The organism is Streptomyces sp. NPDC048197, from assembly GCF_043202395.1.
GTDB classification, from domain to species: Bacteria; Actinomycetota; Actinomycetes; order Streptomycetales; family Streptomycetaceae; genus Streptomyces; species Streptomyces siderophoricus.
Map to the genome: position 1 here is coordinate 171,688 of NZ_JBIDAJ010000012.1, position 42,632 is coordinate 214,319.

The 42,632-nt window shown below is 73.0% G+C and carries 33 protein-coding genes and 1 pseudogene (1 of these 34 running past the window's edge); 16 read left to right on the plus strand and 18 right to left on the minus strand.

Annotated elements, in window-relative coordinates; all coding sequences use genetic code 11:
• A protein-coding gene (locus tag ACGF4C_RS18540) for a cytochrome P450 (protein WP_393567467.1) crosses the window boundary here: on the minus strand, nt 1-874 show its 5' portion. The gene continues 2,315 nt to the left of window position 1, outside the view; only the first 874 of its 3,189 coding nucleotides appear in the window; its start codon is at nt 872-874; its stop codon lies off the left edge, out of view.
• A gap of 105 nt (nt 875-979) precedes the next feature.
• Here ACGF4C_RS18540 and ACGF4C_RS18545 point away from each other — a divergent pair, with 105 nt between their 5' ends.
• The 4 genes from ACGF4C_RS18545 (at nt 980) to ACGF4C_RS18560 (ending at nt 4,072) form a co-directional block, all read left to right on the plus strand.
• Nucleotides 980-1,687 (plus strand): PAS domain-containing protein, encoded by a 708-nt coding sequence (locus ACGF4C_RS18545; RefSeq protein WP_393567469.1) that lies wholly within the window; start codon nt 980-982, stop codon nt 1,685-1,687.
• A gap of 34 nt (nt 1,688-1,721) precedes the next feature.
• Nucleotides 1,722-2,183 carry a universal stress protein gene (locus ACGF4C_RS18550; RefSeq protein ID WP_393567471.1) on the plus strand — a complete coding sequence of 154 codons (462 nt, stop codon included), beginning with the start codon at nt 1,722-1,724 and terminating at the stop codon, nt 2,181-2,183.
• 93 nt (nt 2,184-2,276) lie between these two features.
• Complete coding sequence (locus tag ACGF4C_RS18555) at nt 2,277-2,492, plus strand: dodecin (RefSeq protein WP_030808935.1); 216 nt, start codon at nt 2,277-2,279, stop codon at nt 2,490-2,492.
• A 140-nt stretch (nt 2,493-2,632) separates the two neighbouring features.
• Entirely contained in the window at nt 2,633-4,072 is a 1,440-nt protein-coding gene (locus ACGF4C_RS18560) for an amino acid permease (protein ID WP_393567473.1), read from the plus strand.
• An 86-nt stretch (nt 4,073-4,158) separates the two neighbouring features.
• Here ACGF4C_RS18560 and ACGF4C_RS18565 read toward each other — a convergent pair whose 3' ends face one another.
• Both ACGF4C_RS18565 and ACGF4C_RS18570 read right to left on the minus strand, forming a co-directional pair.
• Nucleotides 4,159-4,557 carry a hypothetical protein gene (locus ACGF4C_RS18565; RefSeq protein WP_393567524.1) on the minus strand — a complete coding sequence of 133 codons (399 nt, stop codon included), beginning with the start codon at nt 4,555-4,557 and terminating at the stop codon, nt 4,159-4,161.
• Between the two features lie 299 nt (nt 4,558-4,856).
• Complete coding sequence (locus tag ACGF4C_RS18570) at nt 4,857-5,633, minus strand: hypothetical protein (RefSeq protein WP_393567474.1); 777 nt, start codon at nt 5,631-5,633, stop codon at nt 4,857-4,859.
• Between the two features lie 256 nt (nt 5,634-5,889).
• Here ACGF4C_RS18570 and ACGF4C_RS18575 point away from each other — a divergent pair, with 256 nt between their 5' ends.
• Entirely contained in the window at nt 5,890-8,277 is a 2,388-nt protein-coding gene (locus ACGF4C_RS18575) for a GH92 family glycosyl hydrolase (RefSeq protein WP_393567476.1), read from the plus strand.
• 94 nt (nt 8,278-8,371) lie between these two features.
• Here the strand turns inward: ACGF4C_RS18575 and ACGF4C_RS18580 are convergent, their stop codons facing one another.
• The 7 genes from ACGF4C_RS18580 to ACGF4C_RS18610 all read right to left on the minus strand — a co-directional run bounded on the left by ACGF4C_RS18580 (nt 8,372) and on the right by ACGF4C_RS18610 (nt 16,159).
• A complete protein-coding gene (locus ACGF4C_RS18580; RefSeq protein WP_030412144.1) occupies nt 8,372-8,584 on the minus strand; it encodes an EF-hand domain-containing protein in 213 nt (70 codons plus the stop codon).
• 82 nt (nt 8,585-8,666) lie between these two features.
• A complete protein-coding gene (uvrA, locus tag ACGF4C_RS18585; protein WP_393567478.1) occupies nt 8,667-11,144 on the minus strand; it encodes an excinuclease ABC subunit UvrA in 2,478 nt (825 codons plus the stop codon).
• A gap of 41 nt (nt 11,145-11,185) precedes the next feature.
• Nucleotides 11,186-12,484, minus strand: a complete 1,299-nt coding sequence (locus ACGF4C_RS18590) for an NAD(P)/FAD-dependent oxidoreductase (RefSeq protein WP_393567480.1) — start codon at nt 12,482-12,484, stop codon at nt 11,186-11,188.
• The gene (locus tag ACGF4C_RS18595) at nt 12,481-12,675 is read right to left on the minus strand and encodes a ferredoxin (protein ID WP_393567482.1); all 195 of its coding nucleotides are present in this window, start codon (nt 12,673-12,675) and stop codon (nt 12,481-12,483) included. The genes ACGF4C_RS18590 and ACGF4C_RS18595 overlap by 4 nt, the downstream gene beginning before the upstream one ends.
• Nucleotides 12,676-12,726: 51 nt before the next feature.
• The gene (locus ACGF4C_RS18600; protein ID WP_393567526.1) at nt 12,727-13,947 is read right to left on the minus strand and encodes a cytochrome P450; all 1,221 of its coding nucleotides are present in this window, start codon (nt 13,945-13,947) and stop codon (nt 12,727-12,729) included.
• Nucleotides 13,948-14,237: 290 nt separating this feature from the next.
• Entirely contained in the window at nt 14,238-14,858 is a 621-nt protein-coding gene (locus ACGF4C_RS18605) for a TetR/AcrR family transcriptional regulator (RefSeq protein ID WP_393567484.1), read from the minus strand.
• Between the two features lie 74 nt (nt 14,859-14,932).
• On the minus strand, nt 14,933-16,159 hold the full coding sequence (locus tag ACGF4C_RS18610; protein WP_393567486.1) for a CapA family protein: 1,227 nt from the start codon (nt 16,157-16,159) through the stop codon (nt 14,933-14,935).
• Nucleotides 16,160-16,965: 806 nt separating this feature from the next.
• Between ACGF4C_RS18610 and ACGF4C_RS18615 the strand changes: the two genes are divergently transcribed.
• Nucleotides 16,966-17,766, plus strand: a complete 801-nt coding sequence (locus ACGF4C_RS18615) for an alpha/beta fold hydrolase (RefSeq protein WP_393567488.1) — start codon at nt 16,966-16,968, stop codon at nt 17,764-17,766.
• Nucleotides 17,767-17,893: 127 nt separating this feature from the next.
• On the opposite strand, the gene ACGF4C_RS18620 is transcribed toward ACGF4C_RS18615, so the two are convergent.
• From ACGF4C_RS18620 to ACGF4C_RS18630, 3 genes are all read right to left on the minus strand, one after another.
• Nucleotides 17,894-19,966, minus strand: coding sequence for a restriction endonuclease (locus ACGF4C_RS18620; protein WP_393567490.1), 2,073 nt, complete (start codon nt 19,964-19,966; stop codon nt 17,894-17,896).
• A gap of 241 nt (nt 19,967-20,207) precedes the next feature.
• Nucleotides 20,208-20,549 (minus strand): DUF1330 domain-containing protein, encoded by a 342-nt coding sequence (locus ACGF4C_RS18625; protein WP_393567492.1) that lies wholly within the window; start codon nt 20,547-20,549, stop codon nt 20,208-20,210.
• 188 nt (nt 20,550-20,737) lie between these two features.
• On the minus strand, nt 20,738-22,300 hold the full coding sequence (locus tag ACGF4C_RS18630; RefSeq protein ID WP_393567494.1) for an AMP-binding protein: 1,563 nt from the start codon (nt 22,298-22,300) through the stop codon (nt 20,738-20,740).
• A gap of 330 nt (nt 22,301-22,630) precedes the next feature.
• Here ACGF4C_RS18630 and ACGF4C_RS18635 point away from each other — a divergent pair, with 330 nt between their 5' ends.
• Nucleotides 22,631-24,460: an alpha-L-fucosidase gene (locus tag ACGF4C_RS18635; protein WP_393567496.1), complete on the plus strand. Its 1,830-nt coding sequence runs from the start codon at nt 22,631-22,633 to the stop codon at nt 24,458-24,460.
• A gap of 68 nt (nt 24,461-24,528) precedes the next feature.
• Here ACGF4C_RS18635 and ACGF4C_RS18640 read toward each other — a convergent pair whose 3' ends face one another.
• Nucleotides 24,529-24,702, minus strand: coding sequence for a hypothetical protein (locus ACGF4C_RS18640; protein ID WP_158744962.1), 174 nt, complete (start codon nt 24,700-24,702; stop codon nt 24,529-24,531).
• Between the two features lie 383 nt (nt 24,703-25,085).
• On the opposite strand from ACGF4C_RS18640, the gene ACGF4C_RS18645 reads away from it, so the two are divergent.
• Nucleotides 25,086-26,510 carry a lipase maturation factor family protein gene (locus ACGF4C_RS18645; protein ID WP_393567499.1) on the plus strand — a complete coding sequence of 475 codons (1,425 nt, stop codon included), beginning with the start codon at nt 25,086-25,088 and terminating at the stop codon, nt 26,508-26,510.
• On the opposite strand, the gene ACGF4C_RS18650 is transcribed toward ACGF4C_RS18645, so the two are convergent.
• Nucleotides 26,404-27,492: a tetratricopeptide repeat protein gene (locus ACGF4C_RS18650; RefSeq protein WP_393567500.1), complete on the minus strand. Its 1,089-nt coding sequence runs from the start codon at nt 27,490-27,492 to the stop codon at nt 26,404-26,406. The genes ACGF4C_RS18645 and ACGF4C_RS18650 overlap by 107 nt on opposite strands.
• A 260-nt stretch (nt 27,493-27,752) precedes the next feature.
• Here ACGF4C_RS18650 and ACGF4C_RS18655 point away from each other — a divergent pair, with 260 nt between their 5' ends.
• Together ACGF4C_RS18655 and ACGF4C_RS18660 are read left to right on the plus strand one after the other, a co-directional pair.
• Nucleotides 27,753-28,979: a lactonase family protein gene (locus ACGF4C_RS18655; protein ID WP_393567501.1), complete on the plus strand. Its 1,227-nt coding sequence runs from the start codon at nt 27,753-27,755 to the stop codon at nt 28,977-28,979.
• Nucleotides 28,980-29,156: 177 nt separating this feature from the next.
• Nucleotides 29,157-30,224, plus strand: coding sequence for a sensor histidine kinase (locus ACGF4C_RS18660; RefSeq protein ID WP_393567502.1), 1,068 nt, complete (start codon nt 29,157-29,159; stop codon nt 30,222-30,224).
• Nucleotides 30,225-30,236: 12 nt separating this feature from the next.
• Here the strand turns inward: ACGF4C_RS18660 and ACGF4C_RS18665 are convergent, their stop codons facing one another.
• Nucleotides 30,237-31,007 (minus strand): PaaX family transcriptional regulator C-terminal domain-containing protein, encoded by a 771-nt coding sequence (locus ACGF4C_RS18665; protein ID WP_393567503.1) that lies wholly within the window; start codon nt 31,005-31,007, stop codon nt 30,237-30,239.
• Nucleotides 31,008-31,117: 110 nt separating this feature from the next.
• On the opposite strand from ACGF4C_RS18665, the gene ACGF4C_RS18670 reads away from it, so the two are divergent.
• The 5 genes from ACGF4C_RS18670 to ACGF4C_RS18690 all read left to right on the plus strand — a co-directional run bounded on the left by ACGF4C_RS18670 (nt 31,118) and on the right by ACGF4C_RS18690 (nt 36,480).
• The gene (locus ACGF4C_RS18670; protein ID WP_393567504.1) at nt 31,118-32,824 is read left to right on the plus strand and encodes an acyl-CoA dehydrogenase family protein; all 1,707 of its coding nucleotides are present in this window, start codon (nt 31,118-31,120) and stop codon (nt 32,822-32,824) included.
• Entirely contained in the window at nt 32,824-33,633 is an 810-nt protein-coding gene (locus ACGF4C_RS18675; RefSeq protein ID WP_393567506.1) for a crotonase/enoyl-CoA hydratase family protein, read from the plus strand. Before ACGF4C_RS18670 ends, ACGF4C_RS18675 begins: the two co-directional genes overlap by 1 nt.
• Before the next feature lie 57 nt (nt 33,634-33,690).
• Complete coding sequence (locus tag ACGF4C_RS18680; protein WP_393567508.1) at nt 33,691-34,572, plus strand: alpha/beta fold hydrolase; 882 nt, start codon at nt 33,691-33,693, stop codon at nt 34,570-34,572.
• A 20-nt stretch (nt 34,573-34,592) separates the two neighbouring features.
• Nucleotides 34,593-35,099, plus strand: a complete 507-nt coding sequence (locus ACGF4C_RS18685) for a DUF1990 family protein (RefSeq protein ID WP_393567528.1) — start codon at nt 34,593-34,595, stop codon at nt 35,097-35,099.
• A 154-nt stretch (nt 35,100-35,253) separates the two neighbouring features.
• Complete coding sequence (locus ACGF4C_RS18690) at nt 35,254-36,480, plus strand: metallophosphoesterase (protein ID WP_393567510.1); 1,227 nt, start codon at nt 35,254-35,256, stop codon at nt 36,478-36,480.
• A 96-nt stretch (nt 36,481-36,576) separates the two neighbouring features.
• On the opposite strand, the pseudogene ACGF4C_RS18695 reads toward ACGF4C_RS18690, so the two are convergent.
• Nucleotides 36,577-38,061 (minus strand): annotated as a pseudogene (locus tag ACGF4C_RS18695) (glycoside hydrolase family 30 beta sandwich domain-containing protein); the annotation flags it as partial.
• Nucleotides 38,062-38,363: 302 nt separating this feature from the next.
• Between ACGF4C_RS18695 and ACGF4C_RS18700 the strand changes: the two are divergent.
• Nucleotides 38,364-40,514: a SpoIIE family protein phosphatase gene (locus ACGF4C_RS18700; RefSeq protein WP_393567512.1), complete on the plus strand. Its 2,151-nt coding sequence runs from the start codon at nt 38,364-38,366 to the stop codon at nt 40,512-40,514.
• Between the two features lie 79 nt (nt 40,515-40,593).
• Here ACGF4C_RS18700 and ACGF4C_RS18705 read toward each other — a convergent pair whose 3' ends face one another.
• Nucleotides 40,594-41,991, minus strand: coding sequence for an NADP-dependent succinic semialdehyde dehydrogenase (locus ACGF4C_RS18705; protein WP_393567513.1), 1,398 nt, complete (start codon nt 41,989-41,991; stop codon nt 40,594-40,596).
• Nucleotides 41,992-42,632: the final 641 nt, after the last annotated feature.

The window sequence follows — 42,632 nt, forward strand, 5'->3', positions numbered from 1 at the left end:
GGTAGAGGGCGAAGGAGAGGGCGCCCGAGGTGGTCTCGTGGCCGGCGATCAGGAAGGTGATGACCTGGTTGCGGATGTTGGCGAGGTCGAGACCGGGCCCGCCGGCCCCGGTGCCGTCCTCCTGCCCGCGGGCGCCGAGCATCAGGCCGAGCAGGTCGTCCTCGCCGGTCTCACCGCTCGCCGTGCGCGCGGCGATGACCTCGTCGACGACGGAGGCGAGGTGGTCCGCGTCGGCGCGGAACGCCGCGTCCTCCGCGGAGTGGTCGGCGTGCGGGTCCCGGGCGAACTTCCGCATGCTCCATTCGAGGCAGCGCACCATCGCCTCGACAAAGGGGTGCTGCGAGTCGCCGCGGGAGAACGACTCGAAGTCGAAACCGAAGCCGGCCAGCCCGATGGTGTCCAGCGTCATCCGGGTCATGTCCTCGGCTATCTGCACCGGCGTGCCGTCGGCCACCCGCCGGTCCCAGCTCGCCATGACCCGGCGGGCGACCTTCAGCATCGCCGGGTGGTACGTCCGCATCGAGCCCAGCGCGAACGCCGGCATCAGGACCTCGTGCGCCTTGGCCCAGTTGGGCTCGTCGTTGTAGGCGGTGAACAGACCGTCCCCGGCGAATTCCCGGACGTTCTCCAGGACGACCGACACCCCCTTGGCGAAGCGGGTCTCGTCGGCGGCCTCGGTGACCAGGTCCAGCGAGGTGAGGAAGAGCGTCTCGCGCTCGCCGAGCCGGCGCTTGAACACCGGCCCGTGGGTGCGGGCGAGGTCCATGGTCTGCTGGATGGGTGTCGAGGTCATCCCGTCGGCCGTGATGTCGACGACCGGGATGCCGTCATCGGCGGCGCGTTCGTCACTGTGGAGCGCGATGGTGTCGGTCATGTCTCCAGCGTGAGGGGGCCGGTGGGCAACCGTGACCCGGGCAACTGCATGATTGTGCAGTGGTTTTTCGCTGCTCGCCCTTGCGCGCGGACCGGAGATGGGGCAATGAACATCGGGCACGCCGACAGTGCGCCGGACGGTGACTCCGCCGGCGCCCACCCGCCGTCCTCCGGGCCCGCCCCGGTCGATCCGGCGGGGCCGTACGCGGACGGTCCCTGGCGCAACTACTTCCTGATCCTGCTGGACCGCATCCCGACGCCGATCGCGGTGTGCCGGGCCGACGGCGAGGTGCTGATCGCCAATCCGGCGATGGCCACGCTGTGGGGAGTGGCACCGGGCCAGTTGCGCGGCCGCAATCTGCTGAGCCTGTTCCGCCCCCGGGCGAAGGAGCAGCTGCGGCGGATCGAGGAGGCGGTGCGGCTGGGGCGCCGGTCGCGCTATCCGGTCGAGGTGCACTGGCGGTCCGCGGCCGACGGCGCGGAGCGCGAGGGGGAACTGACGGTGGACCCGGTCGGCGACGCGTCCGTCCAGCCGCCGGCCCTGCTGGCGCTGCTACGCGTCACGGAGAGCGCTCCCCCGCCGCGCCCGCGGGCCACGGCGAGCCCGGTGGAGACCCGGATCCTGGCGCTGGCCGCCGGCGGCGCGACGACGGCGGCGATCGGCGCATCCCTGGGGCTGACCGTTGACGGGGTGAACTACCACCTGACCCGGCTCTCCCGCCGCTGGCGGGTGCAGGGCCGGACCGCGCTGGTCGCCAAGGCGTACGTGCTGGGCGTGCTGGCGGCGGACAGCTGGCCACCGGCCCCGGCCTGACCATCAGCACGCGTGTGCGGTTAACCTCCGTGGTGTGGAGGAGAACGCAGCCGCGCAGTTCGAGCGCGGAACGGACGGCCCGAAGGTCATCGTCGTCGGCGTGGACGGCTCCGACTCGTCCTGGCGCGCCGCCGCGTACGCGGCCGGCCTCGCCCGGCGCCAGGGCGCGAAGCTCGTCCTGGTCTACGTCCAGCCGGTGCTGCCGGCCGGGGCATCGATGGGCGCGCCGGTCGTGGACGCCACCAACGAGGTGGCCGAGGAGCTGATGGCCGAGATCCGCAAGGCCACCGACCGGCTGCAGGGGATCTACGACGTGCGCTGGGAGTTCCACACGCTGCGTGGCGACCCGTACAACGGCATGGTGCAGATGGCCGACGAGCTCAAGGCGGACGCCGTGGTGGTGGGCGCCTCGGAGTCGGCCGGGCACCGCATCATGGGCTCGGTCGCGGTCCGCCTGGTCAAGGCGGGGCGCTGGCCGGTCACCGTCGTCCCGTAGCGGCCCCGCGGCGCTCCGCTGGTGGGGTCGGCCGCCCTGAGGCACGGTGGGAGATGGACGGGCGGAGCGCCGCCCCGGCCGAGGGAGACCACCGTGACCGACCGCACGTACCGTGTGACCGACATCGTCGGAACGTCCCAGCAGAGCGTGGACGCGGCGATCAAGAACGGCATCAAGCGCGCCTCGCAGACCCTCCGCAATCTCGACTGGTTCGAGATCACCGAGGTGCGCGGACACCTCGTCGACGGCGAAATCGACCACTACCAGGTCGGCATGAAGGTCGGGTTCCGGCTGGAGGACGCCGATTGACACCCCGATGACACCCCTCCCGGGTACGTCTCCCGGCGAGTCGCCGCCGTACTAGGGAGTCGCCTTCCTCCGGGGCCCTTCAGGGTCCATGATGATCCGCCGTCGGACCACGACGGAGCGAGCCTACGGAGGGATCCCAGATGGGCCTGCGCGCGGGACAGGGCGTATTGCGCCGCAAACCGATCGAACACATCGAAGAGGCGGAGGGCCCGGCGAGCCAGCAGCTCACCCGGGTGCTGGGGCTGTGGCAGCTGACCGCCATCGGCGTCGGCGGCATCATCGGCGCCGGCATCTTCACGCTCGCCGGCACCGTCGCGAACGAAAAGGCCGGACCCGCGGTCCTGGTCTCCTTCCTCGTCGCGGGGATCGCGAGCGCCGCGGCCGCCTTCTCGTACGCCGAGTTCGCCGGGCTGATCCCGAAGGCGGGGTCGGCCTACACCTACGGCTATGCGGTGCTCGGTGAGGTGGCCGGCTGGTTCATCGGCTGGGACCTGCTGCTGGAGTACACCGCGATCGTCTCGGTCGTCGCGATCGGCATCTCCGGATATTTCAGCTTTCTCCTCGGTGAGCTGGGGGTCCATCTGCCGGCCTGGATGCTCGGCGCACCGGGGACCGGGCCCGGGCACCGCGTCGACCTCTTCGCGGCGGTGCTCTGCCTCCTGATCGCCTTTCTGCTGACCCTGGGCATCAAGAACGCCGCCCGCTTCGAAACGCTCGTGGTGGGCCTGAAGGTCCTGGTCGTCGTGGTCGTGATCGCGGTCGGCTTCTTCCACATCAACACCGCGAACTACCACCCGTTCTTCCCGTTCGGGGTGAGCGGCGCCTTCACCGGTGCGGCCACCGTCTTCTTCGCGGTCTTCGGCTACGACGCGATGAGCACCGCCGCCGAGGAGTCCACCGACGCCCAGCGCCACATGCCGAAGGCGATCATGTACTCGCTGGCGATCTCGATGGTGCTGTACGTGCTGGCCTGCCTGGTGCTGACGGGCATGCAGAACTACAAGGACATCGACCCGGAGAGCGGCTTCTCGTCGGCGTTCAAGTCGGTGGGCCTGCACGGCCTCGCGGACGTCATCGCGGTCGGCGCGATCATCGGCATCCTGACCGTCATGTTCACCTTCATGCTCGGGGTGACCCGGGTGTGGTTCTCGATGAGCCGGGACGGCCTGCTACCGAAGTGGTTCGCCAAGACCAGCCCCACCCACCACGTGCCGACCCGGGTGACCTGGATCGTCGGGGCGGCCTCCGCGGCCATCGCCGGGTTCCTGCCGATCGGCGAGGCCGCCGAGCTGACGAACATCGGCATCCTGCTGGCGTTCGTGGTGGTCTGCGTGGCGGTCATCGTGCTCCGCTACAAGCGCCCCGAACTGCCGCGCACGTTCCGTACGCCGGGGATGCCGTGGGTGCCGGCGCTCGGGGTGGTGTTCTCCCTCTGGCTGATCACGTTCCTGGCGTGGCAGACCTGGGTGCGGTTCGTGGTCTGGTTCCTCGTCGGCATGGTCATCTACTTCAGCTACTCCCGCCACCACTCGAACCTGGAACGCGCGGAGCAGGAGGGCGCCGGGGGCGAGGTGCGCTGAACTGCCGGGGCCGGTGGCCGCATCGGCCACCGGCCCCGGGCCTGGACGCGACCGGACCAGGTCAGGTCAGGTCAGGTCAGGTCAGGTCAGAAGACGAACGGTCCCGGGGACTGCGGGGACGTGGCCTTGCAGGTGGCCGTGATCCCGAGGACGACGACCTTCAGCGAGGCGGCCTCCAGGCTGTCACCGGGGGCGACGGTGCCCTTGAGGGGGCCGGTGGAGACCGGGCCGCCCGCCGGGATCGCCGGATTGGCGTTGCCGGTGAACTCGGTCGTTCCGGAACCGTTCTTGGTGAGCGTCAGTGTGGACCGCACCGAGTTCGCGCCGATGTTGATGGGCGAGCTGATCGCGGATGTCGACACGCTGATGGTGGCGACGGTGCCGTCCTGGGTGGCGGTGAGCGTGGCCGTACCGGAACCGTACGAGCCGCAGTCGAAGGCGAGGGTGGCAGTGCCGGGGGTCACCGCGGCCGATGCGGGGGCCATCGCGAGGGTGCCGGCGGCGGCGATCGCGAGACCGACGGCGGTACGTATGCCGATGCCTATGCCGTTGCCGTTGCCGTTGCCGTTGCCCAACGTGCCGGATCTGCGCTGCTTCATGGGGGGAAACCGCCTTTGTGAGGGGGGTGACAGGCCGTCCCCGCACGCACCGGCCGGGGAACTGACGGAGGGTCAGCCAATCAGCGACCTGGGAATCGCCGACCATTGAGGCACGCGCCCCCGAAGAGAGCAAGGCACGCACGCCATGATTTTTGACGTGCCCTCAACAAGCGCGCCACTGCCCCTCACCCGCCCGGCAGCAACCTCCGCAGCCCCGCCCCCAGCCGGTGCCGCCACAGCCACCACGGCAGCCGGTGGCGGGGCACGTACGCCCACAGGTCGTCGTCCGCCTCGGAGCCGCGCGGGCAGCGTCGCAGCAGGTCGAGACAGCGGCGGTCGACCGTGCCGTGCAGCCGGGCGGTGTGCGCCAGGGCGACGAGGCCCTGGTGGCGCAGCCTGTGGTCCGACGACTCCAGGGCGCACTCCAGGGCCCGGGCGACCCTGGGCAGGATCGCCGCCGGGTCGGGGTGGGTCAGCGCGAGCCCGATCACCGCCACGCCCAGCAGCTCCTCGCCGCGCTCGAAGGCGGCGTCCACCTCCTCCGGCCGGTCGGTGCCGAGCAGCGCCCCGCTCTCCCGCCAGTTCATGCCCCGGCCCGACGCGGCGCGGGCGAGCAGGAACTCCGCTCGCCCGGCGGCCAGTTGGCGCGCCACCGGTTCCGTACCGCCGGCACCCTCGGACGCATCCCGCCCGACCAGTGCGAGGTAGTCCCAGATCCGCCCGGCGGCGTCCGTCTCCGCGCCCGGTATCTCCCGGCAGAACGCGTCCAGTTGGGGCTCCGACGGGCCCTGGGCATGGATCCGGGCGAACACCTCACCACCGGCCCCCAGGTCGCAGCGGCGGAGGAAGGCGAGCCGGACGGTGTCGGCGGCGGTCAGCCGGCCGTGCAGCCGACCCCAGGCGAGTTCGGACGGCTCGATGGCCGCGGCGTAGCGGACGACGTCGGCGGGGATGAGGGGCACCGGGTGAGCCTAACGAGCGGCGTGCGCCGTGCCGTGGTCGCCCTCGTGGTGCCTGCGCCGCACCGTAGTTGCCCCGTGATACCTGCGCCGCACCGTAGTTTCCCTCCAAATGCCTGCGCCGGAAGAGCAGTTGCCCTTGTGCCGCCTGCACGTCCGCACCGCAGTTGTCTCCATGCCGCCTCTTGACGCGAACCTGACCTGCCCCAAGAATGAGCGCGCCTTGACAACGTTGTCGGCGAACCGGAGGTCCGGATTCATGCCATGGCCCAGTCGCAACCGGCTGCGTACCGCGGGCGCGGTACTGGCGGCCGCGCTGGTCGGAGGCGGGCTCACCGCCCCCGCCGCGCAGGCCGCGCCGCCCGGCGGCACGCTCACCGACCTGGTCAACCCCTTCATCGGCAGCCAGAAGGACGGCAACACCTACCCGGGCGCCGCGGTGCCGTTCGGCATGGTGCAGCTCTCCCCCGACACCGGTCACTACAGCGGCTACAGCTACGACGACGACCACATCCGGGGTTTCAGCTCGGTACACATCTCCGGCGTCGGCTGCGGGCTCGGCGGTGACCTGCCGGTGCTGCCCACCACGGGCGACGTCACCGAGACCGACAACGCCAGGTACGCGGCCGCCTTCCGCCATGACGACGAGTCGGCCCGGCCGGGCTACTACCGGGTCGGCCTGACCTCGTACGGCGGGATCACCGCCGAGCTGACCGCCACCGCCCGCACCGGCCGGCAGCGCTACACCTTCCCGGCCACCGACAAGGCCAATGTGCTGCTCAACGCCGGCCAGTCGCTGCACCGGACGGTCTCCACGAAGGTCGAGGTGCTGGACTCCCGCACCGTCCGCACCGCGATCACCGGCCGCGGCTTCTGCCAGGACACCGAGCCGTACACCGTCTACACCATCACCCGCTTCGACCGGCCGTTCACCTCGTACGGCACCTGGGAGGGCGACACGGTCACGCCCGGGTCGCGCGGGTCCACGGCGGGTGGCCGGCACGGCGCGTACGTCCGCTTCGACACCCGCGAGGACCGTACGGTCGAGGCGACCACGGCCCTCAGCTACGTCGACGCAGCGGGCGCGGCCCGCAATCTGCGCGCGGAGGGCGGGGGTTCGTTCGACCGGGTACGCGCCGCGGCCGATGCCGCGTGGGAGCGGCGGCTGGCCCTGGTGCGGACGCAGGGCGGCAGCCGGACGCTGCGCCGGACGTTCTACTCCTCGCTGTACCGGTCGTTCCTGGCGCCGAACCTCGGCAGCGACGCGGACGGCCGCTACACCGGCTGGGACCGGAAGGTGCACCGGACCGCCGAGTTCGGCGGCTCCGCCTATTACCAGAACTGGTCGCTGTGGGACACCTACCGCACCCAGGCGCAGCTGCTCGCGCTGCTGGCGCCGCGCGAGTCACGCGACATGGCACTGTCGGTGCTGCGGATCGACAAGGAGGGCGGCTGGCTGCCCAAATGGGGCTACGGCCCGGTCGAGACGAACATCATGACCGGCGACCCGGTCACCCCGTTCCTCACCAACGCCTATCAGCAGGGCCTGCTGAAGGGCCATGAGGAGGAGGCGTACGCGGCGCTCGCGAAGAACGCCGACGGGGTGCCGCCGGCCGGGTCGCCGGCCGTCGGGCGGGAGGCGAACGCGGAGTACCTGAGGGACGGTTTCGCGCCGTACGTCAAGGGCCGCCCGCACCGCAAGCCCGGCGACTCGGACTTCGACCACGGCGCCTCGGCGACCCTGGAATACGCCCTGTCGGATGCGATGCTGGCGCAGATGGCACGGGATCTGGGCCACACCGCGGACGCCGACCGCTATGCGGCGCGGGCACAGAACTACCGGAAGATCTTCGACCCGTCGACCGGCTTCTTCCGGGCCCGGGACGAGCACGGCGCGTTCACCGGCCCGGCCGATCCGGCCAAGAGCGAGGGGTTCCACGAGGGCACGTCCTGGCAGTACCAGTGGCTGGTGCCGCAGGACCTGCCCGGGATGCTGCGGCTGATCGGCGGCCGGGCGGCCGCGGACGAGCGGCTCGACGCGTTCTTCGCGTACCGGAAGCTGCTGGCGGACCCGGAGAGGACCGCCCGTGAGGTGTGGGTCAACGGGCCGTACGACTACTACAACGCGGACAGGTACAACCCGCAGAACGAACCGGACCTGATCGCTCCGTACACGTATCTGTCCACCGGCCGGCCGTGGAAGACGACGGACGTGGTGCATGCGGCGCTGACGCTGTTCACCGACACACCCGGCGGGATGACCGGGAACGACGACCTCGGGACGATGTCGGCGTGGATGGTGCTGTCGTCGGTCGGGGTGTTCCCCGTGCAGCCGGGCACCGACACCTGGGGGCTGAGCACGCCGGTCTTCGACCGGGTCGAGCTGACGCTGGACCGGCGCTACTACCCGGCGGGGCACTTCACCATCACCGCGCCCGGTACGTCCGCGGCCAATCGGTATGTCCGGTCGGTGCGTCTGGACGGTGCCGCCCGGGACCGTACCTACCTGACCACCGGTGAGCTGCGGAAGGGCCGGGAACTGGCCTTCACGGTCGGCACGGAGCCGTCCGGCTGGGGCACCGGCGAGCGGGCCGCGCCGCCGCCGGTGGGCACCGCGGCGCCGGGTGGTGCGGCCGGCCGGCGGTGACGGCACTCCGTTCGCCCGCGGCCGGCGGCACGGCGCGCGGTCGCGGGCGAACGGGCGGCGAAGGGGGTGTGCGTGCCGCGGGCGGGTGCGGGCGTCAGCCCTGCAGGGCCTGCCAGAACTCGTCGAAGGACATGGTGCCGTCCTTGTCGGTGTCCTTGGCCTTGATGACGGCCTCGGCGACCGGGCCGGTGACGAACGGGTCGCCCATCTCCGCCATCGCGTGCTTGAACTCGTCCGGCGTGACCTGGCCGTCGCCGTCCGCGTCGTACCGGTCGAACGTCGCCCTGGCCTCGTTGATGTCTGCCATGAGAGGTGCCCCCTTCGTGGTGCTGCGCAGGCTTGCGCGGTGGTGTTGCCTGGTGATCTGACCTGCGTACATTAGCGGACCCTCAGGACGGGCCCGGGTGCCCCCTCCGCCGGGCCAGATAGCGGGCGGTGCGGCTGCCCGGGGCGGCGGCGACCGCGGCCGGGGTGCCCTCGGCGACGATCCGGCCGCCGTCCGCGCCGCCGCCCGGACCGAGGTCGATGACGTGGTCGGCGCCGGCGACCACGCCCATGTCGTGCTCGACGACCACGACCGTGTGGCCGGCGTCGACCAGGCCGTGCAGTTGGCGCAGCAGCACCTCGGTGTCGGCGGGGTGCAGCCCGGTGGTGGGCTCGTCGAGCAGGTAGAGGGTGTGGCCGCGGCGGGTGCGCTGGAGTTCGGTGGCGAGTTTGATGCGCTGGGCCTCGCCGCCGGACAGTTCGGTCGCGGGCTGGCCGAGCCGGAGGTAGCCGAGGCCGACGTCCTTCAGGGTGCGCAGGCTGCGGGCGGCGGCCGGGACGTCGGCGAGGAAGTCCGCCGCGGTGTCCACGGTCATGTCGAGGACGTCCGCGATGGTCCGGTTCCGGTAGGTGATCCGGAGGGTTTCGGGGTGGTAGCGGGCGCCGTGGCAGGCGGTGCACGGCGCGTACGTGCCGGGGAGGAAGAGGAGTTCCACGGCGACGAAGCCCTCGCCCTGGCAGGTCTCGCAGCGGCCGGCGGCGACGTTGAAGGAGAACCGCCCGGCGGTGTAGCCGCGGGCCCGGGCCTCGTCGGTGGCGGCGAAGACCTTCCGCACCGCGTCGAACAGCCCGGTGTAGGTGGCGAGGTTGGAGCGCGGGGTGCGGCCGATCGGCTTCTGGTCGACGCGGACCAGCCGGTCGATCGCCGCGAGGCCGTCGGCGCCGGCGAGCCGGGCGCGGGCCATCGGCCCGGCCTCCGTCCCGGCCCCGGTGCCGTCCTCGGTGCCGTCCTCGGCGGCGTCGGGCCGGCCGGCGCCGAGGTGGTCCCGTACGGTCTCCGCGAGGACCCGGGTGACCAGCGTCGATTTGCCCGATCCTGAGACGCCGGTGACGGCGGTGAAGACGCCGAGCGGGAAGGCCGCGTCCAGTCCGCGCAGATTGTGCAGGGTGACGCCGCGCAGGGTCAGCGTCCCGGAGGGGGTGCGCGGGGTGCGCTGCGGGGGCGGTTCGGTGGCGAAGAGGTAGCGGCGGGTGGCGGAGTCCGCGGCGTCGGCGAGGGCGGCGACCGGGCCGCTGTGCAGGACCTGGCCGCCGTGTTCCCCGGCGCGCGGTCCGATGTCCACGATCCAGTCGGCGTGCCGGACCACGTCCATGTCGTGCTCGACCACGAACAGCGTGTTCCCGGCGTCCTTGAGCCGGCCGAGGACGGTGAGCAGGGCCTCGGTGTCGGCCGGGTGGAGTCCGGCGGACGGCTCGTCGAGGACGTAGACGACACCGAACAGGCCGGAGCGCAGCTGGGTGGCGAGCCGCAGCCGCTGGAGCTCGCCCGCGGACAGGGTGGGTGCGGGCCGGTCCATGCTGAGGTAGCCGAGGCCGAGTTCGGTGAGGACCCCGATGCGGGCCACGAGGTCGCGGGCGAGCGCCGGGGCGACCTCGTCGTCGGTGCGGGCGGCGGTGGGGCGGAGCAGGTCGGCGAGGGCAGCGAGCGGCAGGCCGGCGAGGGTGGCGATGTCCCGGCCCTCGAAGGTGACGGCGAGCGACTCGGGGCGCAGCCGTCGTCCGGCGCACCGCGGGCAGGGCTCGGCGACCATGAAGCCCTGGACGCGCCGCCTGAGCGTCTCGCTCTTGGAGTCGGCGAAGGTGTGCAGGACGTAGCGCCGGGCGCTCATGTACCGGCCTTTGTAGGGGCGCTGGATGCGGCCGGCCTCGCGGACCGGGTGGACGGTGACGACGGGCTCTTCGTCGGTGAACAGGATCCAGTCGCGGTCGGCCGGCGGGAGTTCGCGCCAGGGCCGGTCGATGTCGTGGCCGAGGGCGGCGAGGATGTCGCGGAGGTTCTTGCCCTGCCAGGCGCCGGGCCAGGCGGCGATGGCGCCCTCGCGGACGGACAGTGCGGGGTCGGGCACCAGGGATTGTTCGGTGACCCGGTGGACGGTGCCCAGGCCGTGGCATTCGGGGCAGGCGCCGGCCGCGGTGTTGGGTGAGAAGGCGTCGGAGTCCAGCCGTTCGGTCGTGCCTTCCGGGTAGTCGCCGGCGCGGGAGAAGAGCATCCGCAGGGTGTTGGAGAGGGTGGTGACGGTGCCGACGGAGGAGCGGGAGGTGGGCGCGGAGCGCCGCTGTTCCAGCGCGACGGCCGGCGGCAGGCCGGTGATGTCCTCGACCTTGGGCGCGCCGACCTGGTGGATCAGCCGCCGGGCGTAGGGGGCCACCGACTCGAAGTAGCGGCGCTGGGCCTCGGCGTAGAGGGTGCCGAAGGCGAGCGAGGACTTGCCCGATCCGGACACCCCGGTGAACGCGACCAGCGCGTCCCTCGGGATGTCCACGTCGATGGTGCGGAGGTTGTGCTCACGGGCGCCGCGCACCCGTACGTACGAGTCGGCCATCCGTCCATGATCGGGCACCGGCCGCGGTGCTCGGCGACGCGTCAGCCGGTGGCCGTCGCGGTGTCGATGCGTGTCAGGGCCTCCGCCCAGGGCAGTGGGGTGGTGACGACGGCCCGCAGCGCCCGGATCTGGCGCGGCGGCAGCCCGGCGGCGAGCACGGCGACCGCGCGGCCCTCCCGGCCGTAGAGCGCGAGGACCCGGCGTCCGGCCCGGTCGAGCACCGGCGTTTCGACCCGGTCGGCCCCCGCGGTCGGCCCGTACGCCTGGATCTTGAGGTCGTACTGGTCCGACCAGAAGTACGGGACCGGGGCGAACGGGCGGCGTTCCTGGGCGTCGGCGCCGTCCGCGGCCAGTTCGGCGAGCAGGTTGCGGGCGGCGGCCATGCCCTGTTCGGTGGCGTTCATCCGGTGCTCGATGCGCAGCGGCCGGCCGTGCACCGGGTGCTCCCAGCGGGCCACGTCGCCGGCGGCGTAGATGCCGGGGGCGGCGGCGCAGTACGCGTCGCAGCGCAGCCCGTCGGTGGTGTCCAGGGCCGGGTCGTCGCCCAGCCAGCCGACGGCGGGGGTGGACCCGATGGCGAGCAGCACGGTGTCGGCGGGCAGCCGGGTGCCTTCCTCTTCCCCTCCCCCGGTGGCTACGCCCCCATTGCCGGGGGTAGCCCCACTCGTCAGCCGGACGGCAGTGACCGCGTCCCCGTCGGTGTCGAAACCGTCCACCGTGCCGGTGCGCAGGGTGACGCCGCGGGCCCGGTGTTCCTCGGCGAGCAGTTCCCCGACCGCGGTGCCGACGGCGGCGGCCATGGGGACCGGGTCATGGCCGACGAGGGTCACCTCGTGCCCCAACTCCCGTGCCACCGCGGCAGCTTCGCATCCCAGCACCCCGTTGCCGACGATCACCAGGCGGCGGGCTCCGCCGGCGAGCCGGCCGCGCAGGGCCAGTGCGTCGTCGAGGGTCCGCAGGGTGTGTACGCCGGTGAGCGCGTCGGCGCCGGGCAGCGTTCGGGCCGCGACACCGGTGGCGATGATCACGCCGGCGCAGTCGAGCCGTTCGCCGGTGTCCAGCGTGAGGGTGCGGGCGGCCACGTCGAGGCCGGTGGCCCGGGTGCCGAGCCGCAGGTCGAGGCCGAGCGGGTCGAGCTGTTCCTCGGTGCGCAGCAGCAGCCGCTCCGGCTCCCAGGTGCCGTGCAGCAGCTGTTTGGACAACGGCGGCCGGTCGTACGGGAGATGGGGCTCGTCGCCGATCAGGGTGAGCGGGCCGGTCCAGCCGGAGCGGCGCAGCGCCTCGGCCGCGGCGAGCCCGGCCGCGGAGGCGCCGACGACGGCTATCGGGCGGGTGGTCACGCCTGGACCTCGATGACGGCGGCCGGGCAGATGGCGGCGGCCTCGCGGACCGCGTCGTGCCGGTCGGCCGGCGGTTCGGCGTCGAGCAGCACCACGACGCCGTCCTCGTCACGCTGGTCGAAGACCTCGGGGGCGATCAGTACGCACTGGCCGGCGGCGCAGCACTTGTCGGCGTCGAGGGTGATCTTCATGGTGATTCTCCGTGGGGGTGGGTGAGTTGCGGGGTGGAACGGATCGCCGGTCTACCAGGTGACCGGCAGGGCGTGACAGCCGTAGATCGACATGTCGGTACGGAACGGGATCTCCTCGACCGGTACCGCGGGCCGCATCGCCGGGAAACGGCGCAGCAACGTGCCGAGGACGACCTGGAGTTCGACCCGGGCCAGGGCCTGACCGAGGCACTGGTGGATGCCGTACCCGAAGGCGACGTGGTGCTGGGCGTTGGGACGGGCGACGTCGAGCCGGCCGGGTTCGGGGAAGACGGTCTCGTCGCGGTTGCCGGAGGGGACGGCCACCACGACGCCCTCGCCGGCCCGGATGAGGTGCCCGTCGATCTCGACGTCCTCGGTGGCGACCCGGCGGGGGCCGTTGCGGATGATGCTGTGGAACCGCAGCAGTTCCTCGACGGCACCGCGCATCAGGGTGGGGTCCTGCCGCAGCCGCTCGGCGGTCTCCGGGTCACGCATGAGGGTCAGCGCGCTCAGCGCGATCATGTTGGCGGTGGTCTCGTGCCCGGCGATCAGCAGCAGGGCGGCGAAGGCGGCCACCTCATCGTGGCTGATCTCGCCGGTCCGCTGCTGTTCGACGATCAGCCGGCCCAGGATGTCGTCGCCCGGGTCGGCCTCCTTGGCGGTGACCAACCGGTCGAGGTAGTCGCGCAGTTCGGTCCGGGCGGCCTCGCGTGCGTCGTCGGTGACGGTGCGGGAGAGCAGGGTGCCGGTGAGCCGCTGGAAGATCTCGTGGTCGTCGTAGGGCACGCCCAGCAGCAGGCTGATGACGAGGGACGGGACCGGCAGCGCCAGCGCCTCGACCAGGTCCACGCCGCCCTCCTCGCGCCCCTCGGCGCGCTCCATCGCGTCGCAGAGTTCGTCGGTGAGGCGCTGGATCTCCGGGCGCAGCGTCTCGACCCGCTTGACCATGAACTCGCGGGTCACCATGCGCCGCAGCCGGGTGTGCTCCGGCGGGTCCATGCGGATGAAGCCGCGGTTCTGCGTGCTGCCGCCGCCGGTCATCCCGCTCCGCGGGTAGCCGTGCACGGTGGTGTCGGAGCTGAAGCGGAGGTCACCGAGGACGGCCCGGATGTCGGCGTAACGCGTCACGAGCCAGGCCCAACTGCCGTCCGGAAGGCCGACCTTGGAGATCGGCCGACTGGTACGCAGGGCACCGAACTCGGCCGGCGGATCGAAGGGGCAGCCGCTCGGGGGCTCGACGGGCAGCGGCGCCGGGGCGGTGGACAGGGTCATTGCGCTCATCTCCTTCATCGCGCGGGTGCGCGCAGGCCGGCAGGGGCCGGGCGCCACGATCCGCACGCTCGCCTAACGACTGTAAACTTACATGTGTAATACACAGGTAAACGCGTCGGGGGTGGCGGGAGGGAGGAGGTATGACTACACCTCAGGCGACAGAGAGGCGCAGGGAGAAGCCGGAACAACAGCCGGCACAGCCGGTACGACAGCTACCGCCGGTACGGGCGGTACGAGCAGGACGGGCGGTACGAGCAGGACGGCGGTACAGCCGCTCCGGACATGGGCGCTCAGCGCTCCAGCAACAACTGCAGCATCTCGTCGACGAAACGGTCCAGCCGGCGGGTGTCCTTGCGGCTCGGCATGACCTGCCAGAGCATCACCCGGCCGTGCACCGCCGACCACAGCACGTACGGCGCCTCGGAACGCGCACCCCGCACCCGCCAGCCGGCGTCCTCACAGGCGGTCAGCGCCCGCTGCCAGCTGCGCACCAGCAGCCCGGCGGGGTGGCCGGCCAGCCGCTCGGGGCCGACCGGGGTCTGCCGGGTCTCGTACAGCAGGCGGTAGGTGGCCGGGTGGGCGACGGCGTAACGGCAGTACGCCCGCAGCTGGGCGCGCAGCCGCGCGACCGGGTCGTCCCCGGCGGCCCGTGCGGCGGCCTCGGCCATCGCCGCCGCCAGCCGCTCGTAGCTGACCTCCAGGGTCGCCCAGACCAGCTCTGTCTTGTCGGAGAAGTGCCGGTAGATGCTCGGTGCGGCGACGCCGGCTTCCCGGGCGACCGCCCGCAGTGACAGCGCGTCCTCGCTGCCGACCTCCTCCAGGAGCCGCTCGGTGGCCCGCAGCAGTTCCTCCCGCAGACGCTCGCCCTGCCCGCGGGGGTTACGGGCGCGGACGGCCGCACTCTCGCTCACTGCCCTCCGGTCCCTTCCCTGAGCCTGCCGACGACGGTCAGGGGACCAGGGTTTCACACCGGGGCGGGGCGGCCTCACCGCCCCATCGTCAGCCCGTCCTCCGCGGCGCCCCGGCTCAGCACCGCCGCGCCGATCCGGTCCCGGACGTCGCGGTGCGCACCGGCCCGTGCGAGGTTCCGCACCCGCACCCGGGTGCCCTGCTCGGCGAGCTGGGGGACGTAGGCGGCCTCGGTGACCCGCCAGCGCCCGCCGGGCCGCTCGGGCGGCGCGAAACGGAAGCGGGCAAGGGTGCCCCAGTTGCCGCGCGGCTGCCTCATCGCACCGGAGAGCTGGTCGCCGAGTCCGTAGACGACCCAGGTGCCGTTGACCTTCTCGTACGGCTGCGGGGTGTGTGCGTGGGTGCCGACGATCAGGTCGATGTCGGGCCGGCCGTCGGTCTCGGCGGCGGTGAGCGCCCGGGCCAGGGCGAGCTGCTCCTCGTCCGGGGCGGTCCGGTACTCGGTGCCCCAGGCGGGACTGACCACCACGACGTCCGCACCGGCCCGGCGGGCCGCCCGGGCATCCTCGATGATCTTCTCCTCGTCGAGCAGGTTCACGGCCCAGGGCGCATCGTCCGGCGGGCCGCCGCCCTCGATGCCGTCGGTGTACGACAGATGGGCGACCCGCGCCCCACCGGGGGCCCGTAGCAGCGCCGTCCGGGCGGCCTCTGCGTCATCCCGGGCCGCGCCGGCATGCCGCAGCCCGACCGTGTCCAACGCATCCAGGGTCCGTCGAACCCCTGGAATCCCCTGGTCAAGCATGTGATTCGACGCGGTCCCGCAGGAGTCGTAACCGACCGCCTTGAGCGCGGTGGCGATCTGCGGCGGCGACTGGAGGAGCGGATACCCGCTGAACGGTCCGTCGAGCGGGCCGAGCGGCGCGTCCAGATGACACAGCGCCACATCGGCCCCGGAGACGACGGGGGCCACACCCTTGAGTATCGGCCGGAAGTCATAGCCGTAGCCGTCCAGGGGCGCGTCGTCCTGCGCGGTGTCGAGCACTTCGGGGTGGGTCGGGATCACGTCCCCCGCGGCGACGAGCGTGAACGGCCGCCGGGCCGCGGGCTCGGCAACCGGCGCCCGCCCGTGCGCAGGCGGACGGGCTTCCGTGCCCGTCCGCGACCGAGCGCCCGACGCCTCCCCACCGGGGCTGGGCCTTGCCACCGGGCGCCCACCCCCACACCCTGCGACCACCACAACGGCCAGCACGCCAACCATGCATCGTCGGCCCGCCGCCGCCCAATACCTCCTATATGTGCCCATACCCGACAAATATCACGCGTTCCGCTGCGCTTTGCGGTGCCTCCCACGTACCTGGCTGTCCCGCCGCGGGGCGCTGCGCTTTGCGTCGCCTCCCACCTAGCCGCCTGTCCCGCCGCGGGGCGCTGCGCTTTGCGGTGCCTCCCACGTAGCCGCCTGTCCCGCCGCGGGGCTGGCTCGCCGTGCCCGCTTTGCGGCGCCCCCCACGTAGCTGTCCGTCCCGACGCGGAGCTCGCTCGCCGTTGCGCGCTTTGCGGCGCCGCGTACGTTGCTCACCGTCCCGCCATGGTTGCTTCTCGCCGTTGCGCCTGGCGGCGGGCGTTTGTGTGTCGGGTGCGGTGACAGCCCTACAGACTTCGTCCTCCGGTCTGTCCCCTCCCGTGAGTGGGGGGTGAGAGGCCGGTGGGGGCAGGCGTCGTCGTGCGGCGGTACCTCAGATGGGCGAAGTCGGGAATACCTCCCCCGGCCCGTGAGTTGAGGCCCTGCAAGGGGCACTCGCATCCCCTACGGGATCTGTTCGACCGTCCCCTACGGGTCCCAATGGCCCCTTGTATCCCCAACGCCCGCCCCCACCCACCGCATTCCCATCCCCCAACGGGAGGGGACGGGCCGGAGGGGCCTTCTTCATGGACGTAAAGCGACAGCAGTCCATGAAGAAGGCCCCGGAGGTCCGTCACCGCACCCGACACCCACCCAGCCCGCCGCAGGCGCAACGGCGACCAACACCCGCGGCGCCGCAGACAACTACGTACGCGGCGCCGCAAAGCGCAGCGGAGCCGCGGGACAGACGGATACGTAGGGTCGGGAGTATGAGCACACTTGGGGAGCGGGAACCGGTTCATGTGACGGTATGGGACGAGGCGACGCCCGGGGCGCCGCGGGTGCTGCTGGTGCACGGCACCATGACCTGGGGGACGGAATGTTTCGCCGGGCAGCGGCCGTTGGCCGAGATGTTCCGGCTGGAAGTGGTCGACCGTCGCGGGTTCGGTGACAGCCCGGACATCGCCCGTAGCGACTACGAGACGGACGCCGAGGACATCCTCCAATTCCTCGGGCATGGTGCGCACCTCGTGGGACATTCGTACGGCGCGGCCGCCGTGATGCTGGCCGCGTCGGTGCGCCCGGAGGCGGTGCAGTCACTCACCCTCATCGAGCCGAGCCCGCTTCGGACCGCGGCCGGGCATCCCACCGTGGCGGCCGCGGTCCGGCGGATCCGGGAGGCGTTCGGTGCGTTCGACGCCGCCCGGATGGACCCGGAGGTGTATCTGCGGGCTTCCACCGAGCCGTACGGGCTGCCCGCGCCGGAGCCGACCCCGCGGATGCTGCGTGCGGTGCGGTCGGCGATGCGTGAACGGCCGGTGTGGGACGCGGCGTTGCCGCTCGGACGGTTGGCCGCGGCCGCGCTGCCCAAGGTCGTCATCAATGGCACCTGGGAGACAGCGCATCCGGAATACCGGGAGTTCATCGGCGCGGCGCTGGCGGCCTGCGGGGAGTACCTCGCCGAGGCGATCGGCGCCCGCCACGTCCAGGTGAGCGGCGCCTCGCACGCCCCGCACCAGGAGCGGCCCGATGAGGTAAACGCCGTGCTCACCCGGTTGTGGCAGAGCTAGCTGACTAGTACCCCTGGCCGCCCGACAGTCCGGGTCCGGGGGCCCGGCCGCACGGTCCGGCCGGTTCGGTCGGGGCGGGATCTCTCGTGCGGGAGGGCCGCTTACGAGGGCACCGACACGCCCCCGGTCAGGCGACCTCGATGCCGTACTCCTGTACCAGGGCCGTGAGGCCGCCGGGGTAGCCCTTTCCGCCGATGACGAAGTCCCAGTCGCCGCCGGGGCGTTGGCGGAAGGAGCCGAGGACAAGTGCGGTCTCTCCGGGTCGCCCGTCGGAGACCGTCAGCCGGCCCTGCTCCTCCCCCGCGGCGTCCAGCAGCCGGATCCGGGCGTCGGTGAAGCCGGAGAGGTCGGCGTCCGGGTTGGTCTGGGGGTCGATGGCGGCGACCAGGACCAGCCGGTCGGCGTCCGGTGGGAGTCCCTCGAAGTGCACCTGCACGGCGGCCCGGTCGGGGGCGGTGCCGGGCAGCATCCGTACCGAACCGTCCGGCGTGCGCGGGTTGTTGTAGAAGACGAAGTGGTCGTCGCTGAGCACGGTGGTCCCCTTGCAGACCAGGGCGCAGACGTCGAGGGCCACGTCCCCGGACCAGGTCATGCCGAGGATGTTGTGCTCCGGCGTCCCGGAGGAGGTGTCGGGGGCGGTATCGGGGCCGGGGGCGGGCGTGCCGAGGCGGCCGCTGAGACCGTAGCGGCCGAGCAGGTCGACGAGTTCGGGGCCGGCGATCAGGCTGAGCGGTTTGCCGTTGGCGAAGGTGTGCGCGCCGGGGCCGAAGCGGGAGGTGGTCACCAGCACGCCCTTGTTGGCGCCTTCGGCCTGGACGGTGCCGTACAGGTCGCGGACCGCGGTGGGCGGGACGGTGTTGCGGTAGCGCTTGACCTGCACGACGATCTTGCCGCCGCGGATCGGGTCGGGGTCCAGCGCGTCCACGTCCACCCCGCCGTCGCCGGACCGCTGGGTGGTGACGGCCTGCATGCCCATCGCTCGGAACAGTTCCGCGATCAGGTTCTCGAAGGCGATCGGGTCCATCTCGTAGAGGTCCGGTTCGGTCTCGCCGCCGTGCGAGACGACCGTGCCCGCACCGCCGGCGTCGCCCGGCAGCCGTCCGGGCCGTACCGCCGTGCGCTGGTCCGGTCGGGCGGCGAGCTGTCCGCGCAGGCCGTCGGTCAGGCACTCCACCGCGCTGACCCGGTCGAGATGGAGGGCGTCGAAGGCGCCGCGCGGGGCCATGACAGTGGCGAGGTACACCTGCGCGGGGCGGCCGGTCGCCGGGTCGACGTCGTCCACGAAGCCGTTGAGCGCCACCGAGTCCAGCGCACCGTAGGTGTCGGCGGCGAAGAGGTCCCGCAGGACCAGCAGCATGCTCTGGGCCAGGACGTCGCGGTAGAGCGCCCGGCGCTGGGCGGCCGGCCGGGCGGTCTCCTTCTCCTGGTCGGTGGTGGCCTGGTAGCGGACGGCCTTGGTCTCCGGGACGACGGCGTAGCCGGGCAGTTCCCAGTCCAGGACGAGCTGGCGGGTGGTCGGCTCGTAGGCGGCGGTGACGCGGCGGGGGAACCCCTCCGGCCAGGCGGTGGAGGCGTAGAGCGCGGCGGAGAAGTACTCGACGGCGGCCTCGGCATCGCCGTTGCGCAGCCCGGTCAGCAGCTCCGCTATGCCGGCGTTGTGCTGCCGGATCTCGGCCAGCGCACCGGCGGCCCACTGGTCGTACTGCCGCCGGTAGGCCGCGAGTTGGTTCTGCCGCTGGTGTTCGGCGGCCTGGGCGGCGTACCAGTCCTGTTCGTAGCGGGCGCGGGCCTCCTCCTGGGCGCGGTCGCGGCGGGCCGCGCCCAGGTGCCGACTGCCGGTGGACGCCTGATAGCGGGCCGGATCCGGCATCGGTACGGGGGTGGCGAGGGCGCCCGGTGCGAACTCCTCGATGCGCTCGGGGCGCAGCAGCGCGGCGGCGGTGAAGGCCGGGGCCCGGCAGCCGTCGGCGAGCAGGCCGGTGAGCGCGGCGACCCGCGCGTCCAGTTCCTCGGTCCGGCGGCGGGCGTCCGCCTCGCGTTGCTGCCGGTAGGCGGCCTGGCGTTCCCGGTGCAGCCGCGCCATGGCCCGTTCGGCGTCGCGGGCCTGCCGTTCCTGGTCGCGCTGCGCCTGGGCGTACGCGCGGCGCTGGGCTTCCTCCCGGCGCTGCTGCTGGCGCTGCGCCTCGGCCCAGACGGCCATTAATCCATGGGAACGGCGGCTCATGTCGACTCTTCGTCCTCCCCCCGGGGCGGCGGCCCCCGGAACCCTGTGGAAGCGGTTTCACCAGCGCTGTTGCGGCTGACCGTCGCAGTCGACTCTAGCGGGAGGGCGTGCCGGGACGGTGCGGGACGGGACGTTTCCGACGGACCGTTACGACGCGGGGACGTTGCCGACGTGGAGATCACCGGCGCCGGGACCTTGCCGATGCAGCAAGATCCCGTCAGGCGGCGGCCGCCCTCCTCTCGGCGGCGGTCCCGGAGACGTCGTAGTCGGCGCCGACTCCGGGCACCAGGACGCAGTCGCCCTCGATGTGCCGGGTGCGCAGCGGCAGGATCTCCTGGTACGCGGGAGAGTCGTACCAGGCCCGGGCCTCGTCGATGCCGGGGAATTCGATGACGACGACGAAGCCCGGCCACTCGCCCTCGCGCACCTCGACCTGCGCGTTGTGCACCCGGAACCGTCCGCCGAAGGGGTCCAGGGTCGGCTGGATCCGGTCCAGGTACTCGGCGATCTCCGGGTGCGGGGCGGTGCGGCGGAGGTGGGCGATGGCGAAGGCGCTCATGGGACTGCCTTTCCGGGGGGGCTGCGGTGGGCGACGCCGTCCACGTTTCCAGGCCACCGCCATAGGGTCGATTACCTCTGGGGTCATCTGTGGGACGTCCCCCGGCCCGTCACGTGAGGACGGCGCGAGGACGTCACCATCGCCAACTCCACGGTCCGAGCGACCAGTTGAGAGGTGCCGGTGGTTCCTCAGATCGCTCCCCCGCGCTCCGCCCAGTACGGGTCCCGCAGCCGTCGTTTGAAGAGCTTGCCGGACTCGTCGCGCGGGAGCCGCTGCTCGAAGACGACGGCCCGCGGGACCTTGTAGCCGGCGAGCCGCTCGGCGACGTGGCCGCGTACCTCTTCGGCGGTGAGGCGTACGCCGGGTTCGGTCTCCAGGTGCGCGGCGAGGACCTCGCCGAACTCCTCGTCGGGGATGCCGAACACCGCGGCGTCGCGCACCCCGTCCAGGGCCAGCAGTGCGGCCTCGATCTCCGCGGGGTAGATGTTGACGCCGCCGGAGATGACCATGTCGTTGCGGCGGTCGCTGAGGTAGAGGTAGCCGTCCGCGTCGAGATGGCCGATGTCGCCGATGGTGACGTATCCGGGCAGGCCCGGCGCCTCCATGGCGGCGCGTTTGGCGGGGTCGCCGAGGTAGGTGAACTGCGGCCAGTCCTCGGACGGTTTGAGGTAGACGTCACCGGTGGCGCCGGTCGGCAGCGGCTGCCCGTCAGGGCCGAGGACGGCGACCTCGCCGGTCCCGCTCGCCCGGCCGACGGTGCCGGGGTGGGCCAGCCACTCCGCGCTGTCGCACCACGTCACCGCGCCGGTCTCGCTGCCGCCGTAGTACTCCCGGAGGACCGGCCCCAGCCAGTCGATCATGGCGTGTTTCACATGCGGTGGACAGGGCGCGGCGGCGTGCACCACGGAGGTGAGCGACGACAGGTCGTAGCGCTCGCGGACGTCCTTGGGGAGCCTCAGCAGCCGTACGAACATCGTGGGTACGACCTGGACCTGCTCGATGCGGTGCCGCTCGATGAGGCGCAGGAACTCCTCGGCGTCGAAGCGCGGCATCAGGGTGATGTCGAGGCCGGCGGCGAGCGCGAGGACGGCGTGCTGGCTGGGGGACGCGTGGTAGAGCGGCGCGGGGATCAGCGTACGGCCGCCGGGGGCCACCGCGAAGTACTCCAGGAACCGCTCCACGGCAAGGTCGAGCCGGTCCGGTGCGACGGGGGCGCGCAGAACTCCTTTGGGGCGCCCGGTGGTTCCGGAGCTGTAGATGACGGTGGGCGGGCGTTCCGCGGCGGGCCGGTCGAGCGGCTCGTGGCCGGCCAGCCAGTCGTCGAGCAGCGGGTGCGCGCCGGTGGGCGGGGGTGCGGCGGTGCCGCAGGCGGCCGCCACCCCGGTGGGTACCGCGACCTCGACGAGGCGGGCGCCCGCCGGCAGCACGGCGGCCACCTGGTCCAGCAGGTCGGTGTGGACGAAGACCAGCTTGCTGCCACTGTCGGTGAGGACGTGCCGCAGGTCGTCGTGGCGGAAGTGCCAGTTGACCGGGACCGCACAGGCGCCGAGCAGGGCGGCGCCGGCGGTGATCTCCAGATGTGCGGGCTCGTTGCGGAGGACCACGGCGATCCGGTCGCCCGGGTGGACTCCCGCGGCGCGTAAGCCGCTGGCGATCCGCGCCGCGCGGTCGGTGAACTCGGGGTAGCCGCGCTCCTGCCCGGCGCAGCGGATGGCGGGGGCGCCGGCGGCGTGCGGGGCGACGGCTTCCATGGGACCTCCAGTGGCTGCGGCCGGGCGGCTCATTGAACAGCCAACCGCGCCGGTCCACCAGGTCACGGTGCGTCCGAGCGGTCCGGAGGAAAGCCCGACCGTATGCATCTCGGCCAACCGACGACGGCCACTTTGCTCCGATCAATGTGCCCGCACACCCCGCTCGGCGCCCTCACCATCGCCAACTTCCCCCAGATGCTCCGATGTCTGTCCGATGTTTGTCGTGTCCCGGGGGTTCCGGTCGGGGGGCCGGGCCTGCACCATGCGGGAGGACACGGGAGGCGCGCGCCCGGTTCACCGACGGGACCATCCGACCCGAGGGAGCGAGCGATGCACAGCCGCACGAGACCGTTCCGGGGATGGGGAGTCGTGGTGGCGCTGGCTGCGCTGCTGCTGGCGGCGGGCGGCTCGGGGCCCGCCGCCGCGCGTTCGCCGCGGCCCGCCGAGGGGCCCGGCACCAACCATGCGACCGACGACCCGTTCACCGCGCCGCGCACCGCGTGGTGGCGCACGGACCGCTTCGGGATGTTCATCCACTTCGGCGCGTACTCGAACCTGGAGGGCGAGTACCGGCGGCCGGACGGCACGGTCTGCCGCAACGCGGAGTGGATCGAGCGCGAGTGCGGCATTCCGCGGGCGGAGTACGAGAAGCAGGCCGCCACCTTCGACCCGTCCGGTTTCGACGCCGAGGCGATCGTCCGGGCCGCCAAGGAGGCCGGGCAGCGCTATGTCGTCATCACCGCCAAGCACCATGACGGCTATGCGATGTGGCCGACCCGGCAGAACACCTGGAACCTGCGGGACCACTCCGCGTTCGACCGGCGCCGCGACATCCTCGCCGAGCTGAAGCGGGCCGCCGACGCCGCCGGCCTCAGGCTCGGCTTCTACTATTCGATCTGGGACTGGCACGATCCGGACTTCGCCGGCCCGGCGACCTTCCCGCGGTACAAGGAGCGGATGTACGGCCAGCTCAAGGAGCTGATCGAGAATTACGACCCGGCGCTGCTGTGGTTCGACGGTGAGTGGGACGCGGACCGCCCCACCAACCGGTGGTCCCGCCGGGACGGCGCCGAGCTGCAGGCGTATCTGCACCGTCTGAAGCCGGACCTGATCGTCAACAACCGCGTCGGCAAGCGTGACGTGGTCGACGGGGACTTCGGCACGCCGGAGCAGGAGATCCCCGCCGAGCCGGTGGACGGCCAGCTGTGGGAGAGCTGTATGACGCTCAACGACCATTGGGGGTACGCCCGTTACGACAGCAACTGGAAGTCGCCGGCGACCGTCGTCCGCAATCTGCTGGCCGTGGCGAGCCGGGGCGGCAACTACCTGCTGAACGTGGGGCCCGACCGGCTCGGCCGGATCCCGCAGCCGTCCGTCGACCGGCTGCGGGAGACCGGGCGCCGGCTGGCCGCGCACGGGCAGGGCGCCGCGGTGTACGGCGCCGGGCACACCGGTCTGGTCGCCGCACCGCCGTGGGGCGCGGTCTCGCGGCGCGGCGACGAGCTGTACGCCTCGGTCACGTCGTGGCCCGCGGCCGGTGAGGCGCTCCATCTGACCGCGCGGGCGCCCTTCCGGATCACCGCGGCCCGGGTGCTGGGCAGCGACCGGCGGGTGACGGTGGTCCGGGCCGGCGACGGCTTCGACCTCACGCCGTCGGGCCCGGCCCCCGATCCGCTGGCGAGCGTCCTGCGGCTGACGATCGAGCCGCCGCCCGAGGCGGCCGCCGGCACCGGTACCGGGCTGACCGCGCGGAGCTGGGCGAACGACTCCTTCACCGGCGCACCCGCGGTGACCGGCGTCGATCCGACGGTGAACATGTCGTACCGCTTCGACGGCTCACCGGACCCCGGCATCCCCGCGGATCACTTCAGCACCCGCTGGACCGGCTTTCTCCAGCCGCGCTTCGACGAGACGTACACCCTCACCACCGTCTCGGACGACACCGTGCGGCTGTGGCTCGACGGCAGGCTGCTGATCGACAGCGCGACCCCGCACGGCCCGAAGGTGGACAAGGCCACGGTCACCTTGCGGGCCGGCCACCGGCACCGCATCCGGATCGACCACACGGAGCGGACCGGTGAGGCGCATATGAAGCTGCTGTGGTCGAGCCCGAGCCAGTCCCAGCAGGTCGTGCCGCAGCGCCGGCTCTATCCGGGCTGATCCTGGTCGGGCGTCGGCCCCGACCCTGGAGGGTGCTACCCCAAGGGTCAGGGCCGACGTCCGAGCGGTCAGTCGATGCCGCGGAAGATGTGCGGCTCGCCGGGATCGTCGTCACAGCCGGCCAGCCGCACCGGCCCGCAGCGGTCCCAGACTTCGAGGTTACGGACTTCCTTGATCCGACCTGGTCGCTCGCCCCCCTGCTTCAGCCGGGGTTGCTTGGGTTGAACCTTGTGCACAGCCACCACGCACTCCTTCATCGAGGTATTGGTCCGACGCGGTGGCGCCTTGTTCACAGAGCGGGAAGTCGGCCAAGGTTTGTGGCGTTCCCGCGACGGGCCAATGGTGTTGGCGTCTCCCAGATAGGTCGTCCGTCGACCCTCAGGGTAACTACGGCGCCCGCGCCACGCTCGACGTTTTCCGGCGAGATGGTCATGTCGCCGGAAGGCGGGAATAGCGCCCCCTTGGGAGACCGGGTCGACAACGCCGCAATGTGATGCACATCACACACTCTAACGGCTCACCGGTTGCTGCAATTGCCCCGATCCGTACGCTGGAGGGTGACTGGCGAGTGACCGCGCGGACGGAGTGTTCCCGGGTGCGCGGCGGCAGTGCTACCCATGGGCAGGTGGCATGGTTCTCGGATTCCGGTTACTGGCTCGGCCGGCTGGTTTTCCAGCGGCTGCTGGCCGTCCTCTATCTGCTCGCGTTCCTCGCGGCACTACGGCAGTTCCGGGCGCTCATGGGGGCGCGCGGGATGCTGCCGGTGCCCGAGTTCGTGGCGCGGGTGCCGTTCCGCTTGGCACCGTCGGTGTTCCACTGGCGCTATTCGGACCGCTTCTTCGCGGGCTGGTGCCGGTCCGGAATGGTGCTGTCGGCGGCGGTGGCGGCGGGTGTCGCGGACGCCGTACCGCTCTGGGCGTCGATGGTGCTGTGGGCCGTGCTCTGGGCGCTGTACCTGTCCATCGTGAACGTCGGGCAGACCTGGTACAGCTTCGGCTGGGAATCGCTGCTGCTGGAGTCGGGCTGCCTGGCGGTGTTCCTCGGCAACGCCGGCACCGCGCCGCCGGTGCTGATCATGTGGCTGCTGCGCTGGGTGCTCTTCCGGGTGGAATTCGGTGCCGGCCTGATCAAGATGCGCGGTGATCGCTGCTGGCGGGATCTGACCTGCCTGTACTACCACCACGAGACCCAGCCGATGCCCGGCCCGCTGAGCTGGTTCTTCCACCATCTGCCCAAACCCCTGCACAAGGTCGAGGTGGCCGCCAACCACTTCGCCCAACTCGCCCTGCCCGTCCTGCTGTTCACCCCGCAGCCGATCGCCGGCTGGGCCGCTGCCGCGATGGTGGTCACCCAGCTGTGGCTGGTGCTGTCCGGCAACTTCGCCTGGCTGAACTGGGTGACCATCGCGCTCGCCGCGTCCGTCGCCGCACCCCTGTGGGCGCAGCCCGATACCCCGCTGCCCGCCCCGCCCCTCTGGTTCGAGGTCCTGGTCCTGATCGCCACCGCCGGCGTCGCCTGGCTCAGCTACCGCCCGGCCCGCAACCTGCTCACCCGGCAGCAGATGATGAACACCTCCTACGAGGCACTGCACCTGGTCAACTCCTACGGCGCCTTCGGCAGCATCACCCGGGTGCGCCGGGAGATCGTCATCGAGGGCACGGCGGACGCGGTGACCGGGCCCGGGACGACCTGGCAGGCGTACGAATTCCACGGCAAGCCGGGCGACGTGCGCCGGGTGCCGCGCCAGTTCGCGCCGTATCACCTGCGGCTGGACTGGCTGATGTGGTTCGCCGCGCTGTCCCCGGCCTACGCGCGGTCCTGGTTCGTACCGCTCGTGGCGCGGCTGCTGGAGAACGACCGGGACACCCTGCGGCTGCTGCGCACCAATCCGTTCCCCGACCTGCCGCCGGCCCGGATCCGGGCCCGGGTCTTCCGCTACCGCTTCACGACCTGGCGGGAACTGCGGGAGACCGGAGCGTGGTGGCATCGCACCGAGGAGCGGGAGTTCCTGGCGCCGATCGGGCGGTCAGCTCTGTCCGGAAGGCGCTGACCATGGCGCCCGCATGGCGCAGCCCTATTCGGGCGAACTCCTTTTCCAGCACGGCGAGTTCGGCCAGCGTCTCGTCCAGGTCGTGACCGAGCCGGGCGCGGGACTTGGCCAGCCCCAGCCGGGACAGCGCCTCCCCGCGCGGCTCCTCCATCGCCCGGAACTCCCCCAGCGAGAGGGTGTAGGTGTCCCGGGCCTCGGCGTAACGGCCCGCCCGGTACAGCACATTGCCGCGCATCTTGTGGTTGTAGGCGAGCGCGCTGGCCAAGTCCATCCGGCGGCAGACCGCCTCCGCCTCGGACAGCAGCGCCAGCGCCCGCTCGGTCTCGCCCCGCACGGACAGCACATCGGCGATCCCCCGCAGCGACCAGGCGCGGCCCCGCGCGTCATCGCCCTCCTCGGCTATCCGGGCGGACTCCTCGAACAGCTCCAGGGCCTTGTCGTACTCGCCGGTGTTGCGGTGCATCTGGGCGATGCCGGACATCGCCCAGACCGTGTGCCGGGCCTCGCCGTGCTCCCGCGCCTGGGCGAGCAACTGCTCGTGGAGCTCGGCGACCGCGGCGTAATCGCCCTGTATGCGGCCGGTCTCGGCGAGCCCGGCGAGCGCGTAGCCGTGCGCGAGGCGGTCACCGCCCTGGTCGGCCAGCGCGACGGCGTGCGTGAGCAGCCGGCGGGCCAGCGGCAGCGTGCCGCACTGGCGGGCCAGGGTGCCGCCGCTCCACAGCGCCCAGGCCATGGCGCCGGCGTCACCCGCGCTCCGGCCGCTGCGGTAGCTCTCCCGCCAGGCGTCGCCGGCCGCCGCGACCCGGCCGAGCCGCCGGTTGGCCTCGGCGACCGCGAGCCCGGCCCGGGCCCGCTCCAGCGCCGTGCCCGCCTCGGCGCGCGCCCGGCTCGCCGTGGCCAGCACCTCCTCGTAGGACGAGTTCACGCCCAGTGCCGCGCCCAGCTCGCCCTGATATTCCGGTGCGAACGCCTTGCCGTACATCAATCCCGGACCTCTCGATCATTTCCGTGCTTGATCACGAAAGTACGAGCGATCGGGGGTCCGGCGAATCAACCCACGTATGGGTCCTTCCGTACAACTGGAGTGCTACGCCGGGGGTGCCTGATCATCTTCGGGATGTACGGGTCTCTCAGGGTCGAACCCCGAGAGGGCAAGGCGCGGACGCGTTCCCCGCCGTTGCACGCTCCGCAATTCGGGTTGCAGCTCTTGCCGACGCGGGCGGGCCGGGCCACCCTGCTCCCATGACGGAAGCGCGCACGGATTCGCGTACGGAGGCGGCGGCCGGACCCGGGATCGGCCGCCGCCGGTTCCTCGGAACCGTGGCGGCGGGGGCGGCGGGGGTGGCCACGGCCGCCGGCGCGCGCGAGCTGACCGTCGGCGACGCGGCGCCCGCCCCGGCCGGACGCGCCGCCGGCCGCCGACCGCACGGTACCCGCCCGCTCTACCTGGGCACCTACACCTCGAAGGAGGGCGGCGGCACCGGTATCGGCCTCGCCAGGTACGACACCACGACCGGCCGGATCACCGCCACCGGCGTGGTCACCGGCGTCCCCGACCCGTCCTACCTCGCCCTCGCCCCGTCCGGCCGCACCCTCTACGCGGTCGACGAGCAGCAGGAGGGCCGGGTGACCGCCCTGGCGATGCCCCCGGACGGCCCGCCCACCGTGCTGGGCGCCCGGTCCACCGGCGGGGCCGGCCCCTGCCACCTGTCGGTGCATCCCGGCGGCCGCTGGCTGCTGAGCGCCAACTACCTCTCGGGCAGCGTGGCCGTCCACCCCGTCGACCGGGCCACCGGAGCGCTCGGCCCGCGCACGGACCTGGTCACCCACAGCGCGCCCCCGCCCGGCCCCGGCCAGGACGGACCGCACGCCCACCAGATCATCACCAGCCCCGACGGCCGCCACGTCCTGGCCGTCGACCTCGGCAACGACACCGTCTACAGCTACCGGCTCGATCCCACGGCCGGGAAACTCACCCAGGTGTCGGCCGCGTCACTGCGCCCCGGCGCCGGCCCCCGGCACCTCACCTTCCACCCCACCGGAGACTTCGCCTACCTGGCCAACGAGGTGGACAACACGGTGGTCGTCTGCGGCTACGACCGCCGGACCGGGCGCCTGACACCCGGCGCACCGCAGTCCACCGGGACCGGCGCCGGCACCAGCTATCCGGCCCAGATCCTGGTCACCGCCAACGGCCGCTACGCGTTCCTCGCCAATCGTGGCCACAACAGCCTCACCCGTTACGCCGTCGCGGCGGGCGGGGCGCGGCTCGTCCTGCTGGACACCGTGCCGGTGGGCGGCGACTTCCCCCGGCACCTCGCCTTCTCCCCGGACGAGCGGTGGCTGTTCGCGGCCAACCAGAAGTCGGGCACGGTCACGGTCTTCTCCGTCACGGCCCGCACCGGAACCCTGACCCCCACCGGCGAACCCTTCGCCGCACCGCTCCCGGTCTGCGCCCTCCCCCTCTGAACGCCGGGCCCCGCTGCCCCGCCCCGTTCTGTCGCCCGCCCGCTCCGAAACACCGCGGCAACAGTCCTGCAGGCATCACGCATTCCTTCCTTACCGCCGGTTTACCACTCATTTGCGCAGGATGGGTGCGACGTGGCAACTGCCCCGCGCTGTGGGGCATCTGAGGGAGGACCAGTCGTGCGCGCACCCGCCGCCGATCACCCCCGTCGGCCGGCGCCGTGGTTGCGGCCGACGATCCGGGTGCGGCTGACGCTGCTGTACGGCGGCATGTTCCTGGTGGCCGGGGTCGTGATCGATGCGCTGATCGGTGACTGCCTCCGGGTGCACGGGGCGCCGGCGCCGGCCGACTTCGTGAACCGTTCGTTGCTGGCGTTGCTGGGGCTGACGGTGGTGGCGTTCGCGTTCGGTTATGCGATGGCGGGGCGGGTGTTGTCGCCGTTGGGGCGGATCACGCGGACCGCGCAGCGGGTGGCCGGGTCGGATCTGCACCGGCGGATCGAGCTGGGGGGTCCGGACGACGAGCTCAAGGAGCTGGCGGACACCTTCGACGAGATGCTGGACCGGCTGGACCGGGCGTTCGAGTCGCAGCGGCGGTTCGTGGCCAATGCCTCGCACGAGCTGCGGACGCCGTTGGCGATCAACCGGACGTTGCTGGAGGTGCAGCTGGCCGATCCGGATGCCTCGCCGGAGCTGGCGCAGCTGGGCAAGACGCTGCTGGCCACCAACGAGCGCAGTGAGCAGCTCGTGGAGGGCCTGCTGTTGCTGGCGCGCAGTGAGAACAAGGTGGTGGACAAGAAGCCGGTCGATCTCTCGGAGGTCGCCGCTCAGGCCGTGGACCAGATCCGCGAGGAGGCGCAGGCCAAGGGCATCGCGCTGCGCGGGGTGCGCCAGCAGGCCTTCGTGCAGGGCAACGGCGTGCTGCTGGAGCGGATCGCGCTGAATCTGGTGCAGAACGCGGTGCGCTACAACGTGCCCGACGGCTGGGTCGAGGTCAGCGCCGAGCCGCAGCCGGGGTGTGCGGTGCTGGTGGTCACCAACACCGGGCCGGTGGTCCCCGCCTATGAGGTGGAGAACCTCTTCGAGCCGTTCCGCCGGCTGCGCACCGAGCGCACCGGCAGCGACAAGGGCGTCGGTCTGGGCCTGTCCATCGTCCGCTCGGTGGTCCGCGCACACGACGGCACCCTCACCACCGAGCCGCGCGAGGGTGGCGGGCTGACCGTACGGGTCGAACTCCCGGCCTCCTAGAGGTGCCTGCCGCTAGTCGGACACGTACGGGCGAAGCGCTTCCCGGAGGTCTGCTTCGAAGCGGGCGTAGTGGGTGCGGAGCGGGGCGCCGGGCCAGTCGGGAGGGAGGAGGGCGGCGGGGAGGAGGGGGTCGGCGAGGAGGTGGCGGAGGGCGGCCGCGGCGATGGTGAAGCGGTCGGCGAGGGTGTCGGCGCGGTCCAGCGCGGTCATCAGGGCGCGGGCGTGGGCCGCCCAGGCGTCGAGGTCCCAGAGCCGGGCGGTGAGTGCGGCCGGGTCGTCGTCCGGGGTGCCGGTGAACCAGGTGCACTGTTCGGCGGCGACCGCGGGGCGGGGCCGGTCGAGGTTGGCGGGGCGCAGCCAGCTGCCCTCGCGGAGTTCGGCCAGCCGGAGGCCCGCCATGGCCTGCCGCAGCGCGGTGCGCTCCGCGGCGGGGCGGCGTTCGGCCGTGGTGACGACGGCGATCTCCCAGTCCCCGTGCCAGCGGCGGGTGCGCGGGGTCCGGCTCTCGTCCTGGCGGGCCTGGCGGGCCAGGAGGCGGCTGGTGAGGGCGTAGGTGCCGCCGGTCTGCCGCAGGTCACCGGCGGCGACCATGCGGGACAGGGCGACCCGGACGGTGCCCTCGGCGACGCCGAAGAGCTCGCCGACCCGTACCAGGGCGCGTGCGGGCAGGCGCGGCGGATGGTGGCCGAGGAGGGTGCTCAGCACGATCGAGCGGGCGGTGAGCGGCCGCGGTCGGTCGAGGAGGGTGGGGCCGTCGTCGTTCATGCGTGGCTGGGGGTTCATGGGTGGCTGGAGTTTACGGGGCGGCGGTGGGCGGCCCGGTGGCCGGTGGCCGACGCAGCGGCGATATTACATACTTCTCTCGGGTGTTCGGATTCTGTAATGTCGAGGGTATGACCGTCACCCATGAAGTCGTGAATCAGGCCCCGCCGCTGACCGGGTTCAGCACGGCGGACGAGCCGGCCCTGCTGGAGGCGCTCCGGCGGTACGGCGCCGGGTGGGGCGAGCCGGAGGTGACCGCGCTCGGGGCGCTGGCCGGTTCGGCGGCGGTGCAGGACCAGGCCCGCTGGGCGGAGCAGCAGCCGCCCCGGCTGCACACCCACGACCGGTTCGGGCACCGCGTCGACGAGGTCGAGTTCCACCCGGCCTGGCACCAGCTGATGACCGTGGCGGTGGAGCAGGGCCTGCACGCCGCGCCGTGGACCGATGACCGCCCGGGGGCGCATCTGGTGCGGGCCGCGAAGTTCTACGTGTGGTCGCAGGCCGAGGCGGGGCACGGCTGCCCCATCTCGATGACGTACGCCGCCGTGCCCGCGCTGCGCGCCGCGCCGGAGCTCGCCGCGCAGTACGAACCGCTGCTGGCCGCCCGGCATTACGACTTCGGGCTGCGCGCCCCGCTCACCAAGTCGGGCCTGATCGCGGGCATGTCGATGACGGAGAAGCAGGGCGGCTCCGATGTGCGGGCCAACACCACGCGCGCGGTGCCGGCCGGCGACGGGACCTACCGCCTGACCGGTCACAAGTGGTTCACCTCGGCGCCGATGAGCGATCTCTTCCTGGCGCTGGCGCAGACCGAGGAGGGGCTCGGCTGTTTCCTCGTACCGCGGGTGCTGCCGGACGGCACGCTCAACGGGATGCGGCTGATGCGCCTGAAGGACAAGCTGGGCAACCGCTCCAACGCGTCCTCCGAGATCGAGTACGAGCAGGCGGTGGCCTGGCCGGTCGGCGAGCCGGGCCGTGGGGTGCGGACCATCGTCGAGATGGTGAACATGACCCGGCTGGACTGTGTGCTCGGCTCGGCGGCCGGGATGCGGGCGGGGCTGCGGCAGGCGCTGCACCACACCGCGCACCGGCGGGCGTTCGGCCGGGAGCTGGACCGGCAGCCGCTGATGCGCTCGGTGCTCGCGGACCTGGCGATCGAGTCGGAGGCCGCGACGCTGCTGGGCCTGCGGCTGGCGGCGGCGGTGGACGGGGCGCAGGCCGGGGACGCGCAGGAGGCGGCGCTGCGCCGGCTGGCGCTGGCGGCCGGCAAGTACTGGGTGTGCAAGCGCGGCAGCACGCACGCCGCGGAGGCGCTGGAGTGCCTGGGCGGCAACGGCTACGTGGAGGACTCCGGCCTGCCGCGCCTCTACCGGGAGGCGCCGCTGCTGTCGATCTGGGAGGGCTCGGGCAATGTGGCCGCGCTCGACGTGCTGCGGGCGCTGGGCCGGGAACCGGCCGCGCTGGACGCGTTCTTCGCCGAGGTGGAGCAGGCGGCGGGCGCCGACCGGCGGCTGGACGCGGCGGTGGCCGGGCTGCGCAAGCTGCTCGGCGAACTCTCCGGGCCGGAGCGGGCGCAGCTGATGGCGCGTTCGCTGGCGGAACGGATGGCGCTGGTGCTGCAGGGTTCGCTGCTGGTCCGGCACAGCGATCCGGCGCTGGCCGATGCGTTCTGCGCGACCCGGCTCGGCGGGGAGTGGGGCCATGCGTACGGCACGCTGCCGGCCGGCGCCGGTCTGACGGCGATCCTCGAACGGGTCCGGCCGTGGACGCCGGACGCGGCGGCCGGGGACAGCACGGTCGCGGCGGCCGGGGTCGCGGCCGTCGGGGGCAAGGCCTGATGTCCGTACGGGTGGAGCGCGCCGGGCCGGTGACGACGGTGGTGCTGTCGCGACCGGACCGCCGCAATGCCGTGGACGGCGCCACCGCACGCCAACTCGCCGCGGCCTTCCGGGAGTTCGAGGAGTACGACGGGGCGCGGACGGCGGTGCTGTGGGGCGCGGGCGGGACGTTCTGCTCGGGCGCCGACCTGAAGGAGGTGGGCACCGAGCGGGGCAATCGCGTGGCGGCGGACGGCGACGGGCCGATGGGGCCGACCCGGCTGCGGCTGAGCAAGCCGGTGATCGCGGCGGTGGCGGGGCATGCGGTGGCCGGCGGGCTGGAGCTGGCGCTCTGGTGCGATCTGCGGGTGGCCGAGGAGGACGCGGTCTTCGGGGTGTTCTGCCGGCGGTGGGGCGTGCCGCTGATCGACGGCGGTACGGTGCGGCTGCCCCGGCTGATCGGCGCGAGCCGGGCCATGGACCTGGTCCTGACCGGCCGGCCGGTGCCGGCCTCAGAGGCGCTGGCGATCGGGCTGGCCAACCGCGTGGTGCCGACCGGTACGGCCCGCGCGGAGGCGGAGGCGCTGGCCGCGGAGCTCGCCCGCTTCCCGCAGGCGTGTCTGCGCAGCGACCGGGCGTCCCTGCTGGACCAGGAGGGCAGGGCCGAGGCGGCCGCGATGGCCGACGAACTCCGTTACGGCCAGGCGGTGTTGGCCGAGGCACTGCAGGGTGCGGCACGCTTCGCCGCGGGCGCGGGACGGCACGGCGCACCGGCCGGGGAGCCGGGCGGCCGCGCGGCGCCCGGCGACTCCGGTGCGCAGCTCCCGTAACCCGGTAGTCCCGTAACCCCCTTGCCATGATCACCGGGCGGTGCGGAGGATGGCGCCATGCCTGCCACCACCTTCACCGCGCCCGACGGGACCGAGCTCAGCTATCACCTGCTGGGCGAGGGAGAACCGCTGCTCTGCCTGCCGGGCGGCCCGATGCGGGCCTCCGCCTACCTCGGTGACCTCGGGGGGCTGTCGGCGCACCGGCAGCTGGTGCTGCTCGACCTGCGCGGCACCGGCGACTCCGCCGTCCCGGCCGTCCCGGCCGGCTACCGCTGCGACCGGCAGGCCGACGACGTCGAGGCGCTGCGCCGGCACCTCGGCCTGGAGCGGGCCGATCTGCTGGCGCACTCGGCGGCCGGCGACCTGGCGCTCGGGTACGCGGCACGGTATCCCGAGCGGATCCGTGCGCTGGTGCTGAGCAACGCGCGGGGCCGGGCGCTCGGCGTCGACTTCACCACCGAGCACCGCCTGGAGGCCGCGGCGCTGCGGAAGGCCGAACCGTGGTACGGGTCCGCGCACGGCGCCTTCGAAGCCGTCTGGGCCGGCACCGCGACCGACGAGCAGTGGGACGCCGCCATGCCGTTCTTCTACGGGCGGTGGGACGCGGCCGCGCAGGCGCACGCGGCGGCCGAGGTCGCGCAGACCAACGACGAGGCCGGGGAGCACTACGCGTCGGCCGGCGCCTTCGAGCCCGCCGCCACCCGTGCCGCGCTCGCCGCGCTGCGGGCTCCGGTGCTCTTCCTGGCCGGTGAGCTGGACGGCGGTCCGCTGCCCCGGATCGCCGCCACCATCGCCGGGTTGCTCCCCACCGCCGAGCTGACCGTCCAGCCGGGCGCCGGGCACTACCCGTGGCTCGACGACCCGGCCTTCTTCGTCCGGACCGTGGAGGCGTTCCTCGCCCGGGCGAACGTTGTTGATCACTTGCGGCGGCCCGCGTAGCGTCGCCGTTCATGACGGACCTGACCGACCTGACCTATCCCGAGGTGGGCGCCACCGGGCGCTCGCCGCTGCCGCCCGGGTACGACCACCTCCACGAGGAGCTGCCGATCGGCCGGGGCCGCGCGGTGCTCGCCGCGGCGGGTGAGGCCATCACCACCTTCCGGATGCACCGGGCGGCGGGCACCGGCATCCGGTCCGACGCCCCGCGGGCCGCCCCGGGCGTGGCCGTCGAGGTGTCCCTGGGGGTCGGCCCGCTGCGGCTGCGGGCGCCCTGCCGGGTGGTGTGGACGGCGGACGAGGCGGACCGGATCGGCTTCGCGTACGGGACCCGGGAGGGGCACCCCGAGTGCGGCGAGGAGGCGTTCCTGGCCGAGCTGCGCGACGACGGCACGGTGTGGTTCACGGTGACCGCGTTCAGCCGCCCCGTACGGGCCGTCACCCGGCTCGGCGGCCCGCTCGTCCCGGTGTTCCAGCGGCTCTACGTCCGTCGCCTCGGCCGCACCCTGCGCCGGCTCGCCAACGACTGACGGGGGTCGCTGCCTCCGCTTTTCTCACCGCCTGATGCCGTACGGGGACGGGTAGTTACCGACGCGTAGCAAAGGTGCCGCCGATCGCCATACGTCCACCTCCGCTTCATCTTTTCGTCACCTTCACCCCTGCCGATCATGAGAAAAACCAGGCATGTGTGAAGACGAACTGATCCCGCCGCAGGCGGACATGACCGAGCGGGAGTGGCTGCGGGCCGGCGCGGAGGCGGCGGGTGCCGGGGCGGCGCCGGTGCCGACGACGGGGCGGGTGCCGCAGTGGGTGAACCGGCGGACGCTGCTGGGCGGCGCGATGGCCGGTGCCGCGCTGGCGGTGCTGCCCTCGCCGGGCCAGTCCCCCGCGTCGGCCGCCCCCCGCCCCGGTGTGCCGGGAGCCTTCCCGTTCCCCGAACGGCCCAACGGGAAGGGTGAGTTCGCCATCCTGGTCACCGGTGACGCCGGGACCGGGGACGAGGCGCAGTACGCGGTGGCGGCCGCCGCGCGCGACGTCTGCCGCAGCGAGGGGGTCGGCCTGGCGGTCGGGCTCGGCGACAACATCTACGAGAACGGGCCGGAGTCCGACCACGACTCCGAGTTCCAGGACAAGTTCGAGAAGCCGAACAACGGCATCGACGTGCCCTGGCTGATGGTGCTGGGCAACCACGACTGCTCGGGGCTGATACCCGGCAGCGGCGGCGACCCCTCGCGCGGGGACCGTGAGGTCTCCTACGCCCGGACCTCGAAGCGCTGGTACATGCCGGCCCGTTACTACCGCGTGCCGCTGCCCGCCGCCGACCCGCTGGTGGAGTTCTTCGCCCTCGACACCATTCCCTGGTCCTCGTACGTCGCCCAGCTCGACCCGTACTACCGCTGGGACGGCCCGTACATGCGCGCCCAGCGCAGCTGGCTGGACGAGGCGCTGCGGACCTCGCGGGCGCGCTGGAAGGTGGTGATCGGCCACCACCCCTACCTCAACAACGGCAAGCACGGCAGCGCCGGTTCGTACGACGGTTTCGAGATCGGGAACTACACCAGCGGCGTCCACCTCAAGGACATGTACGAGAAGGTGGTGTGCGGGCGGGCCGATCTGATCCTGTCCGGGCACGACCACACCCTGCAGATCCTGGAGCCGACCGCGCGCACCGGCGGCACCCGCCAGGTGGTGTGCGGGGCGTCCGCCAAGACGGAGGACGGCAAGGCCCACTTCTCCCACCCGGCGGCCTGGCAGAACTTCTCCGACCACGGCTTCATGCTGCTGAAGGTGGCCGGCGCCCGGCTGACGATCGACGCGTACACCGTCGACGTGGCGACCCGCAAGGCCACCCTGGCCCACCGCGCCCGCCACACCCGCCCGGTCGCCGCGCCGGCCGGGGCGCACGCCTGACGGCCGGTCCGCCGGGTGCGAGCCCTGCCGGCGCGAGGGGACGGCAGGGCAGTACCCGCCGAACACGCCGTGCCGCCGGCTGGGGCGGGCCTCCTACCAGGTGAAGGTGGCCGAGGCACCGGGCGGGAGTACGTAACCGGTGTGCCGGTGGGCCCAGTTGATGCCGGCGGGCCGGGGGGTGGCGGTGTCGTTGTAGGCGATCAGGACGGTGGAGCCGTCGGGGTTGCGCCAGGCGACGTTGGGGAGGGCGGCCGGACCGGACGAGGCGATGCGGCGGGCGCCGGGTTTCACGAACTTGGTGAGGTGACCCATCGTGTAGTACTCGACGGTGTAGTCGACCCGGCCGCTGCGGTCGTCGCCGTGGTGGACGGTGATCAGCCCGGTGCAGTCGGAGCAACCGCCCTGGTGCGGACCGTGGTTCTGGTCCACGGCGAGCGACCACTTCGTCCAGCTGCTGCCCCAGTTGCGGGTGTAGTCGATGAGGTCGCGCATGTCCTGCTTGTGCTGGTTGGCGGTCCACCGGCCGCCGGAGTGCTCGGTGTCGTGGACGGCCAGGCCCGGGTAACGGTCGTGCACCCGGGTCTGCTTGGTGACCGTGCCGCCGTAACCGTGCCAGGCCAGCCCGCCGAAGTTGGGATGGCGGCGGACGGCCGGATCGTCGACGGTGGGCCGGGCGAAGGCGTCGTAGCGGTCCCAGTTCCAGTCCAGGGCGAGGACCTTGGTGGGCAGGGCTGCCCGGCGCAGCGCGGGCAGCAGGTCGTGCTTCGTGAAGTCGGCGAGGGAGGCGCCGGTCCACCACATGGACGGGTAACCGGCGCAGCAGGTGGGCTCGTTCTGCACGGAGACGTAGTCGACCGGCACCCCGTGGTCGCGGTAGGCGCGGAGGTACTGCACGAAATAGCGGGCGTAGGCGCTGGAGAACTCCGGCCGCAGCCGGCCCTGGTCGAGCCGGCCGTTGTCCTTCATCCAGGCGGGCGCGGTCCAGGGCGTGGCCATCACCTTCAGCGCCGGGTTGAGCCGGCGGGCGCGGGCGGTCAGCGGCAGGACGTCGGCGAGGTCGTGGGCGACGGAGAAGTGCCTAAGGCCCGGGTCGGTCCGGCCGGCGGGCAGGTCGTCGTAGGTGTAGCCGGAGCGGGCGAGGTCGGAGGCGCCCATCGGGTTGCGGAGGAAGCCGAGGCCGATGCCGTCGTCCGGGTCGAACAGCTTGCGCAGGACCGTCGCGCGGGCCGCGGCACCGAGCGCGCCGCTGCTGTTCACCAGCCAGGCGGCGGTGTCGGTGAACGAGGCGCCGCCGCCCTCGAACCGCTGGTAGGTCCGAGACGGATCGACGGTGAGGGAGCCGCCGCGGCCCGGCCGGAAGGTGAGCGGTGCCTGCCGCCGCAGGCCCTGGACGACGTGCCGGCCGCCGGGGCCGGAGGTGGTGGTGAGGTAGACCTGCATCCGGTGCGGCGCCGGGCCCACGCGGTCCGGGGGCGTCGGCGCCCCGGCGGCCACCCACAGCACCGCGAGACCGGCCGCCCCGGCCGCGGACGAGGCCAGGGCACGCCGGAGACGTCGGGCTCGTACGGCGCGCGCTCTCATGGCGGGGCCTTCCTGTGCCGCGGGCAGTCGGGCATACCCCCGATGGCTGCCCGGATCCAGGGTTCGGGAGGTGAACGGTCGCGTCAAGCAACCCTATGGGCAGGGAAGTTGGGAGGAGCCAGGGGCGGCCCGCTCCCCACCCCGGCACGCCCTCTCCCCTCCCCCTCCCCTCCCTCACCCGTTCTCCGTACCCCGGGCACCGCCCGGCGCACCGGACATGCGGGGTGCGCGGGCCCCGCCTAAGGTGTTCGCATGGTGAGCCCACACGGCGCGCGCCCCCGGGCCACGAGGTGGGGCACCCGATGACGGCCCCGCCGGCCGGACCGTCCGACGAGGGCTACGACCCCCGGACGGACCGGGACTGGAGCCGGGTCGAGGAGGAGGCTCCCGGGGTCTCGCGGCACGAACCGATCGGGCTGCGCGAGCGGCTCTCGCTCAACCGGATGGGCACCTTCGACTGGGACCTGGACCGCGGGTTCATGGAACTGGACCCCGGCGCCCTGGACGTCTTCGACCTGCGCCCGGGGGAATACGACGGCGCACCGTTGTCCCTGGCCGGGCGGGTGCCGGCCAAGGAGGGGCTGCGGCTGGACGAGGCGCTCGCGCAGGCGCTCCGGGACGGCCACTCGTCGTACGGCGCGTACTTCCGGGTCCGGTGCCGGGACGGGACGCGGCGCTGGACGCACTCGCAGGGGCGGATCCTGCACGACCCGGAGGGCACGCCGTACCGGGTCATCGGCATCGTCCGGGAGGCGACCGGCGAGCTGGCGGACTCCGCGCTGCTGCGCTCGCTGCAGCAGGAGCGGCAGCGGCAGACCGTGATGGTGCAGCAGACCACCGCCGCACTGTCCCGGGCGCTGTCCGTACGGGACGTGACGCGGGTGCTGACCGGTACCGGCGGGGCGCGCCGGTTCGGGGCGGACGGCCTGGTGCTCGGCCTGGTCGCGAACGAGCGGTTCGAGGTCATCGCGGCCGCCGGGATGCTGGGCGAGGTCCCCGACGACATGATGAACACCCGGCTGGACGACACCCTGCCGCTGTCCGACGCGGCACGCCTGCGGCGGCCCGTCTTCCTCGGCACCCGCGGCGAACTGATCGCCCGCTACCCGCGGCTGCGCCCGTACGCGGACCTGCTGCCGGCGGGCGGCGCGGCCTTCCTGCCGCTGGTCGCCCAGAACACCGTGCTCGGGGCGCTGGGGCTGTTCCACGCCGAGCCGGCGGTGCGGTCGCCGGAGGCCCGGAACCTGGCGCTGGCGCTGGCCGGTGTGGTGGCGCAGTCGGTGCAGCGGGCGACCCTGTTCGACCAGGAGCGGGAACTCGCGACCGGGCTGCAGGCGACGATGCTGCCGCGCCGGCTCCCGCCCATCGCCGGCGGCGCGGTCACCGTCCGCTACCACCCGGCGAGCGTCGGCCGGGACGTCGGCGGCGACTGGTACGACGTGATCGCGCTGCCGCAGGGCCGCACCGGGCTCGTCGTCGGTGACGTCCAGGGCCACGACACGCACGCCGCCGCCGTGATGGGCCAGCTGCGGATCGCACTGCGCGCGTACGCCAGCGAGGGACACACCCCGGAAACCGTGCTGGTGCGGGCCTCCCGCTTCCTGGCCGAGCTGGACACCGAACGGTTCGCCACCTGCACGTACGTGCAGGCCGACCTGGAGTCGGGGGCGCTGCACGTGGCGCGGGCCGGCCATCTAGGCCCGCTGATCAGCAACACGTCCCGGCACATCGACTGGCCGGAGGTCCGCGGCGGGCTGCCGCTGGGGCTGGCCACCCACTTCGGGCCGGACCACTTCCCCGAGACCCAGCTCTTCCTGGAGCCCGGGTCGACGCTGCTGCTGTGCACCGACGGCCTGGTCGAACGGCCCGGCCGGGGCATCTCGGCCGGGATCGAGGCGCTGTCCGAGGCGGTCCGCACCGGGCCCGCGGACCTGGAGGAGCTGGCCGATCACCTCTCGGCGCAGCTGTGGGCCGATCCCGGCTCGGAGGACGACATGGCCCTCCTGCTGCTGCACCGGGAGCCGGGCCCGGGCGCCGTGACCACGCCGCGGCTGCGGCTGCACGTCCACCAGGCCGATCCCGCGGGCGCCGCCGAGGTCCGCTCGGCGCTGCGCCGCACGCTGGACCAGTGGCGGGCGGGCGCCGTCCTGCACGACGTCGAGGTGGCGGCCTCGGAGCTGATCGCCAACGCCCTGACCCACACCGAGAGCGGCGCCCTGGTCACCGTGGAACTCCTGCCCGGCGCCGCCCGCCGGATCCGGCTGGAGGTCGAGGACCGCTCCAGCCAGTGGCCGCGCCGCCGCAGCCCCGGCGAGACCGCCACCTCGGGCCGGGGCCTGCTGCTGGTCGAGGCGCTGGCGGAGCGCTGGGGCGCGGAGCCGCGGGGCAACGGCAAGGCGCTGTGGTGCGAATTCCTGGTGCCGGCGGATCAGGCGGCGGATCAGGGGCGGTGACCGGTGCTCCCCCGGCCGGGGGACCTCCCGCCGGGGGTGGGCCCCGGGACGCCCCGCCGGGGACGCCCCGCCGGGCCGCTCACTCCTCGGGCCCGTACCAGAGCGTCGTCATGTTGCAGAACTCCTTGATGCCGTGGCCGGACAGTTCCCGCCCGTAACCGGACCGCTTGGCGCCGCCGAAGGGCAGGCCGGGGTGGGAGGCGGTCATGCCGTTGAAGTAGAGACCGCCGGCCTGGATGTCCCGGGCCAGCCGGGCCTGTTCGTCGGGGTCGCGGGTCCAGGCGTTGGAACTCAGCCCGAACGGGGTGTCGTTGGCGAGCTCGATCGCCTCGTCGAGATCGGCGACCCGGTAGAGCGTGGCGACCGGCCCGAACGCCTCCTCGTGGTGGATGCGCATGGTCGGGGTGATGCCCGCCAGGACCGTGGGCTCGTAGAACCAGCCCGCCCGGTGCTCGGGCGGCCGCCGGCCGCCGCACAGCGCGGTCGCGCCCTGGTGGACCGCGTCGTCGACGAGTTCCTCCAGGTCCGAACGGCCCTGCTCGCTGGAGAGCGGTCCGACGTCGGTGTTCTCGTCCATCGGGTCGCCGACGGTCAGTGCCGCCATCCGCTCGGTGAACCGCTCGGCGAAGGCGTCGTAGACGTCGTCGTGCACGATGAACCGCTTGGCCGCGATGCAGGACTGCCCGTTGTTCTGCACCCGCGCGGTCACCGCCACCTTGGCCGCCTTGTCGAGGTCGGCGGAGGGCAGCACCACGAACGGGTCGCTGCCGCCGAGCTCCAGCACGGTCTTCTTGACCTCGTCACCGGCGATGGACGCCACCGAGCGCCCGGCCGGCTCGCTGCCGGTCAGCGTCGCGGCGGCCACCCGCGGGTCCCGCAGGATCTCCTCGACGGCGCCGGAGCCGATCAGCAGGGTCTCGAAACAGCCCTCGGGGTAGCCGGCGCGGCGGAACAGCTCCTCGATGTACAGGGCGGTCTGCGGGACGTTCGAGGCGTGTTTGAGCAGTCCGGTGTTGCCGGCCATCAGCGCCGGGGCGGCGAACCGTACGACCTGCCAGAGCGGGAAGTTCCACGGCATCACCGCCAGGACCGGGCCGAGCGGCCGGTAACGGACCACGGCACGCATCGCCCCGGAATCGCCGACGTCCGCCGGATCGGGGTGCTCGTCGGCCAGCAGCCCCTCGGCGTGGCGGGCGTACCAGCGCATGGTCTTGACGCACTTCGCGGCCTCCGCACGGGCCTGGGCCAGCGGTTTTCCCATCTCTGTGGTCATCGTGCGGGCAATGCCGTCCTGATCGGCCTCCAGCAGGTCGGCGGCCTTGAGCAGCAGTTCCGTGCGACGGGCGAAGCTGGTGGTGCGGTGGAGCTGGAACGCCTGCTCCGCCCTGACCAGGCGGTCCTCGATCTCGCCCGCGTTGAGCGCGTCGAAGGTCTTCAGGGTCTCGCCGGTGGCCGGGTTGACCGTGGCGATGGCCATGGTCAGCACCTCCTAGGAAAGCGGTGAGGGAGCGGGGGACGGGTCCGGGACCGGGTCGGGCCCGGGCGGACGGGGTATAGGCGACGGTTCCGGAGGGATGGGATCCGGGGGCCCCGGCGGGGTCGGCGGTCCGGGAAGCGGGTCGGGGGTGGGATTCGGCGGCGGGCCTCCCGGGTCCGGCGGCCGCGTGGGCTCCGGATCACGGTCGAGCGTGCGCTCACGGCGCGGATGCGGTTGCCGCTGCACGGCGGGCCTCCAATGAGAGGTTTTCTTCCACGTATGCGGCATGCGCCACATGTGCCCCTGTACCCGAGTCTGGCGTTTCTACGGCCCCTCCGCATTCCGCTGCGCTTGGCTGGCCGCCCACGTACCTGGCTTTCCCGCCGTTCCGCTGCGCTTTGCGGCGCCGCCCACGTACCTGGCTTTCCCGCCGCGGGGCTCGGCCGCCGTTGCGCTTTGCGGCGCCCCGCACGTAGCCGCCTTTCCCGCCGCGGGGCACGCTCACCGTTGCGCGCTTTGCGGCGCCCCGCACGTGGCTGTCTGCGGCGCCGCGGGTCGTCTCGCCGTTGCGCCTGCGGCGGGCTGGGTGGGTGTCGGGTGCGGTGACGGACCTCCGGGGCCGGTTGTGTGGACTGCTGACG

Bases quoted from the DNA above. Each gene is read 5' to 3' on its own strand.
- ACGF4C_RS18545 (WP_393567469.1), top strand. From the start codon at position 980: ATGAACATCGGGCACGCCGACAGTGCGCCGGACGGTGACTCCGCCGGC.
- ACGF4C_RS18560 (WP_393567473.1), top strand. From the start codon at position 2,633: ATGGGCCTGCGCGCGGGACAGGGCGTATTGCGCCGCAAACCGATCGAA.
- ACGF4C_RS18565 (WP_393567524.1), bottom strand. From the start codon at position 4,557: ATGGCCCCCGCATCGGCCGCGGTGACCCCCGGCACTGCCACCCTCGCC.
- ACGF4C_RS18575 (WP_393567476.1), top strand. From the start codon at position 5,890: ATGCCATGGCCCAGTCGCAACCGGCTGCGTACCGCGGGCGCGGTACTG.
- ACGF4C_RS18580 (WP_030412144.1), bottom strand. From the start codon at position 8,584: ATGGCAGACATCAACGAGGCCAGGGCGACGTTCGACCGGTACGACGCG.
- uvrA (WP_393567478.1), bottom strand. From the start codon at position 11,144: ATGGCCGACTCGTACGTACGGGTGCGCGGCGCCCGTGAGCACAACCTC.
- ACGF4C_RS18595 (WP_393567482.1), bottom strand. From the start codon at position 12,675: ATGAAGATCACCCTCGACGCCGACAAGTGCTGCGCCGCCGGCCAGTGC.
- ACGF4C_RS18600 (WP_393567526.1), bottom strand. From the start codon at position 13,947: ATGACCCTGTCCACCGCCCCGGCGCCGCTGCCCGTCGAGCCCCCGAGC.
- ACGF4C_RS18610 (WP_393567486.1), bottom strand. From the start codon at position 16,159: ATGGGCACATATAGGAGGTATTGGGCGGCGGCGGGCCGACGATGCATG.
- ACGF4C_RS18615 (WP_393567488.1), top strand. From the start codon at position 16,966: ATGAGCACACTTGGGGAGCGGGAACCGGTTCATGTGACGGTATGGGAC.
- ACGF4C_RS18620 (WP_393567490.1), bottom strand. From the start codon at position 19,966: ATGGCCGTCTGGGCCGAGGCGCAGCGCCAGCAGCAGCGCCGGGAGGAA.
- ACGF4C_RS18625 (WP_393567492.1), bottom strand. From the start codon at position 20,549: ATGAGCGCCTTCGCCATCGCCCACCTCCGCCGCACCGCCCCGCACCCG.
- ACGF4C_RS18630 (WP_393567494.1), bottom strand. From the start codon at position 22,300: ATGGAAGCCGTCGCCCCGCACGCCGCCGGCGCCCCCGCCATCCGCTGC.
- ACGF4C_RS18635 (WP_393567496.1), top strand. From the start codon at position 22,631: ATGCACAGCCGCACGAGACCGTTCCGGGGATGGGGAGTCGTGGTGGCG.
- ACGF4C_RS18650 (WP_393567500.1), bottom strand. From the start codon at position 27,492: ATGTACGGCAAGGCGTTCGCACCGGAATATCAGGGCGAGCTGGGCGCG.
- ACGF4C_RS18655 (WP_393567501.1), top strand. From the start codon at position 27,753: ATGACGGAAGCGCGCACGGATTCGCGTACGGAGGCGGCGGCCGGACCC.
- ACGF4C_RS18665 (WP_393567503.1), bottom strand. From the start codon at position 31,007: ATGAACCCCCAGCCACGCATGAACGACGACGGCCCCACCCTCCTCGAC.
- ACGF4C_RS18670 (WP_393567504.1), top strand. From the start codon at position 31,118: ATGACCGTCACCCATGAAGTCGTGAATCAGGCCCCGCCGCTGACCGGG.
- ACGF4C_RS18675 (WP_393567506.1), top strand. From the start codon at position 32,824: ATGTCCGTACGGGTGGAGCGCGCCGGGCCGGTGACGACGGTGGTGCTG.
- ACGF4C_RS18680 (WP_393567508.1), top strand. From the start codon at position 33,691: ATGCCTGCCACCACCTTCACCGCGCCCGACGGGACCGAGCTCAGCTAT.
- ACGF4C_RS18690 (WP_393567510.1), top strand. From the start codon at position 35,254: ATGTGTGAAGACGAACTGATCCCGCCGCAGGCGGACATGACCGAGCGG.
- ACGF4C_RS18700 (WP_393567512.1), top strand. From the start codon at position 38,364: ATGACGGCCCCGCCGGCCGGACCGTCCGACGAGGGCTACGACCCCCGG.
- ACGF4C_RS18705 (WP_393567513.1), bottom strand. From the start codon at position 41,991: ATGGCCATCGCCACGGTCAACCCGGCCACCGGCGAGACCCTGAAGACC.